The sequence below is a fragment of the Psychrobacter maritimus genome, assembly GCF_904846345.1.
GTDB lineage: Bacteria > Pseudomonadota > Gammaproteobacteria > Pseudomonadales > Moraxellaceae > Psychrobacter > Psychrobacter maritimus.
The window spans coordinates 173,015-230,685 of sequence record NZ_CAJHAJ010000005.1 but is presented as its reverse complement, the minus strand read 5'-3'; the positions used below and the strand labels follow the sequence as shown (position 1 = coordinate 230,685).

Below are 57,671 nucleotides of genomic sequence, written 5' to 3'. Positions count from 1 at the left end.
TTTGGACAAGGCATTATCACGCGCCTGTGCGCCCGGATGACCTTTAGCAAGGTCAGCAGCATGAGCAGCAATTTTATAAGTGATAATGCCGTCTTTGACGTCCTTTTTATTTGGCAGACCTAAATGCTCTTTTGGGGTGACATAGCAAAGCATTGCCGTACCAAACCAACCAATCATCGCCGCGCCAATGGCGCTGGTGATATGGTCATAACCGGGAGCGATATCCGTCGTCAAAGGCCCTAAGGTATAAAAAGGGGCATCGGCACATAGCTCAAGCTGCAAGTCCATATTTTCTTTAATACGGTTCATCGCCACATGTCCAGGACCTTCAATCATCACCTGCACATCGTGCTTCCAAGCGACTTTGGTTAGCTCGCCAAGGGTACGCAGCTCGCCAAATTGCGCTTCGTCATTGGCATCTTGTAAACAGCCCGGGCGCAGACCATCACCTAAGCTAAACGCCACATCATACTGCTTCATGATTTCGCAGATATCTTCAAAGTGGGTGTATAAAAAGCTTTCTTTATGGTGGGCAAGGCACCACTGCGCCATGATAGAGCCGCCACGCGAAACGATACCTGTTAAGCGTCCAGCCGTTAGCGGTACGTAGCGTAGCAGTACGCCGGCGTGAATAGTGAAGTAATCAACACCTTGTTCCGCTTGTTCGATAAGCGTGTCGCGGAATATCTCCCATGTCAGGTCTTCTGCAACGCCATCGACTTTTTCTAGTGCTTGATAAATCGGTACGGTACCGATTGGTACTGGCGAGTTACGAATTAACCATTCACGGGTCTCGTGAATATGATTACCCGTCGATAAATCCATGATGGTATCTGCGCCCCAACGCGTTGCCCACGTCATTTTTGACACTTCTTCATCGATAGAAGAACCCAGCGCTGAGTTACCGATATTGGCATTAATTTTGACTAAGAAATTACGCCCGATAATCATCGGCTCGGATTCAGGGTGATTGATGTTATTTGGGATAATTGCGCGACCAGCAGCCACTTCATCACGGACAAATTCAGGGGTAATGATTTTAGGCGTATTGGCACCGAAGCTTTCGCCTTCATGTTGGCGCATATCGGTCAGTTCATGCTGCTTTTGCGTTTCGCGAATGGCGATATATTCCATCTCAGGAGTGATGATGCCGCGGCGCGCATAGTACATTTGCGTGACGTTACCAGCTTTGCCATTGATATCTTTAGCACGGCGCGGTTTATCAATATGAGCAAATCTTAAGTTAGCGGTACTGATATCGCGGGCGCGCGCTTGTCCGTATGAGCTTGATAAACCATCTAACTGTTCGGTATCACCGCGCTCAGCTATCCAACCTTCGCGCAATTTAGGCAAACCTTTGGTCAAGTCGATATCGACATTGGGATCGGTATAAACGCCTGAGGTATCATAGACATAAAATGGAGGATTGTGCTCGCCTTCATTAGCGCCAGCGCCGCCAACAGGGGTATCTGCTAAGCTAATCTCACGCATCGGCACTTGGATATCGGGTCTTGAACCTTCGATATAGACTTTTCTAGAAGCGGGTAATACACGGTGTAAGTCGCGAGCGTCTTCTTCGAAACGCGCATCTTTTTGGTTGCGATGGGCAGGCGTTTTTAGAGCGTCGGCTTTTTTATCGACAGTTTTAGTAACAGGGGTCGAAGGGGTTTGGGCTGTTTGTAAATCTGAAGTAGTCATATGCTGTCCTAGCGTGTTGGTTTTTGAATAAAAGCAACACCGCCAGTAGCTGCGGGGCAAGACTATGCAAGACAGACAAATTCAATCATCAAACGCGTGCACTATGATTAAATTCAACTTTCATTGAAACTCAATCTAATGCCGTTTTTAAATGATTGGTAGGCGCAGCTTTTTATTGATTGCCATACAGCAGCGTAAAAACGCTCTCAGACATAAGATATCGGCAATAATAAAAAGGCATTTCTGCGCGCCCTTTGTTCATATATAACATAGGCTTAAGACTTCCCTGCGTCGGTACTAACCGCATCAGGTTCGGCGGGTGATCTCTCAGCGAATGTATTAAAAAGCTTATAAAGTAAGCTTGTCATACACCGCACCCCGAGTCTGTCAGTGTTGTAAATCAGTCTCATACTAACAAACTATAAGGGTGCTGCCTAGTCATTTGCCGTTTGTTAGTTGAGAGGCAGTTTTGATATTTTTAATTTAATAACTGTCTTTTAATCAATGACAATCTTTTTGATTAATGACAGTTTTTTTTGATTAATAACAACCATCATGCGCATTATTTTTCTGGTGTCCAGCCCTGCGCACGCTCGTAGTCTTCGTTATCTAAGAACTTCTCACGTTGCTCGGTTAAGAACTTTTTGGCTGCAGGGTCTAGCATGCTGAGATGGTTTTCGTTAATCAGCATGGTTTGCTGCTCAAGCCACTCTTTCCATGCTTTATCCGAGACGGTTTCTTGCAGCTCTTGACCTTTTTTATTAGGAAAAGGTGGATGCGGCATTTTTGGTAATTCTTGCTTATATTTGCGGCAAAAGACGGTATTGGCTTGCGGATTAAAAGTCTCAGTCATAAAGCAATCCTTATTAGTTAATGGTATTAAATTATTAAGTGCAATATTGGTATTGACCTATGATAACGGTCTTCGAAGATTTAGCCAAGGATATCAGGTGTAGAGAAGGTAACAGCCCATATAGTTACTGATGTTCATAACGATATTTATAAAACCATATTTATAAAACTATCTGCATAAAAATACCCGCGATGATGCGGGTATTTTTATGCAGGGATTAGTACTGTAATTAAACCTTGTATGGCGCTGCTAGCTTTACGCAAATACTTTTAAGCGCGCCCGACCATTAACGACAGCTTGCTTCACTTGATTTGGCGCAGTACCACCTAAGTGGTCACGGGCGGCCAATGAACCTTCTAGCGTTAGATACTCAAAAACATCATCGCCAATCGCATCGCTAAATTGCTGTAGCTGCGCCAGTGATAAGTCACTTAAATCAACGCCTTCTTTGATGCCTAAAGCAACGGCATTGCCGACCACTTCATGGGCATCACGGAAAGCCACACCGCGGCGTACAAGGTAGTCAGCCAAATCGGTGGCTGTCGCATAGCCTTTCATCGTAGCGGCGCGCATATTTTCTTTATTCGGCGTGATGTTCGGTAGCATATCAGCAAATGCTAATAGCGAACCCGTTAAGGTGTCAACGCAATCAAAGAGCGGCTCTTTGTCTTCTTGGTTGTCTTTATTATAAGCAAGCGGCTGACTTTTCATCAGGCTTAATAATGTCATCAATTGGCCAAAGACGCGCGCTGCTTTACCGCGTACCAGTTCTGGTACATCAGGGTTTTTCTTTTGCGGCATAATAGATGAGCCAGTACAGAAGCGATCTGGTATTTGCACAAAGTTAAATTGCGCTGACATCCATAGGATAATCTCTTCGCTCATACGTGACATATGCATCATCAAGATAGATGCCGCTGAGGTAAACTCAATAGCAAAATCACGGTCTGATACCGCATCGAGTGAGTTTTGGCAAATACCTTCGAAACCTAGTAATTTGGCAGTGATGGTGCGATCGATAGGGAAAGTCGTACCAGCAAGGGCGGCGCTACCAAGTGGCATCTGATTGATACGGCGGCGCGCATCAACTAGACGTTCAGTATCGCGATATAACATCTCAAACCATGCCATCACGTGATGACCGAAGCTGACGGGCTGCGCGGTTTGCAGATGGGTAAAACCTGGCATGATGGTATCGGTATGCTGCTCCGCCAAATCTAACAAGCCGCTTTGCAAACGTACCAATAGCGCAATGATATTGTCGGTTTCTTCACGCAACCACAGACGAATATCGGTCGCAACCTGATCGTTACGGCTACGGCCAGTATGCAGCTTCTTACCTACCGCGCCGACAATATCAGTCAAGCGTGATTCGACGTTCATGTGTACGTCTTCAAGCGCGATAGACCAGTTAAACTCGCCCGCTTCAATCTCGCGTAACACTTGCTGTAGACCATCGATAATGGTTGCAACGTCGTCAGCGCTTAAGATGCCACACTCTTTAAGCATGGTGGCATGCGCAATTGAGCCTTGAATATCGTGGCGGGCGAAGCGTTGATCAAAGCCGACAGAAGCGGTAAAGGCGGCGACAAAGCTGTCCGTCGCTTCACTAAAGCGACCGCCCCACATCTGCTGACCCTGACTACTGGTAGGGCTTTGCGCTGCGGCAGTATTTGTTGGAGAAGCTTCTGTGCTAGAATCAGAAACAGCTACATTTTTATTTGAATCGGGATTATTACTATTTGAAGAATTGGCGTTCATATCGGTACAAGACAAGTCAAGAGAATAAGAACTCAAGTATAGCAAATGATGAGGTTGCCTTACTAGCGGAGCGCTTAGAGTTTTTTATGCCCAAGCTCATGGAAATCATGAAGGCTTGGCAGTGGCTGCTGGCAATCTTTTTTTGGTCGCTGTTTGTAGCGATAGTCGATCGCCATAGTGTGGCCAACCAAGCGCAATTTATCATCAAATTTATCGCAAGGTTTATCCAAACCAGCTTAACCTTGATACCTTCTTTTTATTTAATTGATTATCTGCGCCCTATATTAAAGCGTTTAAGCGTATCAACAGCCGGCATGTATGTCTTGCTTATCTTAACGAGCGCCACAGCAGTGACCATGATGTTGGTCCTGCTGATTATGATAAATTTTGGTTGGTTTGATTATAGTATTCGCGTCTTTGTCTCAACGGTGGTGTTTAATACCGTTATTACCGCAGGATTCACCGTTGCCACTTTGCTAATTTTTTTACGGCGCTACCGTGAGCTGAATGCGCTGAAGCAATCATTTGAGCAAAAATTGAGCGCCCAAAACGATATATTAAAAGCTCGCTTAGCGCCGCATTTCTTTTTTAACACCATCAATACCTTGATGTCGCTGATTGAAACCAACCCAACCCGCGCCGCTTACTTATTGCAGCACGTTTCAGCGTTATTTCGTGCCAGTTTTAATGGTGCGCGTGAGATTAGCTTTGAAGAAGAGATTGCCCTTTGTGAGCATTATTTGGCCATTGAGTCTATCCGCTTGGAGGATAAACTGGCAGTAAACTGGCGGCTACCCGACGAAGATGTGATGTATGACATGGTCATCACTGCTTTGACTTTACAAAGCGTGATTGAAAAAATGCTGCTCAATGTGGTTGAGATGACCACCGACACCATTTATATCGATATTAAAGTCAGTTGGCTGCAGCATCGCGTTGAGATTACCATTAGCGTGCAGTTGCCTAAAAAAACCTTGATGATTAACCATGACTTACGCCAGCATATGGATTTTTATATTCAGGCAGAACGTCTGCGAGCTTATTTTGGTGACAGCGCTGATATCCAAAGCCGCGTGACGAGTAAACAAATTATTACTATTATTCATTACCCGCTACAAGATGTCAGTTTATAATCTTTGCTTTCGAAAGCGCTTTCTTTGGCTAGTCATAATAAACCAGCCATCGTAGGCGGGTAGCGTGGCATATTTATTGCACTGTTTATCATATTGTTGATGATTATCAGTTTTTAAAATTAGCAGCTTTTAAAATTAGCAGTACTTAACGCTTACCAATGCTTAACGCTTACCAATGCTTAAATATGACTACTGTTTAAATATTAGCAGTGCTTAAATGCTAAAAATGGCGTTGAAACGCTCAAGCGCTATTGGTGGCTTGCAGAAATGGGGTGGTTGGTTTATAACTGAAGTAAGGTGCATTGCCTTTGCTAAAAGGCGTATGGTATTTTTTGCTAAGTGGTGAGCTTTAAATAATGATAAATCCTAATAAATGCTGATATATGATAAATACTATTAAAGATTGTTAAGTCTGCACTTATAAAGGAGTTTGCATGCGGATTGTTGTTTGTGATGATGAGCCATTAGCCCGTGAACGTTTGGTTAGGATTGTCCAAGAATCAGGTCATGAGGTGGTTGCCCAAGCAAAGACGGGCATCGAGGCCATTATTGCCGTAAAATCTCAGCAGCCGGACATCATACTGCTCGATATTCGCATGCCTGAGATGGATGGGGTTGAGTGTGCCCAAGAGCTTGCGAAGCTGAACCATCCACCCGCCATCATCTTTGTAACGGCTTACGACCATTATGCGATTGCGGCGTTAAAGGCCAATGCCATCGGTTATTTATTAAAGCCAGCCAATAAAGATGAGCTACTAGAAGCACTGCATAAAGCCACCAATCTCAATGCCGCGCAATTAAATGAGATTCGCAAACTCGAAAACCCAACCGCCCGTCCAGTGCGTGAACATATCGCAGCGCGTACCCATCGCGGGGTTGAGCTGATTTAGCTCAAAGATATCTACTACTTTACCGCCGATCAAAAATACGTCAAAGTACGCCATAAAGAAGGCGTTGTCCTTATTGATGACACCCTAAAAGAGCTTGAGCAAGAATTTGAAGACAGGCTTTTTCGCGTGCATCGTAACGCGATTATCAATATCAAATATCTAGATTTTTTAGAAGCCTTAGATGCAGGACAGTTTCAACTGCACTTTAAAGGGATTGATGAGACGCTAGCAGTCAGTCGTCGCCATCTACCGGCACTCCGTGAAAAGATTCAAAGCATGTAGTGATAAGGGCTTCATGCTGTTGACATAATCATGCCATATCATCAAACCCTTATTTATGCTTAAATAGGGGTATTTTTTTGCATCATTCTGCTTTAAATATCGTTTGTAGCGCCCGTTTTGGGTGCCAAATTTGCATTATTGTTGCGCACTGACATTCTAGTATCGAACTTATTGAGGCCTTTTATGAGCACCATGCAGCCACCTGCTTTGACTACCTTAAATATCGCCACCCGCCAAAGCCCATTGGCATTATGGCAAGCTGAGCATATCCGTGACCGCCTACTGGCGCTATATCCTGAGCTGACGATTAACCTGCTAAAGATTGTCACTAAAGGGGATAAGATTTTAGATACGCCACTGGCGAAAATTGGCGGCAAGGGTTTGTTCGTTAAAGAGCTTGAGCAAGCATTGTATGACAAGCAGGCCGATATTGCGGTGCATTCTTTAAAAGACGTACCGATGGAATTGCCAGAAGGCTTGACGCTGGGTGTCTATTGTAAACGTGCCTCGCCAACCGATGCCTTTGTCTCTAACACCTATCATAGTATTGATGAGTTGCCACAAGGCGCGGTAGTCGGTACCGCAAGTTTACGTCGCCAATGCCAAATCAAAGCCTATCGTCCCGATTTGCAAATTAAAACCCTGCGCGGCAACGTCGGTACGCGCTTAGGGAAGCTTGATGCGGGTGAGTATGACGCCATTATTTTGGCCACCAGTGGTTTGCAGCGTATTGAACTTGATGAGCGTATTCGCAGTGAGTTGGATATTGATATTTGTTTGCCCGCGGTTGGACAAGGTGCTCTAGCGATTGAATGCCGCGAAGGCGATGACGAGGTTCTAAAATTACTAGCACCGTTAAATGATGACAAAGCTCGTATCCGCCTCATCGCTGAGCGCGCGCTAAACCGTCATTTACAAGGTGGCTGCCAAGTACCGATTGCGGCTTATGCAGTCTTACAAATGGCTGATGCAGACGATGATAGCGATAGCCAAAACAGTAGAAAAAACGATAGCCAACACAATGGCCAAAACGGTAATAATGATGCCGGTGATAGCTTATGGCTACGCGGTCGCGTCGGTCAAGAAGACGGTAGCGAGCTGCTCAAAGCTGATAAACGTCTGACCTTAACGGGCAGCCAAGCTGAACAAGAAGCGCAAGCCAACCAGCTAGGTATTGAAGTTGCTGAAATGCTACTAGAAATAGGTGCTGGCGATATTTTATCCGCCATTTATAATCCTAAATAGCATCTATATTTAATAATGTTGAACTATTATTGTCATCTCAATCATAGCGCTATCTTTATTTAGATGGTTCTATGATTAAGCGTCCTTTCTTCCTAAGCCTTTTGTCACGGTATGTTTATGTCTTGGTCATCACCGAAGTCCACTGATTCAAATCAACCTATTGATAAGCCAGTATTGCTGCCGCAAATCGTCATCAATACGCGCCCAGTTGAGCGTGCAGCGCCGCTGACCGAGCATTTACAAGCGGCAGGGATGTCAGTGATTGATATGCCGATGTTGACCTTAGAGGCGCGTCCAACTACCGAGCAAGATATGGGATTGATGCGCCAATGGTTTGCAGGTGACTATCAAGCACTCGTCATCGTGAGCCCGACAGCAGCAGCTTCAGGGCTGGCTGTTTGGCAAGCACTTGAGCAAGAATGCCAAGCTCAAAAATCTAGCGAAAATGCTAGTCAGCAAAAAGAGACAGGGTTTACAGGTTTAGAAGCACCAAGCCATCTGATAGCGGTTGGAGAAGCGACTGCGGCAGTGTTAAATGACGCAAAGTTGGCTACATCAAGCTACCAAGTATTGCAGCCTTTAATTGCCAATAACGAAGGTATGTTAGCCATGCCTGAAATTGACAGTCTCCAAGCTGGAGATAAGCTCTTGGTATGGCGCGGGCTTGGTGGGCGGCGCTTATTGGTCGATACCTTACAGGCGCGCGGCGTCCATATCGATAGCATCGCTTGGTATGAGCGCAAAATGCCTGCCGATGCTATGACGCAGTATGAGCAATGGCAAATGCAGTTTCTTGCGCAGCAGTCTAAGCAGCAAGCAACATCAACAGCAGAGCCAAAGCCCATCGTGATTGTCAGTAGTGGCACGGCGTTTGAGCATTGGGAAGCGATTGTTAAGGCAGTTGCCGAAAAGGTTGTAGAATCAGATAAAGACAAAATAACCAGTTCACCATTAAAGCTTAATGATTTTGCTTACGTGGTATTAGGTGAGCGCTTAGCCAATATGGTCGCGCGTCAGCAGTTAAGCTATTGGCGGGTGGAAGATTTGGCGCCGGCTACTATCCTTGCGGCAATCCATTCGCCAATAGTGGATCCAATGTAAGTAAGAAAACAGAGTAAGCAAGAACACAGACTTTTATTAATCTACTTATTTTATATTTGCTTAAAAATTATCAATCACTAACGGTGCTGCCTTATGTCCATGAATTCTGAATCGTTATCTCAGGAACCTTCTGCTATTCAGCAGCGCCGGCAGGCAAATATGTTTTTGGTGCGCCTGCAATGGTTAATGATTTTATTGCTTATCGCCGCTTTACTCTGGCTTTATATCAGTCAGCAGCGTTTTGAGCATAATGTCAATGAGCGTTTGCAAAGCAATGAGCAAGTGGTCAGTCGCCTCAATGAGATGGATGATCGCATCTTTGCTATGAGTCAGCAAACCTTGCCAGCACCGCGTACTGCCGCCAGTAGCCAAGCCCAAAACCAGCTCGATTTATTGCGTATTCAAATACAAGCGGCTGATAGATTGTTGGCAGACAATAACGAGAGTGCAGCGATTGAATTATTACGTGGTCTGCATTGGCAGCTGTCCCAAAGCAGTAATGAGATTGCCCCAGCGCTGACTGTGGTGATTAAACAAAGCTTGGCAAAGGATATTGAGCGCCTGCAGGCAAGAAGCTCGCAGCCGAGTCCGTGGCAGCTACAAAATATAGCCATTCAAAATATCCAAGAGTTTTTGCACAGCTACGAGCGTGAACATCCTGCTAATGCCAGCGATTTGACTCAAAACCTTGATAATAATATGAGCTTAACGCGCCGCCAGCTTATGATTCACGAAGTCATTATGACCTTGAATCTCGCTACCCAAGCCAGCAATATGCGTGAAAAAGAGCAGCTGGTCGGCTATCTGCGTCAAGCGCGCAAACAGCTACAAACCCTAGTACCACAAACGTCAACGCCACAAACAACATCTACTAATAATAAAACCTCTCCAACAGCGAATAGTACGACCGCTAATAAAGATAAGGTACAAACCAAATCGTCTCCTAATGACATTACCGAGGTTATAGACTGGCTAGATCGATTGATTGCTAATGCGCCAAAATCTACGCCATTATTAACCAAGCAAATTTTGGATAAGCCTAAACGTTAATGGTGGTTTTTAAAACTCTATAAGATAAAAACAAGAGAAAGCAAGTGATGAATAGTTTTGAGAAAAATACAGCTTTAAGTAATGAAAGTTTAAGTAATGCCCGTCCTGACGAGTTGGCGCACTATCCAATTATTCATCATCAGCCGATCCATTGGGGTGAGATGGATGCCTTTAACCATCTAAATAACGTAGTGTTTTATCGCTATGCGGAGTCTGCACGGATAGGCTATTTGCAGGCGCTTGGCATGTTTGATGGCAGCATGGTCACGGTCTTAGCGCAATCAAGTTGCCAATATCTACGCCCTGTCACTTATCCCGATACCTTATTATTAGGCGTGCGTTGTCAGCGTTTGGGTAATACCAGCATAGTAATCGAGTATAGCTATTATAGCTGCGCTCAAAAGGTGATTGTCGCAACCGCTGATGCGGTCATTGTCCGTTTAGACAGTGATGGCAAAGATAAATTGCCGTGGACCAATGAGGAGCGTGAGCGCTTAGTGGCATTAGAAGCAAGCGTTGGCCATACGCCCGAGCTTTAAAAACTTTAAAAAGTCGGCTTATTTAGTAGGTTATAAATGCTACTAAAATGATAACGGTAAAACAGTAATTATCAATAAAAAATTCATAAAAAAGGCACGCTAAATGATTAGCGTGCCTTTTTTGTTCTATTTCTACTGCTAGCTTTTGCTTTTAATCTTTATTTTTGCTTAGGTGCGTGAACAAAGTCAACGACGTTCAACTCAAACCCTGACAAGGCATAAAACTTCATCGGTGATGACAGTAAGCGCATATCACGAACCCCTAAATGGCGTAAAATCTGTGCGCCAACTCCAATGCTACGATACGGCTGCTGAGCAATGGTTGAGATTGATTGATTTTCAGCGGCTTTATCAAGCGCCTCTCCTAAATCAATCGGCTGATGGTTGCCAATCCAAACCAGCACGCCGCGTTCTGACTCTTGTATTTCTTCTAATGCTGAGCGTACGCTCCAACCGCTACGGCCAGTGGTGTCATTTTTAGCGGCAAATAAGTCGCGTAATGGATGGAAACCATGGACACGAACGGTACTGACGCCTTCGCTGACATCGCCTTTTACCAAGGCTAAATGAGTTTCGTCAGCGCCAAACTCGCGGAAACGATGCAAGGTAAAAGTACCGTATTCCGTTTCAAACGGATGTGATTCAATTTCTTCGACCGTTTGCTCATTGGCAATGCGATAGTTAATTAAGTCTGCAATCGTACCGATTTTAATACCATGCTCTTTGGCAAATATCTCAAGGTCATCACGGCGCGCCATCGTCCCATCATCATTGATGATTTCAACGATAACCGCTGCTGGCTCCAGACCTGCTAGGCGCGCTAAATCACAACCGGCTTCAGTATGACCGGCACGATGAAGGACACCGCCATTTTGAGCCATAATTGGGAAAATATGCCCAGGCTGCACGATATCTTCTGGTTTTGCTGAAGAAGAAACCGCTGCTTGAATGGTACGCGCACGGTCAGCGGCAGAAATACCTGTCGTCACGCCTTCAGCGGCTTCAATAGACACGGTAAAGTTGGTGCTAAATTTTGCCTCATTGCGGTCTGACATCAGTGGCAGTGCCAACTGTTTACAGCGTGCTTCTGACAAGGTCAAACAAACCAAACCGCGCGCATGAGTAATCATAAAGTTGATATCATCAGGGCGCACATGGGTCGCTGCCATAATGATATCGCCTTCGTTTTCACGATCTTCGTCATCCATTAAGATGACCATTTTTCCAGCACGAATATCTTCGATAATTTCAGGAATCGTATTTAAACTCATAGGAAGTCTCAATATTTTATTATGTATAGATAGGTTTAATTAGGGATATACATCATTATCTGCCTATTGTAGCAGTAGATTGACAAAAACACTGTTGCGGTAAAGCAAAGCATGTCTTGATAAGAGCCACATAAGTAGAAGCAATGTGCTATAAAAGTTTCCGATCAACTGGTTTGTATATATCATTATGAGGACATTTTAACGCTTTTCACCCCAACGTGCTGTGTCATCTTGCCAATATGTCAGTTAATAGGTTAAAAATAATCATAAGTATTATCAATGATGCAAACGCATAGCCTTAATCGTTACTGGCCGCTTGACCCTTTAGCCAGTCCATAAACTGCTTACTGTGTTGCTCGCGCTGATTGTCAGCAAATTTATAAAAACTTGTCCCGACTAAATTATCAGGTAAATAGCTTTGCGGATAATAGTGGTTGGGATAATCGTGCGGATAAGCGTAGCCTTGACCATAACCTTGATGTCGCATCAATTTGGTCACGCCATTACGCAAATGTAGCGGCACAGGCGAGGCGTCTTTTTCAGCGAGTGCCATCGCCGCATTAATGGCTTTATAAGTACTATTACTTTTGGCGCTGGTCGCAAGATACACCACCACTTGCCCCAAGATAATACGCGCTTCTGGCATACCGATGGATTGCACGCTACGCAAAGCGGCGTCAGCAAGGAGTAGGGCATTAGGATTGGCATTACCGATATCTTCGCTGGCCAAGATGACCAAGCGCCGCGCGATAAAATCGGCAGGCTCGCCGCCAACCAACATCCGCGCCATCCAATATAGCGCCGCATCAGGGTCTGAGCCGCGTACGGATTTTATCATGGCAGATATAATATCGTAATGCTGCTCGCCATCTTTATCGTAGCGTACGAGCGCGGTCTGGGCGACACGGGCGACCAATTCATCATCAATGACAAGCGGTGAATGCTTAGCATCCGCCGTTTGAATAGCAAGCTCTAATAAGTTCAGCGCTTTTCTAGCATCACCATGTGCCAATTGGCTAATCATCTGTTGCGCCTGCAGATCGACGGTTAAATTTTTGAGAATATTATCTTCTAAAAGTGCGCGCTGTAATACGGTACTGATTTGCTCAGGCGTCAGCGGCTCTAGACGATAAACTTGGCAGCGTGATAGCAGCGCATTATTAACGCTGAATGACGGATTTTCGGTTGTCGCCCCAATCAAAGTAATGTCACCTGACTCTACTGCGCCAAGTAAGGCATCTTGCTGGGCTTTATTAAAACGGTGAATCTCATCGATAAACACAACCGGTGACTCGAAGCTTAGTGAATCCTTGGTATCTAATACTTCACGTAATTGCTTAACGCCAGTATTTAATGCTGATAACGCATGAAAAGGTCGGCCAACGGCATCAGCTAACAGCATCGCAATAGTAGTTTTACCGATGCCCGCTTCGCCATGCAAAATAATCGACGGCAAATGTCCTTGTTCGACCAAGCGCCGTAACGGTGCACCCGCTGCTAATAAGTGCTCTTGACCGATAATGGCATCAAGGGTTGCAGGGCGCATACGCTGAGCAAGGGGCGTATCAGCATGAAAATTAGGTGGCATAAAGGTCTCTATTATCAATTAAATATTTTTAATTCTTATTAGGGTGTGTCTTCATTTTAAGCTTAACGCTAAAAACAATGACTCATGTCCTTCTAGCTAGGCTAACGCAGATTTACGTTAATAAAAGTCAGCTAAGTGTACAGCTTATGTCTTAACGGCTTTATTTTTTAAGTTTTTACCCTTATTAAAGGTTTAACAGTTCTATAAAAAATAGTACTTATAAAATAGCATCTATAAATGCTTAGTTTTTGAATATAAGGTAAGACAGTAATGAGGTTGCAGTCGACTTTCAAGCGCTTATTTAAGCACTCTATAGCTGCTAAAGGCTCAAAGCAACAGTCACGCCAGCTGACTGAGGGAGAGCTAGCGTTGGCACGCTCAGTGTTCGGTGACAGCCTTAAGCTTGATGGTGTGCAGCTTAAGACGGCGTGGTGGGTACTAAAGCATTATGCTGTCAGTCCTAATGGCAATATTTATTTCCATCCGGCAGACTGGGTCACGGATTTTAGCCAGTGTTCCTTGGGTAAGCAAAGCTGGCTTATCCATGAATTGACCCACGTTTGGCAATTGCAGCAAGGTCTTAAAGTTGTACGCGGCGCTATCATCAATCGCCGTTATGATTATGTACTTGAAGCAGGTAAGTCCTTTTTTAACTATGGAATCGAACAACAGGCACGTATGGTGCAAGACTATTTTGTCCGTCGTCATTGTGGTCACGACTGCCGTGATTTTGAAGTCTGTATACCATTTTTAAAGGAGCAAACGCTTGATAGCGAGCATGACAGTCACCGCTCGTTTAAAGTTTAATCTTTCTATTATGCTGGAATATTTATATGATGGCTTTAGCTTTCTCTTATTATAGACAGTTAATATATAAAAAAAATAAGTAGAAAGGCTAGACAATAGCAACAGGAATTATAATAAAAAACATGGTAATAAAAAGCTCAAGACTTTATCACTCAATTGACTTAATAGTGCTTCTAGAAATATCATCATTCATGGATAGTGTTATCACGTTGGCTTTTACTCTTTCTGCTTTTAATAAGGATATGAATTCGGATGTTTAAACTTTTACCAGTAAAACCTGACATTGACACTGATACCCGTCGTCGCTCTATCAATAAAGCGATGATTCGCCCTTATAAAGCACCAACATTGCTTGCGGCAGCATTGACTGGCGTATTGTTAGTGAGCGGCTGTCAGCAGCAAGCAGAAGAGCCAATACCTGATAGCAGTCAAACCCAAGAGAAAACCAGCGCTGAAGACAGTCAGCCTATGCGCAAAAGCGATTCGGCTGCTGCCCGTATAGAGCAGTTCCAGCCTTTGTATCTTGCGCAAGCGAAAGGACTGCAACAGCGTTTGCAAGCAGAGTATGAATCGCTACAAGCGGCAGATGCGTCAGACAGTGGCAATGATTTGTTAGCTGATAGTACAACTGCTGTGTCAGTAGACAATGTTAAGCCGTCTAATACCGCTAATCCAGTTGCAAATAATACAGATGCTGAGCAAATAGCCAAACCAGCCACCACGGATTCAGCAGCAGTCGCTACGGCTAATAGTAATGGTGATTCTGGTGCTAGTAGTAACGCTGATACCGATGCTACTGCAGAGACTGATATCAATACCAGTACCGAGGTTGGCGAGCGCGATTTAACCGTGCTTAAGCGTATCAGCCTTGAGCCGCGTAAACCAGTGATGTTGACGGATGAGCAGATTATAGACAGTTATCAGCAAGCGATGGAAACCCTTTATCAGCCTGTGACCACGCCGCTTAGTGCGGAAGATGTTGATACCTTGATTAATATTGCGACTTTGGTGCCGCAGGTCTTTGAACATGCAGAAATCGCCGGTAGACTGAGTGCAAAAAGCCCAGCGCTGGCGCGTTTGATTATTCAGCATCAAGTTTGGGAGCAAATAGAAGCTCAGCAAGTCCTTGATATGCAGCAGATGAAAATCACTCAGCAGCAAGAGTTTGAAACGCTGATGGCAAAATTTAACGAAACCATTAAAGGCTATGATGAACAAATTGCCAAATACGAGCAAACGCTAAAAGAATTTCAGTAAAGCTTTATAAGTTTAGAGTATTAAAGCTGTTTTGCTTAATGCCTCTTATTAAAGGCAGGCCAAAAAAATCCCGCTATGATAGCGGGATTTTTATCTGTCTAACTTTTATACTTTTAAAACAAAAGACTGACTACTTGCGGTCTTCGACTTTAACGAATTCGCGTTTTGTCTCACCAGTATATAACTGACGTGGACGACCGATTTTGAACGGTGCGCTGTGCATCTCAAGCCAATGGCTAATCCAACCAGAGGTACGTGCCAATGAGAAGATAACAGTAAACATTGACGTTGGGATACCGATGGCTTTAAGGATAATGCCAGAGTAAAAATCAACGTTTGGATACAAGTTACGCTCAACGAAGAACGGGTCTTCTAAAGCAATTTTCTCAAGTGCCATGGCAAGCTCAAGCTTAGGATCATTGATACCCAATGCGCCTAGTACTTCGTCACAAGTCTCTTTCATCACTTGTGCGCGTGGGTCAAAGTTTTTGTAAACACGGTGACCAAAGCCCATCAATTTCACTTCACGGCTTTTCACTTTTTCCATGAATGCTGGTACGTTTTCAACTGTACCAATTTCATCTAACATAGTGAGTACGGCTTCATTGGCGCCGCCATGCGATGGTCCCCAAAGCGCGGCAATACCCGCCGCGATACAAGCGTAAGGATTGGCGCCAGTAGAACCCGCTAGACGTACGGTAGACGTTGAAGCATTTTGTTCGTGATCAGCATGCAAGGTAAAGATTTTGTCCATTGCACGGGTGATAACGTCATTGGTTTTGTAGTCAACATCAGCAGGCGTTGCAAACATCATGTATAAGAAGTTTTCCGCATAATTGAAATCATTACGTGGATACATGAACGGTTCGCCCTGTGAGTATTTATAACTCATGGCCGCAAGCGTTGGCATTTTAGCGATTAGGCGAATAGCGGTGATTTCACGATGCTCTTCATTGCTCACATCTAGATTTTCATGATAGAAAGCTGATAAAGCACCAACGACACCAACCATAATAGCCATAGGATGGGCATCACGGCGGAAGCCTTCAAAGAATTTGCGTAATTGGTCATGAACGCCAGTATGCTTACGGATTTTTTCATAGAAATCCGCTTTTTGCTCAGCGTTTGGTAAATCACCATGAATCAGCGCATACGCCACTTCTAAGTATTCAGCATTATTTGCAAGTTCATCGATAGGATAGCCGCGATGCAACAGCTCGCCTTTACCGCCATCAATGAAGGTGATTTTTGACTCAACAGGCGCAGTTGCCATAAAACCTGGATCGTAGGTCCAGTAGCCCGCTTGTTGAAAAGCAGCAACTTCGATAACTGACGGCCCTAAAGTACCTTCAATAATAGGAAGTTCGTATTCTTCACCATTTACGGTTAGTTTGGCATTGTTGTCAGCCATAAATTGCTCTCCATTTTTTAACTTGTTAGAATAAAAATATATCGACGCACACCCTCGCGTCATCACTAATCAAACGGTAAAACAGCCAAATGGTCAAATAAATTTAACCCATTTAAGATGCAGGCTATATTAGCAGTTATTAGCTAAGTTTTGAAAAGACTTTTAGCAGTAATGTCTGTAATAGGGGTGCTGTAGTCGTCATTAGCGACTGTAAACTTTGTATCAAAATATGTCTGCTTAGTAATTTGGCTGTAAAGCATCATGCTAATATGAAAATAATGATTATCATTAACATTATAATATTACAGTGTTTTTGCTAAGATAAGCCATTTTAATCTGTAAGGCGCTATACTATAAAACAGACAGAGTATGCGTAACCGACAAATTGGCTTAATGCGACGAATTATTTTGATTCAGTAATACTAATGAATTCATCTTACTAATAGCCAGCTTTTTGTTATTTAATCTCTAATAACCACTATTTAGGGGATAAATTTGTAATTAGCGGCCAGTCATTTTATAATTAGAGGGATTTAACTGGCACTAGCTTTGCGCAAATTGATAGGTCAACGTAATTAAGTCGCTGATAAAGCCTAGCTTTACTGCTGCTTTTTTATGATTGGACGTTCGCTTTATAGACCAGAACCCAGCTTATCGCTTAAATATTCTTGTTAACTGTTCTATTTTTAGATATCCAACAGTGAAGTTTACCTTAATAAAAAATGATAATATAGAGATGACACCCTGGCGTTATCTTTTTTTGTTGATGGCAAGCAGTAAAAATAGACTAGTTAATCGATTTATCCCATGCTGCGTGCTTACTATTATAAAACACGCAGATAGCTTGTTATTGGTAGGGATTGTCTGTTCCACAAGCGAGGTTGAGCCGTCTATAGAGTCCTTATAGAAATCTATAGAAGCCTTATAGAAAAAGGTCTCATAGAAACGATATATAGAGAGCGTGTTTCCTATATAAAATCTATCTATCAAATTTAGCGCAAATGAAATAACGTCAGCTAGCCCTTCCTTACCTTATTCATCTCATGTGTTGCTCGCCGCTTATAGAAGTGTATTTGTACCAAGCGTTGATAGCAGATACAGGAGTATAACCGCAAAAAGGATGCCCGCTGTGAAAAGCAACCGACCTATTGATCTGCCCTTAAGCCAAGTGATTAGCGTTAATCGCTCACCGATTGCGATAGCTTCAATCTTGCATCGTATCTCTGGCATTATTTTATTTCTACTTATTCCTGTCATGTTATGGATATTACAGAATTCTTTGGCGTCGCCTGAGAGTTTTGAAGCCATATTTGACAATGTCCTTGTTCGCTTTTTGGCGTGGATTTTTGTCGCCGCCATCGCTTATCACTTTGTGATGGGTATCAAGCATTTATTTGCTGATATGGGCATGAATGAGGAGCTAAAATCTGGCCGTGCCGCTTCTATGATTAGCTTTGTAATTGCAGCAATCTTAATTGTCGCGTCATTTGTATGGGTGATGTTCTAATGAAAAATGATTCAGGAATCAAAAGCGCTACTGGTCTAACCGGCTCAGGTTCACGTGATTGGATTATCCAGCGTATCAGTGGTGTGGTTTTAGCCGTATACAGTGTGGTATTACTGGGCTTCTTCTTAACTCATGGCAATGTAAGCTTCGTTGAATGGTCAGAATTTATGACCAGTTTACCGATGCGTCTGTTCAGCTTATTGGCCGTTTTGGCGTTGGCTGGTCATGCTTGGGTTGGTATGTGGACGGTATTTACTGACTATATTACCACTGGCAAACTGGGCTCAAGCGCAGCAGGTCTACGTTTAGTGCTACAGTCATTAATGATTATCGCTATTTTAGTTTTCCTATTTTGGGGCATTATGATTTTTTGGGGTAACGGCTTCGGTGTTGTTGCGGTTTAACCATTAATCATAGGTTTAGATATTGATTTATCTGATTTTTATAAATTGAATATCTAACCATAACAACGGATAAAGCTGACAGCATTGGCGATGATTCGCTTATTTGAAAGCGTTTATTTTAAATAACGTACTTTAAAGTGCTTAGGTGATAGACATCCGTTAGTAGCCAAAATAGTCATAGCTAATCATAGCGTTGGGCGCACACTAAATTCACGATTACTGATACGGTAAATGACGCTTATTTAATAGATAAAAGCTGTGAACAAGTGAGTAAGCCCAATATAACGATAGATATGCAAATTAAGTGGTTGAAGGCTGTTTGTATTGTATTTTGATTATTGTCAGTAGCGTTGCAGCAAAAGCTTGCTAGCGTTAGCGCACAATAAGATGCAAACCACCCTTTTTATTTACTTCTAAGCATTAACAGGCATTAGGAAAACCGTAATGGCAACTAGACAAGATAATACCATTAGTAATATTAAAACCCTGAACTACGACGCGGTCATCGTTGGTGGCGGCGGCTCAGGTATGCGTGCTTCATTGCATTTAGCAGAAGCGGGCATGAAGGTTGCAGTCTTGACCAAAGTATTCCCAACCCGTTCGCACACCGTTGCTGCTCAAGGCGGTATCGGTGCAAGTTTGGGTAATATGAGCAATGATAACTGGCACTTTCACTTTTATGACACCGTTAAAGGGTCAGATTGGTTAGGTGACCAAGACGCCATTGAATACATGTGCCGTGAAGCGCCAAAAGTGGTGTATGAGCTTGAGCACATGGGTATGCCGTTTGACCGTAACGAAGACGGCACGATTTATCAGCGCCCATTCGGTGGTCATACTTCAAACTATGGCGAAAAAGCCGTACAGCGTGCTTGTGCTGCTGCTGACCGTACCGGTCACGCGCTACTACATACGCTATATCAAAAAAACCTACAGCAAGGTACTGAGTTCTTTATCGAGTGGATTGCCCTTGATTTGATCAAAGACGACGCCGGTAACATCAATGGCGTCATCGCTATTGAGCAAGAAACGGGTACTGTTGCGGTATTCCAGTCGCCAATCACTGTATTAGCGACGGGCGGCGCAGGTCGTATCTTTGCCGCATCAACCAACGCTTATATCAATACTGGTGACGGTATTGGCATGGCGGTTCGCGCAGGCATTCCATTACAAGATATGGAATTCTGGCAGTTCCACCCAACCGGCGTTCATGGTGCCGGCGTACTATTGACCGAAGGTTGCCGCGGTGAAGGCGCTATCTTACGTAATAAAGATGGCGAAGCCTTTATGGAGCGTTATGCCCCAACCGTAAAAGACTTGGCACCACGTGATTTAGTATCACGCTCTATGGACCAAGAAATCAAAGAAGGCCGTGGTTGTGGTCCAAATGCTGACCATATCGTAATGGATATGACGCATTTAGGCGTTGAAACCATCATGAAGCGTCTGCCATCAGTATTTGAGATTGGTAAGAACTTCGCCAACGTTGACATCACTAAAGAGCCAATTCCAGTTATCCCAACCATTCACTATATGATGGGTGGTATTCCAACCACGATTCATGGTCAAGTAATTGTTCCGGATCTAGAAGCGGGTACGGATGAAGACGGTTTATATGCTAAAGGCAACGTTGTTAAAGGTCTTTATGCTATCGGTGAGTGTGCTTGTGTGAGTGTTCATGGTGCTAACCGTTTAGGTACCAACTCACTACTTGATTTATTAGTCTTTGGTCGCGCTGCTGGTAAGCATATCGTTGATGAATTCCATCATGCAGATCATAACTATAAGCCATTAGATCCTCGCGTCCTTGATTTTACCGTGCGTCGTTTAGACAAACTGCAACAATCAACCTCGGGCTATAATGCGCAAGACGTCGCTGACGAGATTCGTGCAACCATGCAAACGCATGCCAGCGTATTCCGTACGCAAGCGATGATGGACGAAGGCGTTGAGAAAATCCTAGCGCTAGGTGAAAAAATCGACCAAATCCATTTGGCGGATAAATCACAAGTCTTTAACACTGCGCGTATTGAAGCGTTCGAAGTTGCTAACTTGTATGAAGTGGCAAAAGCAACGATGATATCAGCGGCTAAGCGTCACGAAAGTCGCGGCGCACACAGTGTGTCTGACTATGATCGCCCAGAAGATGATGAATACGCACCAAACGGCCGTAACGATAGAGAATGGATGAAGCATACCTTATGGTATTCTGAAGGCAATAAGATTATCTATAAGCCGGTTCGTAAAGTGCCATTGACGGTCGATTATATCGAGCCAAAAGTCCGCGTCTATTAATTCTAGACTGGGTGCGCATGATTTTTACGCACTGTAAAAAACGTTTTATCCCTTATTAATTTATTAAAAAGGTGACCGCTAGCGACAGACCGCTATCAGCGCTGAGATTTAGACATACCAGCGCTGATAGTTTGCAGTCTTTAGATTGTAATGTTTGTCAGCCCGCCATCATCTACGTGTGGAGTTTAGCATTATGAGCCGAGGTACTCGCACCATCGAAATCTATCGCTACGATCCTGATGTGGACGCAGCGCCGCGCATGCAAACTTATACGGTTGAGTTGTTAGACTCAGATCGTATGTTGCTTGACGTGTTATTACGCCTAAAAAAGGAAGATGAGACGCTCACCTTCCGTCGCTCATGCCGTGAAGGTATTTGCGGTTCTGACGGCATGAACATCAATGGTAAAAATGGTCTTGCATGTCTAATCAACATGAATACCTTGCCTGAAAAAGTAACGGTTCGTCCGTTACCAGGTTTACCGGTTGTTCGTGATTTGGTCGTCGACATGAACCAATTTTACGAGCAGTACGAAAAAGTTCATCCGTTCTTAATCAATGACCAGCCAGCGCCAGCAACAGAGCGTTTGCAGTCACCTGAGCAACGCGAAAAATTGAACGGTTTGTATGAGTGTATCTTATGTGCCTGCTGTTCAACCAGCTGCCCATCGTTCTGGTGGAACCCTGATAAGTTCTTGGGTCCAGCAGCGCTATTGAATGCCAACCGTTTCGTTTCTGACAGCCGTGATACTGATACGCGTGCGCGTTTAGCACGTTTAGACGATCCGTTCAGCTTGTTCCGTTGCCGCGGTATTATGAACTGTGTTTCAGTCTGTCCAAAAGGTTTGAATCCAACCAAAGCCATTGGTCATCTACGTAATTTACTGCTTGATCATGCAGGTTAGTCTACCTTTTATGGTCAATTAGCTTTATAATAGCGCCATCAAAAACACCACCTATCATTAGGTGGTGTTTTTTATTAAAAAATATTAGCATTTAGCTATTTTTTAAGTGATAAGCCATTGTTTTTCTTATTAACACGACCATATTGATATCGTGAGCGGTATTGTTGAGGGCCAGTGGCAAATCCGTGAGGGTAAGTAAGGCTGTATTAACAATACGTTGCTTGTATGTAAGAAGACATGCTATATCGCGCGTCTCCCTATATAATTGAATATGGTAATATTGTTTAGTATTACAGATACAAAGTTGCGAAAAATGATAATAGATATTCATTACGTAAATACCTAGTATTGAACAAACAAACTATGGCCCATAGGGTAGGCATGTTACTCTATACGGCAATGTATGTTTGGCGGAATATACGCCAATTTTCTACCATAGGAAGACATTTCAGTAAAAATAGCCAATTGATAGGCTAACTGAAAGAAAAATGCGGGGCTAAAAACCTTATCATTAACAATTTGGTTATAGCTGACAGCATTATATATAAATTAATGTTGTGAAACGAGACGATTAAGAAAACCGGCCGTTCACAAATAATTGTAATTGTAAGATTGGTATTGCAATCAGGCTTTTTTATCGTTAGATAGCTTTTGGTGTCAACGCTTTAGTTTTAAAAACTAATAGTAAGTATTAAAAACTGATGGTAAATATCGCCAATCTACAACGCATGACACAATAATAAGCACGATTCCATTCATTTATCTATCAAATAGACGATTATTATGAATAGTATAACTAAAGAAGCAGTGAGCGTAGATCATACTGAACTGGCCGCTGATAATGCCAGTTACATCGAAGCGCTCTATGAGCAATATCTAGAAGATCCTAGTAGCGTTGATGGCGATTGGCAAGCGTATTTTGAACAATACAAATCACCAAACGATGCCGCGCATAATGCGATTAAAGACCAGTTCTTATTGTTAGCACGTAATCAGACTGCTAATAAAGTGAGTGCTGATACGTCTGGCGCCACCGCTAACGATCCAGGTAACTGTGCTGACCCGAAACAAATGGGCGTGCAGCAGCTGATTTCAGCGTACCGTCGCCGTGGTCATCGCCGCGCTAAGCTTGATCCCTTAGAACTACATCCACGTGCAGAAGTGGAAGATTTAACCCTTGCTTATCACAACCTGTCAGAAGCTGACCTTGATACGGTATTCCCAACCAATGATTTAAATATTGGTAAGGATGAAGCGACGTTACGTGAAATTATCGAAATCATGGAGCGCGTTTACTGTCGTTACATGGGTGTCGAGTATATGCACGTGACCACCAGCACAGAAAAACGCTGGATGGAAAAATATCTAGAGACCAATTTAGGTTACATCGAGTTTGATAAAGAAAAACGTTTATCAATTCTTGAGCGTCTGACTGCTGCTGAAGGCTTAGAGAAATACTTGGCTCGTAAATATACGGGCGTTAAGCGTTTTGGTCTAGAAGGCGGCGAGAGCTTTATCCCTGCTATCAATGAAATCATCCAACGTGCTGGCGGTTATGGCACCAAAGAGATGGTCATTGGTATGGCTCACCGTGGACGCTTGAACTTACTGGTTAATATCTTGGGTAAAAACCCTGCCGATTTGTTCGATGAATTCGATGGTAAAGTACAGCCAGAAAAAGGCTCAGGCGATGTTAAATACCATAACGGTTTTTCATCGAACGTGATGACGCCAGGTGGTGAGGTGCATTTAGCATTGGCGTTTAACCCATCGCATCTTGAGATTGTTGCCCCTGTACTGCAAGGGTCGGTACGCGCCCGTCAAGTTCGTCGTAACGATCAGCCATTACAAGACAATAAAACTGGTAATTCAGTACTGCCAATCGTTATCCATGGTGACGCTGCTTTTGCTGGTCAAGGTGTGGTACAAGAAACCTTCCAGATGTCACAGACTCGTGCTTATACCACGGGCGGTACGGTTCATATTGTTATCAATAACCAAGTTGGTTTCACCACCAGCCGTCAAGAAGATGCGCGTTCAACGGAATATTGTACTGACGTGGCAAAAATGGTGCATGCACCTATCTTGCACGTAAACGGTGATGATCCTGAGTCAGTCGTATTTGCCGCTCAATTGGCATTAGATTACCGTCATGAGTTTGATAAAGACATTATCATTGACTTGTTCTGCTACCGTCGTAACGGTCATAACGAAGCCGATGAGCCATCAGCAACTCAGCCATTGATGTATGCCGTTATTAAGAAGCTACCAACGACACGTACTATCTATGCGCAAAAGCTGATTGAAGAAGGTCTGCTTAACCAAGAAGATGAAAAACGCTACGAAGATGAATATCGTGAATCCTTAGACCGTGGTGATTATGTTGCCAACTCTTTAGTTAGCCAGCCTAACGAAGAGCTGTTTGTCGATTGGAAACCTTATTTGGGTCATGACTTGGTTGATGACTGGGATACCAGTGTCGATATCGAAATACTAAAAGGTTATGGTCGCCGTATGGCCGAGATGCCAGAAGGCTACAAGCTGCAACGCCAAGTACAAAAAATGGTCGAGCAGCGCTTAGCCATGCAAACCGGTGAAGAGCCTCTTAACTGGGGCGCAGCTGAAACTTTGGCTTATGCATCATTGGTTGATCATGATGGGGTATTGGTTCGTATTACTGGTGAAGACGTTGGCCGTGGTACGTTCTCGCATCGCCATAGTGAAATCTATAACGTTAATGACGGCAGCATGTATGTCCCACTGTCACATATCAGTGAAAAACAAGCGCGTTTTGCAACATACAACTCATTATTGTCAGAAGAAGCGGTATTGGCCTTTGAATATGGCTACGCAACGACTGTGCCAAACGCCCTAATCGTTTGGGAAGCGCAGTTCGGTGATTTCGTCAACGGCGCACAAGTGGTTATTGACCAATTTATCTCAAGTGGCGAGACCAAATGGCAGCGTGTTTGTGGTCTAACCATGTTGTTACCACACGGCTATGAAGGTCAAGGTCCTGAGCATTCATCTGCTCGTCTTGAGCGCTTCTTGCAGCTATGTGCTGAAGACAACATGCAAGTCATTACGCCAACGACGCCAGCGCAAATTTATCATGCGCTACGCCGTCAAGCGGTACGTCCGATTCGTAAGCCGTTGATCGTTATGTCACCGAAGAGTTTGCTACGTCATAAGCTTGCGACATCAAACCTTGAAGAGTTGGCAAACGGTAAGTTTGAAACGGTATTGCCAGAGATGGATCAGCAAAATCCGGACAACGTGACTCGTATGGTGCTATGTGGCGGTAAAGTTTATTATGACTTGCTAGAGCAGCGCCGTGCGTTAGGTCTTGACCATGTTGCGATTGTGCGTATTGAGCAGCTTTATCCATTGCCAGAGAAACGTTTAATTGCTGAAATTGAAAAATATAGCAATTTGGCTGAAATCGTTTGGACGCAAGAAGAGCCATTGAACCAAGGTGCTTGGTATTATTTAGCGCCGCACATGTTCCGCATTGTCGTGCCGCACCCAACCAAGGCGAAAGTCATGGAGCCAGTGGCGCGTCCTGCTAGTGCAGCACCAGCGACAGGTTCGGCAAAACTGCATGTCAAGCAGCAACAAGATTTGATTGCTGGTAGCCTTGGCATCAGTGTGGATGAGCTGTCTAAATAGCGACTCGTTTACGTAACAGATTATTCAAGATACATGAATCAGGCGATAACAGTCCGTACTCGGTATGACCATTTCAGCAAGACAATTTAAAACGGTACTGACTGCTTATCACGACTTAATAATAAATAGTAATATCAACATCTAAGGAGTATATCGATGGCTGAAATTAAAGCCCCCGTGTTTCCAGAATCGGTTGCCGACGGCACCATCGTGGAATGGCATGTCACTGAAGGTCAAGAAGTTAGCCGTGATGATTTATTGGCTGAAATCGAAACTGATAAAGTGGTATTAGAAGTTGTTGCACCTGATAATGGTGTTGTAACTAAAATCGTTAAGCAAGTTGACGATACTGTTTTGTCTGACGAGTTAATCGCAGAATTTGAAGCAGGTGCCAGCGGTAGTACAGATAGTGGTAGCGCTGATAAAGGTGATGCTCCTGCAGTTGATCCAGACCAGCCAGCAGCGCCAGTACAAGCGAAGCAAGGTACTGATGGCGGCGAGCCAGTGCAAGCGACAGATAAAAAAGACGAAGCCGATCATAAAGATCAAAGCCCTGCGGTACGTAAAGCAGCGAAAGAGTCTGGCGTTGATCCTAAAGACGTCGAAGGCAGTGGCCGCGGCGGTCGTGTGACCAAAACCGATATGGCGAACCCAACGCTAAAAGCTGACAGCTCTATCAAATCTGATAGCGGTCGTCCAGTCGCGGAGTCAACAGGTGAGCGTACTGAAAAACGCGTACCAATGACACGCCTACGTAAAACAGTTGCCAATCGTCTGTTAGCTGCTTCGCAAGAAACAGCGATGCTAACCACGTTTAACGAAGTCAACATGAAACCGTTGATGGACATGCGTGCTAAATATAAAGAGCAGTTTGAAAAGCGTCACGGCGTACGTTTAGGCTTTATGTCATTGTTCGTAAAAGCGGCGACTGAAGCATTGAAACGCTTCCCAGCGGTTAACGCCTCACTAGATGGTGATGATATCGTTTATCATGGCTACTATGATATCGGTGTTGCCGTATCTTCAGATCGTGGTTTGGTTGTTCCTGTACTACGTGATGCTGACCGCATGAGCATGGCTGATGTTGAAGCTAAGATTCGTGAATTGGGTGGTAAAGCACAAAAAGGTAAGCTTGGTCTAGATGAGATGACTGGTGGTACGTTCACTATCTCAAACGGCGGCGTATTTGGTTCACTCATGTCAACGCCAATCTTGAATCCACCACAAACCGCTATCTTAGGTATGCATGCTATCAATGATCGTCCGATGGCAGTCGATGGTAAAGTTGAAATTTTACCAATGATGTACTTAGCACTTTCTTATGACCACCGTATGATTGATGGTAAAGAGGCAGTGCAGTTCTTAGTAACTATCAAAGAGTTGGTCGAAGATCCAACCATGTTGCTATTAGACCTTTAAGCCTATGAGCTTGTATCGGTAACCACTGATACAAGCTTTTTAACTTTGGAATAGGTGATTGTGGTTTATTGATAAATGCTGGATAAACCTTTGTTCTTAGCGTGTATTAACGACAGAATAAAATGTGCATTTATTTATCATGAGCTTAATTAATCATTCAAATCCTAAATGAAATTAGAATGAGAAATAGGAACGTACTATGAAAGACAATTATGATCTAGTCGTCATCGGCGGCGGTCCTGGTGGTTATGAAGCCGCTATTCGTGCAGGCCAACTGGGTATGAGCGTTGCTTGTATCGAAAAACGCGTTTATAAAGGCGAGCCAGCGCTTGGCGGTACTTGCTTAAACGTCGGTTGTATCCCATCAAAAGCCTTGCTTGACTCATCACACCGTTATGAAGCGACAAAGCATGACCTTGCTGAACATGGTATCAGCACCGGCGACGTTGCTATCGATATCGAGCAAATGATTGCCCGTAAAGAAGGCATCGTTAAGCAATTGACCGGCGGCGTTGCGGCATTGTTAAAAGGTAATGGCGTTGACTGGCTACAAGGCTGGGGCACGTTGGAAGATGGTAAAGGCGCGGACAAAAAAGTTAAATTTACCGCCCTTGCTGACGATAGCGAAACCATTATCACGGCTAAAAACGTGATTCTTGCAGCAGGTTCGGTTCCTATCGATATTCCTGTGGCAAAAACTGATGGCGATCGCATCGTTGATTCTACGGGCGCGCTTGATTTCACTGAAGTACCTAAGCGTTTAGGCGTGATTGGTGCCGGTGTTATCGGTCTAGAGCTAGGTTCAGTATGGCGTCGTTTGGGCTCAGAAGTGGTTGTTTATGAAGCGCTACCAAGTTTCTTAGCCGCCGCTGACAAAGACATTGCTAAAGAAGCGGGCAAAATGCTGAAGAAGCAAGGCCTTGATATCCGTGTCGATACCAAAGTGACCAATGCTGAAGTGAAAGGCGACCAAGTTGTCGTTACTAGCGAAGCTAAAGGCGAGTCGAGCGAGGAAAGCTTTGATAAGCTAATCGTTTGTGTTGGCCGCCGTGCCTACTCTGAAAAACTATTGGGCGCAGATAGCGGTATCACCTTGACTGAACGCGGTCTAATCGATGTCGATGACCAATGTAAAACCAACCTTGATGGCGTTTACGCTATCGGTGACTTGGTCCGTGGCCCTATGCTTGCGCATAAAGCAATGGAAGAAGGCATGATGGCGGTTGAGCGCATTCATGGCGAAAAAGCACAAGTTAACTATGACACTATCATTAACGTCATTTATACCCATCCAGAAATCGCATGGGTTGGTTTAACTGAACAAGCAGCGACTGAAGCGGGTTATGAAGTGAAAACCGGTTCATTTAACCTAGCAGCTAACGGCCGTGCGCTTGCGCAAAGTGAAGCACAAGGCTCTATCAAAGTCGTTGCTGATGCTAAAACAGACCGTCTACTAGGTATGCATGCTATCTCTGCTGGTGCTGGTGATATCGTCCATCAAGGTATGATTGCGATGGAATTTGTTTCTAGTATCGAAGACTTGCAGTTAATGACCTTTGCGCATCCAACCATTTCTGAAGCGGTTCACGAAGCGGCTCTTTCTGCAGATGGTCGCGCGATTCACGCCATCCAGCGTAAAAAGCGTAAGTAGCTTTTAAAGTTAAGATGATTAAAGCTAAGAAAGTTAAAGCTAAAAAAGTTAAAGCTAAGACAATTTAAGTAAATATCAAGTTTAACCGGATGGGGCGACCGCTATCATTATTGAGATAGTGATCGCTACCATCATAAGTGCTCAGATATATTCTTCTACGCACTTGATTTCACTTTTTATTAATTGTAAAAAATAAAGGATACAATCAATGAATTTACATGAGTATCAAGCAAAAGAGCTATTAAAAAGCTACGGTTTGCCCATTCAAGAAGGCATCATCGCCTATAACGGCGACGAAGCTGCCGCTGCTTTTGATAAAACGCCTACAGACATTGCGGTTATCAAAGCGCAAGTACATGCTGGCGGCCGTGGTAAAGCGGGCGGTGTTAAATTGGTTAAGACTCGTGAAGAAGCTAAGCAAGTTGCTGAAGCGCTTATCGGTACCAATCTGGTTACATTCCAGACTGACGCTGACGGCCAACCAGTAAACTTTGTATTGGTTGCAGAAGATATGTACCCAGTACAAACTGAGCTATATCTTGGCGCTGTCGTTGATCGTTCTACGCGTCGCGTGACTTTTATGGCATCAACCGAAGGCGGCGTTGATATCGAAGAAGTAGCAAGCGAAACCCCAGAAAAAATATTTAAAGTAAGCGTTGATCCATTAGTCGGTTTAATGCCTTACCAAGCACGTGAAGTGGCATTTAAACTGGGTCTTGAAGGCAAGCAAATCAACCAGTTTGTAAAACTGATGAGCGGTGCTTATCAAGCATTCATTGACAATGATTTTGCGTTACTAGAGATTAACCCATTAGCGGTTCGCGAAAATGGCGAAATCGTTTGTGTCGATGGCAAAATTGGTATCGACTCAAACGCCCTATATCGTTTGCCTAAAATCGCTGCGCTACAAGACAAAACGCAAGAAAACGAGCGTGAGCTTAAAGCGGCTGAATTTGACCTAAACTATGTTGCCCTAGAAGGTAACATCGGTTGTATGGTCAACGGTGCTGGTCTTGCAATGGCGACCATGGACATCATCAAACTGTATGGCGGCAAACCTGCTAACTTCTTGGACGTTGGCGGCGGTGCAACCAAAGATCGCGTTGTTGAAGCGTTCAAAATCATTTTAGAAGACAGCAGTGTTGAGGGTGTTCTAATCAACATCTTTGGCGGTATCGTACGTTGTGACATGATTGCAGAAGCCATTATCGCTGCGGTTAAAGAAGTCGACGTAAAAGTACCTGTGGTCGTACGTCTAGAAGGTAATAACGCTGAATTGGGCTTACAGATTCTAGAAGAATCTGGTCTGAAATTGACTTCAGCCCAAGGCCTAGCAGACGCGGCGCAAAAAATTGTCGATGCGGTTAAAGCGTAAGTCTTTAATATAAGTCGTTAAAATAAGTGCTATTTTATTAATAGGCGCCTAAAAAACGATTAAGCATTATAGTCAAAGCGTGATGGCAGTTTTTAGTATGAATATCAATCGTTAACATTTAACGACAGATGAGCTAGCAAACTGCCATTGCAAGACAACCGAATAAGGAAAAAATAATGAGTGTATTAATTGATAAAGATACCAAAGTATTGGTACAAGGTTTTACCGGTAAGAACGGTACATTCCACTCTGAACAAGCGATTGAATACGGCACTAAAGTTGTTGGCGGCGTAACTCCAGGTAAAGGCGGTCAAACGCACCTAGGTCTGCCAGTATTTAACACCATGGCGGAAGCGATGGAAGCGACCCAAGCTGACGCATCAGTTATCTACGTACCTGCACCATTTGTACTAGATTCTATCGTTGAAGCGGTCGATGCCGGCGTAAAATTGATCGTTGTGATCACTGAAGGCGTACCGACTATCGATATGCTAAAAGCTAAGCGTTACATCGAAGAAGCAGACGGCGTACGTATGGTTGGTCCAAACTGCCCAGGCGTTATCACTCCAGGTCAGTGCAAAATCGGTATCATGCCAGGTCATATCCATCTACCAGGTAAAGTGGGTATCATCTCACGCTCTGGTACCTTGACTTATGAAGCAGTTGCACAGACTACTAAGCTTGGCTTTGGTCAGTCAACTTGTATCGGTATCGGTGGCGATCCTATCCCTGGTATGAATCAGATTGACGCATTAAAACTGTTCCAAGACGATCCACAAACTGAAGCTATCATCTTAATCGGTGAAATTGGTGGTACGGCTGAAGAAGAAGCAGCTGCTTATATCAAAGAGCACGTGACTAAGCCAGTTGTTGGTTATATCGCTGGTGTTACCGCGCCTGCCGGTAAGCGTATGGGTCATGCTGGTGCGATTATCTCTGGTGGTCAAGGTACTGCTGAAGAGAAATTTAAAGCCTTTGAAGACGCCGGTATTGCTTATACTCGCGATCCATCAAAAATCGGTGACAAGCTCAAAGAAGTTACTGGTTGGTAATTTAGGTATTAATCGATAATCTAATACCGAAACATCGTTGAAAAAAATACAAGGCACCCCTACAATGGGGTGTCTTTTTTTATTCTAACAATACCTTTTCATTGACTAAAATGTAGAAATTATGAAAAACAAGATATTGGTTACGGGCGGCGCTGGATATATCGGCTCACACACTTGTATAGCGTTGCATCAAGCAGGCTATGATATCGTGGTATATGATAATCTATCCAATAGTAGCCGTGAAGCGATCAATCGCGTCTCTACTCTCATTGGTCAGCCTATTGAGTTTATCGAAGGCGATATTCGCGATACTGAGTTACTCAGACAAGTATTTACAAAACATGAGTTTTTTGGTGTGATTCATTTTGCGGGGTTAAAAGCCGTTGGTGAATCCGTGGCCAAACCATTACTGTATTATAATAATAATGTCAGCGGCACCATTACTTTATTGGAAGCCATGGCAGAAGCAAACGTTAAAAACCTCGTTTTTTCATCGTCTGCGACTGTTTATGGTGATCCTGAAGTACTGCCTATTGATGAGACATCGCCACGTTCTTGCACCAATCCTTATGGGCAAAGCAAGCTTACGGTCGAGCATATTTTAGAAGAATTAGCGGCAACTAATGATGGCTGGAATCTTATTCCGCTTAGATACTTTAATCCCGTAGGTGCGCATCCATCAGGACAGATTGGCGAAGATCCAAATGATATTCCTAATAATTTGATGCCTTATATCTCCCAAGTTGCAGTAGGTAAGCTTGAAAAGCTTAGTATCTTTGGTAATGATTATCCTACCGTCGATGGTACGGGGGTACGCGACTTTATCCATGTCACTGACCTTGCCCAAGGGCATGTTGCTGCGCTTAATTATTTACAGAAACAAGTAGGTCAAGATAAATACAGCTCAATAGGTTTCTTACCTATTAATCTAGGAACGGGCAAAGGCACTTCAGTGTTAGAGTTGGTAACTGCATTTTCTAAAGTATCCGGCCAAGATATTCTCTATCAATTCGATGCTCGCCGTGCAGGAGATATTGCCAGCTGCTATGCAAGTGCTGATAAAGCGAAAGAATTATTAGGCTGGGAGGCGAAACTGTCTATCAATGAGATGTGTCAAGATACCTGGCGTTGGCAGAGTATGAATCCGAATGGATATAACATCGCTTAGATTGCATAAAAAATATCTTTAAACCTAGCCTTTCTCTCACACCTTTTAACACAGTTTAAAATTATGAAAAAAATTACCCATGCCGTTATTCCAGTTGCAGGCTTTGGCACCCGTATGTTGCCATTATCTAAATCCGTACCAAAAGAGCTATTGCCATTAGGCAATCGTCCTGCCATTCATTATGTCGTTGAAGAAGCAATCGCAGCTGGCATCAAGCATATTGTATTGGTTGGTCATGCGCAAAAAAGTGCTATTGAAAATTACTTTGATATCAATGCTGAGCTGGATAATCAGCTTAGAGCGAAAGGTAAAGATGAGCTAGCCGATAGCTTAAATTGGCTACCAGATGATGTAACGGTATCAATGATACGCCAAGGTAAACCGTTAGGTTTAGGGCATGCGGTACTTGCCGCGCGACCAATTATAGGTATGAATGACTTTGCGGTACTGCTGCCCGATGTGGTGCTTGATCCCTTTACCACCGATATGACTGCTGACAATTTAGCCTTTATGATTGAGTCCTTTGCTAAAGATAAGCACTCACAGATATTGGTTGATACTGTCGCCGATGAAGATGTGCATAAATACGGTATCGCTCAGTTAAGTGAATCTGATAACGGTGCGCACGATATAGATAATAAAGCAGATGCAAATACGAGCTTTAAGGTTGCCGGTTTTGTAGAAAAACCGAATTTAGAAGATGCACCCTCAAAACTGGCCGTCGTTGGGCGCTATGTTTTTAGCAACCATATTTTTGACTATCTGGCCAATACCAAAGCGTCGGTTGGCGGTGAGATTCAACTGACCGATGCTATCGATGCCTTGATTAGTCAATATGGCGTCAATGTCACGACGATGCGCGGTACCAGTTATGATGCCGGTGATATGCGCTCTTATATGCAGGCGTTTATTTATTTCGCTCAGCAGCAATTAGCGGATGAAGAGTAGTGCATGAACGATATAAAAGGCAATAATCGCTATAGCAGCGCGCGCAGCTCTAAGTACTGGCAGCAGTTACAAGCGTTAGCGGCACAGCCGTGGTCGCTCGACAAACTATTTACCCAAGATGCTGAACGTACGAGCCGTTTTAGCACGCAAGCTGGCGCGCTATATATGGATTATAGCAAGCAGTGTATTAATGATGCTGTGCTAGAAAATTTATTAAATTTGGCGGATAGTTGTGAATTATCAGGCCGTATCCAATCTTTGTTACAAGGCGCGATGGTAAACACCAGTGAAGAACGCGCTGCTTTGCATACGGCGCTGCGCTTACCAGTTACCGCGAAACTGCAAGTTGGTACGCAAGATGTTGTGGCTGATGTGCATCAGAGCTTGGCACAAGTTGCCAGATTGTCCGAGCGTGTACGCAGTGGTACGTGGCGTGGATTTTCCGGCAAGGCAATTACCGATGTAGTTAATATCGGCGTTGGTGGTTCTGATTTGGGTCCGCTGATGGCGACCACTGCGCTTGATGAGTGGGCAGATACTGCTATTGAAGTGCATTTTGTCTCCAATATGGACGGCACGCAGCTTGATAATTTGCTGAAGCACTTAAATCCTGAAACTACCTTATTTATTATCTCCTCTAAATCTTTTGGTACCGTTGATACGCTATCCAATGCCAAAACCGCGCTTTCATGGCTGCTTGCAACTGCAAAACTGCGTGCGGGTACGGAGGACAGTGTATTACGTCGCCATTTTATCGGTATTTCAGCCAACAGCGAGAAAATGAGCGCGTGGGGTATTCATCCTGAGCACCAATTGCAGCTTTGGGAATGGGTTGGTGGCCGTTTTTCTTTATGGTCAGCGATTGGATTGGCTATTGCCATTCGTATTGGTATCGATGGCTTTAAAGCATTATTAGCAGGCGCTCATAGTATGGATGAGCATTTCGCGCAAGCGGATTTTGCAGAAAACTTACCAGTATTATTAGGTTTGCTTGCCGTTTGGAACAGTACCTTTTTACACGTTAATGCTCATACGGTATTGCCTTATGATGGGCGTTTAGAGTATTTGCCAAGCTACTTGACCCAGCTTGAAATGGAAAGTAATGGTAAATCGGTGACGCTGCATGGTGAGCGATTAGACTACGATACTTGTCCGATTTTGTGGGGTGAGATTGGTTCAAACGCGCAGCATGCTTTTTATCAGCTCTTGCATCAAGGGACGCAGCAAGTCTCTTGTGATTTTATCGCCTGCGTGCGTCGTTATAGTGATAAAGCGACCAATGCCTCGCTACAACAGCAGCATGAATTGTCTTTAGCTAACTGTCTAGCGCAAAGTCGGGTACTGGCTTTTGGTAATGCGGCTATTGCTGATGCTGATATACAAATCGCTTCTGATGCTGATAAGTATAAATACTACCGCGGTAATCAGCCGTCAACGACTTTACTGATTGACGAGCTGACCCCGCATAGTTTGGGGGCATTAATCGCGCTTTATGAGCATAAGGTTTATGTGATGGCCAGTATTTGGGATATCAATCCGTTTGACCAATGGGGCGTCGAGATGGGTAAGCAGATGGCGGAGTCAGTGCATACCGCCATGCAGCAAGAGGGTGGTGAGCAATTTGATAGCTCTACCAATCAGCTACTACAGCATATTAAGCGGTTCTCTTAAGAGTGCCTGCTGTTAATTTATTCATGCTGCTAATTTATCAATAATCAAAGGTAAACTCATGAGCGCTGATGCCATAGATACACATAAGCATAAACCTGCCCCCAATTCGTTTAATAATACGGCGATAAATACTAACGTTTGTGTCCTTGTCGGTCATAGTATTGAAGCGATTACCAGTGCTGTGGTGCTGGCAAGTCTCGGTCATGCGGTTCATCTCTATGCCGATAAAGATATATTGGCGCAGCAGTTACAACAATATGGTTTTGAGCATCATCTGCAAGCGCTTTGGCAGATGTATGATCAGCAGCAACAGATTATAAGCTATGCGCTACCAAAGAGTGCTGATGAGTTAATACAGCGTTATGAAGTGGCGAATGATAATGATGAGAAAAAATCAGTTGCGCTATATTGGCTGTTTTTAGATAGTATTAGCGCGGTATGGCTAGAAGACAGTTGGATTACCGCCTTTAATCATAGTCATCAGCAAGCATTACCGCTCATCATGAGTGGTATTAAGCAGTTAGGTGCGGTTGCCGCATTATCTAAACGTTTGCAGCGCGCTTGGGTATATTATCTACCCTTCGTATTTTTAAAAGACGGTGATGCCTATAGCTCGATGTTGAATCCGTCGTTATGGTTACTCGGTGAAAAAACGCCAAACAGCAGCTATCATCTACATATGCTCCAACCATTAATGCAGCATGCGCGTGCAACGCATCATGCCGATATTGCGACGATAGAATTTGCCCGTAGTAGCATCATGGCGATGCTGGCAACGCGAGTTAGCTTTATGAATGAGATGTCGCGCTTGGCTGATAGTCATCAGGTTGATATCCAGCAGGTCAGTCACATTATGGGACTCGATGAGCGTGTGGGCAGTAGCTACTTGCAAGCGGGCTGGGGCTTTGGTGGTAATACACTACCGACGGAATTGCTTCAGCTGCAGCAATCGAGTCAAGCGCAGAGCCTAGCCATGCCGCTATTGCAATCGGTTATCCATATTAATGAAGACCAAAAAGAGCTGATCTTCCGTAAGTTTTGGCAATATTTTGACGGTTTTATCGATAATAAAACGGTCATGATTTGGGGCGGTAGTTATAAAGCGGGCTCGGGACGGACGGCAGAATCAGCGATTCACCCATTATTAGCATTATTATGGTCTTATAATATTCGCACGTTGGTTTATAGTGATAAAGCGCAAACGGAGCTTGCCGCCCTTTATAAGCAGCAGCCATTGCTTGAATTGATAAACAATCCGTATCAACAGCTTAATGAGGCGCAGGCAATCTTTATTATCAGCTGGTTGCCAGAAAATCGACTAGATATTGCCAAGCTTAATGAGCAAGCGATGCCCATATTTGATGCGCAAAATGCCTTGTCGCGAACGCAGATAGATGGTCTAGTCGGCGACTATATGGGAATTGGTCGCGCCAAGTAAGGGTTTCTATCAGGTATAAAATAAGCTCAGTAGACAAATAGCTATTAGACTAAAGCTAAATAAAAGCGCCGGTTAATTTTTATATTAATCGGCGCTTTTTTTATTTTTATAAGTTTAGAATGTCTTTATTCAGCACAGCAGCTATTTAAGCAGGTACCGCACCTTTACTGGCAAGCCATTGTTGAATGGCTTGGGTTTTGGTCCGTAGTAAATCTTCATCACCGCGACTTTCAATATTTAACCGAATTAATGGTTCAGTATTTGAGGCGCGTAAGTTAAAACGCCATTCGCCAAAGTTTAAACTCAAACCATCGAGCATCGATTTAGTTGGCTTTTCGGTACTAAACTTATCTTCAATTGCCTTAATAATCGTCTGCGCATCATACGTGGTCAGATGAAAGTTCAGCTCACCTGAGCTTGGATAGGCTGCAATATAACCGCTGACCAATTCTGACAAGGTTTTACCGGTAATCGATAATAGCTCAATGGTCAGCAGCCAAGGAATCATACCGCTATCGCAGTAGAAAAAATCGCGGAAATAATGATGCGCGGACATCTCGCCACCATAAACCGCGCCAGAATCACGCATCACCTGCTTGATAAATGAGTGCCCAGATTTACTAATAACCGCCTTACCATTATGCTCATGGATGACGGCTTCGGTGTTATAAATTACCCGTGGATCATAAACAATCGACTCGCCTGCATACTTATTTAAAAATGCTTGCGCCAGCATCCCAACGACATAGCTACCATCGATAAATTCGCCGTATTCATCGAATAAAAAGCAGCGGTCAAAATCGCCATCAAAGGCAATCCCAAGGTCGGCTTTATTTTCTAACACCGCTTGCTGGGTGGCGGCTCTATTAGCCAAAATCATCGGATTGGGGATGCCATTAGGAAAACTGCCGTCAGGGGCATGATGCAATTTAATCACTTCAATCGGTGCGCCAGCTTGTGCTAACTTTTCGATTAATAAATCAACCACGGGACCGGCGCTGCCATTGCCTGAATTTATAACCAGCTTAAGTGGTTTTAATTTATCAGTATCGATGAAAGTCATGACATGATTGATATAGGCGCTTTTATCCGTCAATAATTGTAGGTTGCCTAAGGTGTTAGCAGTGGTAAATTGCCCCGATTCTGCCAATGCTTGAATCTCTGCCAAACCATCATCGGCGCTAATCGGTTTTGAGTGCTCTTTGACCAATTTTAAGCCATTATAGTTAATCGGATTATGACTGGCAGTGACTTCGATACCGCCCAACGCTTGATAGTAGCTGGTGGCAAAGTAGACCTCTTCTGTACCTGTCATTCCCAAATCAATTACATCGACGCCAGCATCTAGCATACCTTTGATTGTTGATTGTTTTAACTGCTCACTTGAATGGCGGATATCGCTACCGATAACGATAGCTGGTTTTAAGTTTTTCAGTTCAGCGGTAGCATCATTATCGGCACTGTTATAACGCTCGAATAAAATTTGCGCAAAGGCACGGCCGATACGGTAGGCGATAGCTTCATCGAGATTGACACCAAGCTCGCCGCGGATATCGTAAGCTTTAAATGAATCAATTTTAATCGGTGCGAACTGGGTTTGAGTCGCATAGCTGGCATTATTCGTATCGGATGTGGGCATAACGATAAAATCCTTGCGTTTAAGCAGTGAGATGATAATTAAGTAGGTTACCCAATTATAAGCTAATCAGTGTTCAATGCTACACTAACGACAAAATCGTTATAAACTTAATAGGGTTCTATTGAATAACCAATAAAAATATAAGAGTGTTTTTTATGAATAGCTTAGAAAATAAAATAACAGCGCCTACACCGGTACAAGGAACGCCAGAAGCAAGTGGCGAGTTGGCGGATTTGTTGTCCTTAATGGCACGGCTGCGAGCAGATTGTCCGTGGGATAAAAAACAAAGCAACCATAGTCTCATTCCTTATGCGATTGAAGAAGCCTATGAGCTTGGCGAGGCGGTACAAAGTGATGATGATGAAGACATCAAAGGTGAGCTTGGTGATGTATTATTGCAAGTGGTGTTTCATTGTCAGATGTACGCTGAACAAGGGCGCTTTGATATGAGTGATGTGATTACCACTTTGCAAGAAAAGCTGATTCGCCGGCATCCGCATGTGTTTGAAGCAGAAACGCTACAAGATGAAGCCGCGGTAAAAGAACGTTGGGATGAGATTAAGGCGGAGGAGCAACAAGTGCGCGCTGCACGTGGTAAACCACAGCGTCGTTTGGACAATACCAAAGCAGGTAGTGCGCTGATGCAGGCGCAGGATGTACAAAAACAGGCGTCAAAACTGGGTTTTGATTGGGAAGGCGTCAGCGGCGCATTTGATAAACTCGATGAAGAAATTGCCGAGCTAAAGGCCGAGATTTTAGATAAGCTCCAAGTTGAAATCAAAACCAATATCAGAGAGATTGAAAAGGAGCTTGGCGATTGCATGTTTGCGCTGGTCAATGTGGCGCGTAAACTAAACCTCGACGCTGAAACTGCAACTTTAACCTGTGTGCATAAATTTAAATCGCGTTTTGGCTATATTGAAGACCAGTTAGCTGCCGCTGGCAAGCGTTTAGAAGATAGCGATATTAATGAGATGGATGCGTTATGGGAAGCGGCGAAACAGCATGAACGCGACTAATAAAAGCTTGTTTACTAAATACTCGTTTATCAAATGGCAGCATGCTAATCTATTTAAAAATGCAGCCATTTTTTTAGTAGGCATAGTTTCTATCATGGCTATGCTATCTCATCCTGTCTTTGCCGCGCCTTGTTTTGATAACCCCCAAAGTGCTTATAATTATCTCTTAACGCAAGAAGCAGCGCAAAGCCAAGCGCGTACGCAGACCAGTATTAATATCAATCGAGCGACCGAAGCCGAGCTGGTGGCATTAGACGGTGTTGGCAGCAGTAAAGCGCAGGCGATTATTTTATATCGTGAGATGTTTGGCGGCTTTAAGAGCGTTGATGAATTAACCAAGGTAAAAGGCATCGGTGCAAAAACCGTTGAGAAGAATCGCAGACGTTTAAGCGTGCAGGATTAATCACGGTATTAATCAGGATATTTTGTATTAATTAACCCCAATATTGACAAAATAGCATGTAAGTAAATGTCATAACACACCCACCATGGCCAAAATTTGTTAAACTAGCAGGTACATCCGCCTGATAGACGCTGTGTTCGTCAGGGGTGGTTAAGAATAAAGGCGAGGAGTAGATGCATGGCCGAGCGTGCCGCCAAGCAGTTAGAACTGAATAAATCTGAATTACCAAATTCCATTACCGAAGTGATTGCAACCCTAACCCGAGCTGGGTTTGATGCCTATATCGTCGGTGGCGGCGTGCGCGACACCTTGCTAGGCCTGCGTCCAAAAGACTTCGATGCGGTCACTGATGCTAAGCCCCATGAGATTAAAGACGTCTTTGGCAAGCGCTGCCGTATTATCGGTCGCCGTTTTCAATTGGCGCATGTCTACTCTGGGCGCGAGCTTATCGAAGTGGCTACTTTCCGTGGACCACCGCTTAATGATTCAAATACCAATCAAGATGGTATGATTCTGCGCGACAATGTCTGGGGCGATATCAAACAAGACTTTGCCCGTCGCGACTTTTCTATCAATGCCCTTTATTATCAACCGCTTAAAGGCGTGGTGCATGATTTTTGCGGTGCACTTGAAGATATTGATAATAAAATTATTCGCCTGTTAGGTAATGCGCCGACTCGTATCGAAGAAGATCCGGTCAGATTGCTGCGCGCCTTACGTTTTAAAGCCAAGTTGGGCTTTGATTTTGATAGCGAATTGGCCGCACAGTTCCATGATGGTAATTGGGCGCTACTTGAGCAAATCTCTCCGCATCGTCTATATGATGAAACGCAAAAGATGTTTACTGGTGGCTATTTAGTGCCATTATTGCCGTTATTGTTTGAGTCTGGCGCGATTGATAGTTTAATCATTTACCCACCTGCTGAGCCAAGTGCTTTAGTTAAGCAAGTCGCTATTAATACCGACAAACGTATCGGCGCTGGCAAAAGCATTAACCCTGCCTTCTTTTATGCCGCGTTGCTGTGGGAAAACTATCTACATCAATTAGAAAAAGCCAAAAAGCGCAATATGCCTTTTGCCGATGCACAAATGCATGCAGCGGGCAAAGTCATCGACCGTCAGCGTATCAAAACCGCCATTCCAAAATTCGCTGAACAGTTTATTCGTGATATCTGGATATTGCAGCCAAAATTGGCCGCCCCACGTAGTAAACAAATTGTCCAGCTGTCTGAGCACCCACGTTTCCGCGCCGGTTTTGATTTCTTGTTATTGCGTGAGCAGTGCGGCGATGCCGAACATCCGCTATCAGAATCGACCAATGGTATGGGCGAGTGGTGGCACAACTATCAAACCTTGACCGAACAGCAGCAGCAACAAGCGATTGATGACTTTGATGAAAATATTCGTCGCGGTGCTTATAAGCAAGCGCAGCGCGGTCGCGGACGTAATCGTCAAAAACAGCAAACCTCGAACGATAATGGCAAGGTGAATCACATAGAAAACGATCAGCAAGATAAAGTAAGCGGCAATGGTCATAGCAAGCAAGTGGTTAATGATGCCTCAAACGTGCCATCACGCCGCCGCCGCGCTGCCAGTCAGTCGGCTCAGCATGCTAATAACAGTGTCAGTAATAGTAGCAGCAATGTCGGTCGTAATGAGAATGGTCGTAATAATAGCTATGATAAGCAGCAAGCGACACAAGATAATAATGAGCTTGCCCAATTGCAGCAGTTATCACTTGCTAACATAGGTCATCAAGCGGCAACTAAACGCCACAATGCCAAGCCTGCACCGTTGTTTGTCATAGAGCACGAGAAGGTTGTACCGCCATTACGCAAGCAATTGCCAAGTGATGCACAGTCGCAATCGTCATCTAAGTCGCCTTCTAAATCTAAACCGGCTAGCCAAGCGTTTGTAGAAAAAAACACCGTTACTGACAACGCAGCGCCTAAAGAGCAGTCTGGCAATCAAGAAGCAAAGCATCATGCAAAACTAAAGCAAGCTGATGTCAATGTTAGTACTGACTCAGCTTCTACTAAAGCGCATACGACAGAGTATGCTACGCGCACGGTAGCCAGAACACCGGCGCTTGTCAGTATGAATAACGAGCCGATACCGCATAAGCGTCGCCGTCGTCAGCCTACTGTTGTAGAAAATGACAATGGAAATAGCTCAGCTGATAGCAATAGTGTAGTAGAGGCTAAAGCAGTCGATAACAAAGCGCAGAAATCGGCGAGATACGCAAAAAAAGCGCCGAAGCTAGCGACTGAAGCTGTTAGTAAAACTGAAACTAGTGACGTTGAAAGTAAGGCTAAGAAGGCAACCAAAGCTTCAGCAGCAAAACCTACTAAAACCAGTCAAGATACTAAGCGCCAGACCAGTCAAAGTCAGTCAGCTAAGCATCAAACAGCTGCTAGTAAAATGAATGAGCAAAAAGGCCCTGTACCATCGAAGCGTCGCCGCCGTCAGCCAAGCGTTAATAACGTTTAAGCTTATGAGCGGACAATAGAGTAAAGTGATAACTATGAACACGCACTTTGATGCTAACGATGACAATGAGAGCCATGGCGATGTAACTTGGGTTACCTGCTATGTGGGCTTAGGTAGTAATCTGACAAATGAGTTAGGTTCACCTGTCGAGCATCTGCAGCAAGCCGTTGCCACTATGCAAAAGCACGAGCAGATACGCGCGGTACGGGTGTCTTCAATCTATGCTTCAGCACCGATGGGACCGCAAGACCAACCTGATTTCATCAATGCGGTCGCAGGTTTTGAGACCACTTTGACTGCGTTTGAGCTGCTTGCTTTTTGCCAAACGCTAGAGCAACAAGCCAAACGCGCCCGTCTGCGCCGTTGGGGCGAGCGTAGCCTTGATGTCGATATTTTATTATATGGTGACGCGCAAATAGCAGAGCCGCAATTAACCATACCGCATGCTGGCTTGCCTGAACGTAATTTTGTTTTGATACCGCTACGAGAGTTAGCAGCAGAGTTGATTATTGCAGGCAAGCCAATCACGGATTATCCGCTGAGTAACGATTGGACAGGGTTAAAGTTGCTATCAGATGATGGATGCATTAATCGTTAAATAGACTTATTAACTACTAAAAAGTAGCAGAAAATTGGCATTTAGCAGCATTTCCAGTCATTGATTGTTAAACGTATTGATGATTGAAAGCATTGAGGATGATATGACGACGTTATCGACTTTAAATAAATTTAAAAAAGACGGCACCAAATTTACCTGTCTGACCTGCTATGACGCGATGTTTGCGCGCATGATGGATAAAGCACAAATCGATACGATATTGATTGGTGATAGTCTGGGCATGGTGGTGCAAGGTCATGATTCAACCTTACCGGTCAGCGTCGATGATATGGCTTATCATACGGCCAATATTGCTCGTAGTAATAAGCATGCGCTGATTTTAGCCGACTTGCCGTTTATGAGTTATGTGACGCTCCCAGAAGCGGTTGCCAATAGCCGAAAACTGATGCAGGCGGGTGCGCATGTGATTAAGATTGAAGGCGGTAGTGAGCTTTGTGATTTAGTCACGACATTAGCACAAGCAGGTACGCCCACTTGCGTACATCTTGGCTTAACCCCACAATCGGTTAATGTCTTTGGCGGTTATAAAATCCAAGGGCGCGGTGATGCAGCGGCGGATAAGCTGCTTGCTGATGCCAAAGCGGTGGTTGCTGCCGGTGCGGCACTTTTGGTACTAGAATGCGTACCTGCTGAACTTGCAAAAGCTGTGACTCAAGCGGTTGCCGTGCCGGTAATTGGTATTGGCGCTGGTGCCGATACTGATGGTCAAGTCTTAGTCATGCATGACATGCTTGGTATGGTGCACGGTCGTGTGCCGCGCTTTGTTCATGACTTTTTAACCGATGAGCGTAATAGCGAGCGTAGTATTGAAGGCGCATTTGCCTTGTATCAACAAGCGGTACGCGATGGCAGTTTTCCGACTGAGCAGCACCAATTTAGCTAGTGGTCTTTAATTTAAAACTTTGAATTTGGTGCTTAGTATTTTGAATTTAGTACTTTAAGTTTAGTGTTTTGACGATTATCAGTAGAACAAGCTATCAGGATAAGAGTATTTACCATGCCAATTATTCATCATCATATCTCAACCCTGCGCGCCGCCTTAAACCCTTATCGTGGTCAGCAAGATAGCCAGCAGCGTATTGCGTTAGTACCAACCATGGGCAATCTACATGACGGTCATCTTGAGCTGGTAAAGCTTGCCAAGCAGCATGCTGATATTGTCGTGGTGAGTATCTTTGTCAATCCTACCCAATTTGGCGTCGGTGAAGATTTTGACAGCTATCCACGCACCTTAGATGCAGATGTCGCCAAGCTTGCTACTGTTGGTGCTGATTATGTATTTGCCCCAAGCATTGATGAGATGTATCCAGTATTACCGCCACCAACGTCAGTCCGAGCGGGAGAAATTACCACCCAGCTATGTGGTCAATCGCGCCCCAATCACTTTGATGGTGTCGGTATCGTTGTCTCTAAGCTCTTTAATATTGTCCAGCCTGAGGTGGCCGTATTTGGCCAAAAAGACTATCAGCAATTGGCAATTATCCAGCAAATTGTGCGTGATTTAAGTTATCCGATTGAAATAATCGGCGCGCCTATCGTACGTGCTGCTGATGGTTTAGCATTATCTTCGCGCAATCAGTATCTAACTGAAGCTGAGCGTAATGTTGCTCCTGTGCTGCATAAAGAATTGCTACGCTTAGCTGAGCAGTTAATGCAGGGTCAGCATCTCAAACAAGGGCTTGCGCCTTTATTAACAGAGACACGGGCACGCATCGCTGAGGCGGGTTTTAAGATTGATTATTTAGAAGTTAAAACGGCTCAGCTCGATTCTTTAGAGACAGATGCTGAATCTGCAACTTTCAATGGGAATCAGCAGGATTTGGTGATTTTGGTTGCGGCTTGGTTGGGCCGTGCACGTTTATTAGACAATCAGTTAGTGACGGTCAAGCTGCCGTGATGACAGAGTAATTCGCCAGACGCAATTATTAGGATGACGGATCATGAGTGCAAGTAAGGACGACAAGCAAGCACAGGCAAATGACAATTTAGCAAAGCCTATAAACGCGAAAGTAGAAAATAAAGATAGACTAAGTATCTTGGTAGTATCAGGGCGCTCAGGTTCAGGTAAAACTTCAGTACTTAATATCTTAGAAGATTTGGGCTATTATTCTATTGATAATTTACCTTTGTCATTGGTTCCTGAAGCGGCGCAAAAACTGGTCTGTGATAGTGGGATTAAACGCATCGCGCTGGGTGTCGATATTCGTACGCCACGTGCGGATTTGTCCAATTTTGCTGAAACACATGATGCGTTAAAGCAGAGATATGGCGAAGAGGCAGTCACCGTGGTATATGTGACGGCGCAAGAAGAAACCTTGGTGGCGCGCTTTAATGCTACCCGCCGCATTCATCCGCTGATGGTGCAAGATACTAAAGGCATAGAAAATACCACTTATAATCTGCCAGCAGCGATTGAAAGAGAGATTCAGCTTTTGCAGCCGATATTTAAGCATGCGGATGTCAAAATCGATACCACTATGCTGAATATCCATCAGTTAAAAGAGCGCTTGCGTGATTATGTTGGGGTTGATAATCAAATAGTGATTAACCTGCTATCGTTTGGCTTTAAATACGGCAGCCCAATTGATGCAGATTTTGTTTTTGATGTGCGCATTTTGCCCAATCCGCATTGGAACCCAACGCTACGAGCTGCGACCGGTCTTGATATTGAGGTGGCTGAATTTTTTGCCGATTATCCAGAAGTTGCTGAGATGACTGAAGATATCGCAAAATTTCTTAATCGTTGGTTACCTGATTTTTTACATAACAACCGGCATACGGTCACGGTTGCTATCGGCTGCACCGGCGGCAAACATCGCTCGGTATTTATCACCAAGCATTTGCAAGATAAGCTGACCGCTGGCCTGCCTGAAGGCTTGACCGTTGTTGCTAAACACCGCGAAAAGAATCGTTGGTAATGCTTTCTTTGTAGCTAAAATTTATAAGCTGCAAAGTATAAATGGCAAAAATGCATTAACTTTATTATTTACTATCTATTATTTATTATCTCGAAAAATGGAAAGCTTTTATGATTGACTGGTCAGAACATGATATGCGCGTCTCGCGCACAGAGCTTAAAAAAGCTCATGAGCGCTTGCAAGCATTGTCGATACCGCTTGCCAGCTTATCGAAAAAACAGCTCAAAAACCTGCCAGCAAGTGATTACTTTATGGCGGAGCTGATGGCGCTTGCTGATATCACCAGTGCCAATGCGCGTAATCGCCAAACCAAGCGTGTCGGTAAACTTATCAGTGAAGAAAACCGCCATGAATTGGTCAAAGCCTTGTTTGATGCCTTTTTCCCAAAAGAGCAAGTTTCTAAAATCGAGAGTTGGTTTGAGCGCTTAAATATCAATGATGAAGGCACGCTTAAGCAGTTTGTTAAACAATATAAAGCCTCTGAGCGCAATAGTATGTATCAGCTGCTGCTTTGGATTGAGTACGCCAAGCATATGCAAGACGATGAGCTGATGGCAGAGTCTAAAGAGGATTTGGCCAGTTATATTCGGGAAGTGGCGATATTGTCACAGCTAAAAATGTAGCCAATTATACTGGCTATAAAGCGGCGTTGCCGTTCATAATAACGACCCATAAAAAAGCCAATCAGTGATGATTGGCTTTTTATATTTTTCTATAAACTAATACTGGTTAATCAATTGTGCAGACTGACTTATTTTTTCTCTGCACGTACTTTATCGACCAGATAATCAACTACTTTAGGGACGGTAGCGCTTTCGCCGGTCACCACATATTTACCATGGACAACAACCGCTGGTACGCCTGAAAGCTGGTAACGCTTGGCACCTGCTTGTGAGCGACCAATTTTTGTTCCAACCGCAAATGAGTTATATAGGCTGTTAAATTTCTTTTCGTTGACGCCTTGTGATGCATACCATTTGCTCAATGACGCTTGGTCAAATAATTGCTTGCCGTCTTTATGTACCGCATCAAATAGCGCATCATGGGTCTTGTTTTCATAGCCTAGTAATTGCGCGGCATAAAAACCACGGGCACTGGCTTCCCAAACTGGGTTAAGCGCTGCTGGGGTTTTAAAGAATGCCACATCTTTATCTTTGGTTTTTGCCCATTTTTCCATGTGCGGATTTAGGACGTTACAATGCGGGCAGCCATACCAGAAAAATTCACGCACAATGATAGCATCACCGCTGATTTTTTCTGGGTTGTCTAGCACACGGTAATCTTTTCCTGCGACATAATTGGCGGCTTGTGCGCCCATATTGGCCAGCCCAATAGCACAAGCCAGACCAGTCAATGCGATGATACGTTTCATACTTGTTCCTTGAGGTGTCAAAATTTAAAATGTTTGGTGCAAATTTTCAGATCAAAAGTTGCTTAGCGCATTTATATAGGGTTTAAAGTAGATAAACGACAATGCATTATCTAAATTGTCTTCGCTAAATCGACCTATAATAGAGTACGGACTATAATAGCGTAAAATGCCCGCACTTGTGAACCCGATTCTTAACTAACGGTTGTAAAGCTGTGAGCTATTATTTAAGGTATCTTACTTATCATTTTTAAGCTGCTAGTTTTAAGCTGACAGCCATTAAGTTTTATCATAGAGAAAGGTGCTTATTTACTAAGGCTTATTAAGAAAGACTTATTAAAAACATTTAAAGTTATAAAACAGTTTCATATTTTCAGCTTGTATAAAAGTCTGCTGCTTAATAATAATCATAGCGCGTAAGTGTTTATTAAAATTTAAGTATTTACTGCCGCGATTCACAATCGGTGACGATGTACTCACGACAAAGTCGCCGCTCTCATGCTAATATTGGGCATACTGCTATTGAGCATGTCAGCATGCCTATAAACGATAATAACTATAATACCCATAAAGGAAAAACCCTATGAGCCAAGCTTCATCTTCTGCCCAGCCTGTGAATAATCAGTCAAACAACGATTCAAACGATTACGCAAATAACGAGCCAGATACCAATACTGCTGCTAGTGACTTTAACCAAAATACTGCTATCAATGTCGATGCCAGCGAAGTGGAAAAATTCAATAACTTGGCAAGCGAGTGGTGGAATAAAACTGGCGCTTTTGCTACTTTGCACGAAATCAATCCGCTACGCCTTAACTGGATAGAAGAAAACGTGAAGCGTGGCTTTATGAGTGCTGATAGCAGTAAAACGGCAGAGATGGGCTTGGCGGCTAAAAAAGTCCTTGATGTCGGTTGCGGCGGCGGTATCTTGGCAGAATCAATGGCACGTCGCGGCGCTGATGTGACCGGTATTGACCTCGGTACCGAAAATCTAAAAGCGGCGGCCTTACATGCTGAGCAAAGCAACTTAGATGATACCTTGCGTTATCAGCATATTCCTATTGAACAGTTAGCCGCTACCCATGCTGGTCAATTTGATGTCGTGACGTGTATGGAGATGCTTGAGCATGTGCCAGACCCAGCTGCCATCGTCGAGGCGTGCTTTACACTATTAGTACCGGGCGGCATTTGCGTGCTATCGACGATTAACCGCAATCCTAAATCGTACCTATTTGCCATCGTTGGGGCAGAGTATGTGTTGCGCCTGCTTGATCGCGGCACCCATGATTACGCCAAATTTATCACCCCAGCTGAGTTGGATAAAATGGCGATAACGGCAGGCTTTACCCGCCAAGACATCATTGGACTGCATTATAATCCGTTGACCAAGCGTTATTGGTTGGCACAAAACGTCGATGTTAATTATATGATGGCGGTACAAAAGCCACTGGCGTAAATCGTCTTTTATAAGTATTCCTTTTTGACCACTTTTTAAATCAATGTTTTAAATTAATATTAAGAGCGCCTGTTATGAGCCAATTTGTAAAAGCTGTCTTGTTTGACCTTGATGGCACATTAATCGATACTGCCGCTGACTTCGTCCGCATTATTGGTAAAATGAGCGGCGAAAATGATTGGCAAGCGCCACCTGAAGCCGAAATTCGTGAGCAAGTCTCTGCCGGTGCCTCGGCGATGGTACAGCTGATGCTGCGCCACAACGATCAACTTGAGGTCAGCGAATCTGAGTTACTGGAGTTTCGTCAGCAGTTCTTAGACGATTATGAAGCGGAAATATGTGTCGATAGTTGTGTTTTTGATGAGCTTGAAGAAGTGCTGCGCGCATTAGAAGAGAAAAGCGTGCCATGGGGTATTGTGACCAATAAGCCGCGCTATCTCGCTGAGCAGTTATTAGAAAAAATGCAGTTAGACGAGCGCTGTTCGGTACTGGTGTGTCCAGATGATGTATCGCGCTCTAAACCCGATCCAGAGCCTATGTATGCAGCATTAGAAAGACTCTCTATACCGCGCGGTGCCGCTGAAAGCGTGCTTTATGTCGGCGATCATATACGCGACATCGAAGCTGGCAAGGCTGCAGGTATGCCGACTATCTTAGCCGCTTACGGTTATATTCCGCCTGAAGATCAAAAAAACCTGAAGAAATGGGGCGCAGATTATATTACCGAAACCCCTGCAGACTTGAATAAGTTATTGCTTTCTTCTGGCAAGTTTGACTATTTATAAAGCAAATAAACCATTTAACGAAATAGCTATTAAGCACCCTACCTATTAAATAATAAGCAGTGAGTAATGCCATGAGTGACAATACTAATCAGCCTACTAGCCAACAACAGATGCCATCAGCGGCGCAAGCTTCTGTGCCAGCTGTATCGCACGACGATATTCGTAATTTTATACCGCCTGATGACTGTTTAGATGGTAAAACTATCTTGGTAACGGGTGCCGGTGATGGTATCGGGCGTATCGCCGCCTTAACCTATGCGCGCTATGGCGCGACGGTATTATTGTTGGGGCGTACTAGCAGTAAGCTTGAATACGTTTATGATGAAATTGAGAGCTTTGGCGGTAAGCAGCCAGCCATGCTACCGATGAATCTAGAGGGCGCAACCTATGCTGAGATGCAAAAGCTAGAAAATCTGATTGCTAAAGAAGTCGGTCAGCTTGATGGCATCTTGCATAATGCGGGCATGCTTGGGGCTTTGACGCCCCTTGAGATGTACGATGTTGATATGTTTGCCCAAGTGATGAAGGTCAACTTTACCTCCACCTTTATGCTCACACAAGCGCTGCTTCCTTTACTTAAGGACGCAGCACATGGTTCGATTGTCTTTACTTCTAGTAGCGTCGGTACTCACCCTCGCGCGTTTTGGGGCGCGTATGCACTCTCTAAGCAAGCGGTAGAAGGCATGAGCGATATCTTTACCCAAGAAACGCAGAATACCACTAACTTGCGCTTTAACTGTATCAATCCTGGTGGTACCCGTACCAATATGCGCGCCCATGCCTTTCCCGGGGAAAATCCGATGAGCCTTAAAACCCCGGAAGATATTATGGGCGGTTATGTGTTTTTGATGAGTGATGAGAGCATCGGTGTGCGCGGTCAAGTGGTTGAGCTCCAACCAAAAGATTAATAAGCAGCTGTAATCCTATTGCTTAGAATTTTTATAACTATTAATAGTATTTATAAAATTGCGTATTTATTGAAATAAGCGACTTATAACCCCATCTATTTGTTATTAAAGACTTTTATAAATTATGATTTAAATATCGTTAATAAAAATAGGATGGGATTATGGCAGGTGGCTGGTCAAGAGATGGGGCAGAGCATGAGCAAATGGATGCGACTGTCAACGATGCGTTAGAGCGGGCACGGCGTGCGCTGCCAACGGGTAAAAGTGCTGAGTTCTGTGATGAATGCGGCAACCCGATTCCAGAAGCGCGGCGTATTGCCGTGCCGGGTGTGCAGCACTGCGTTGGCTGTCAAACGGAGCTTGAACAAGAAGCAAAGGCGACTGAGCTATTTAATCGTCGCGGTAGTAAAGACAGCCAATTGCGTTAATAAAAAATCCCCCATTATTTTGATAGTGGGGGATTTTTTTATCGGTTTTATCTTTATCAGCGTTATCATTACTGTCAATAATTATCAATAATCTGTCTATTACTGCCGATAGCTGGCTATGCAATCAATAACTATAACATCAGTGCCATCAGCTCAAGGTCATACACTTCCCAATCTACCTTAACCACTGTCGCATTTTCTTGCCCAGTATTTGCTTGCAAAATAATCTCTAGTCGGCTATCTGTTTGTGCGCTCACTGTCTTTGTGGACAAGCTATCAGGAGTAAAATTGATTTGTAGCCAGCCATGAGAGGTATGCACAACGCCTTTGATACGTTGCCAATTTGGCAGCTTTAACAGCCAATCCTGTAACTTATCGGCATCTAATACATATTCTGCTGGTAGTCGCCACCCTGCCAGTAGAATATCTTGCTGTTGCTCATGATAACGATAGGGCAGCTCTACACTTGTATCAAGCTTATTATCGTCATTGCTTTCAGGATTGTGGAAGGTATTCGCTGTTAAAGAATGACTCAGCGGCTTTAAGCCCACAACAGCTCTGTATGGCTCATTGATATTGACTCTTTGCTGCTTTGAGATGACAAAACTGGGTTTGGAGAGCTGTGCACTTAATGCTGCTGAATAGCCTGTTGATGTATTTATCTTATGAGTGGTTATCTGCTTGTCAGATTCTGCCCAAATAATAGAAATCTGTGCATTGAGCTTGGCTACCCATGCTTGTAACGCTTGTTTTTCGTCAGTGCTTAATTGCGTATAGCGATTAATGACCAAAACATCGGCATCGCGAATATGCGCCTGAAAACCCTCATGAGCACGATACTTTTCTTGTTGCCATTGCAGCGCACTAAGCACCGTGATGACCGCTTGCATCTTTAAAGCCGTTTGCCAATGCGGCGCACTCAGCTGTTGGATAAGCTCACGCGGATGGGCAAGCCCTGTTGGTTCAATAAGCAGCCGCTTTGGATGATGGTCACTGAGCAGGCGACTCAGAGCGATTTGTAGTGGCAACTGACTGGTACAACAAATGCAGCCGCCGCTCACTTCACGAATGGCGATGTCATGTGTCGTATGGCTATCTTGTGAGCTGGCTAGTAGTGCGCCATCGATCCCGATACGACCAAACTCATTGATTAATAACGTCCAGCGTTCACCTATTGGTTTGGTCGCAATTAATTGATTGATGAGTGTGGTTTTGCCAGAACCCAAAAACCCTGTCACCAAGGTGCAGGGTATGTTTTGAAGCATAATAGGTGATTTCAATGTTGCACCCGTGATATTAATAGGATGAAATATTAACCATCTGAGGTATAGTCAGCTCAAAATAACAAGTACTGTAAAGATAGCATTGTGCTGGTATAAATTTTCCTCGCTTGCTGTGCGCTTTGTACTCTAGAAGCTTTGAAAAATTCATCCCAGCAATAACTTTTCTTTAAATACAATCTACTATATCAATAGCCGCAAGCAGCATTTATGAGTTTATAACGACTCATTTTTGGCCGCTTCTACTTCTGCTTCGTCTGGCACGAATACATAACCTACGCCCCAAACGGTTTGAATATAACGCGCTTGTGAAGGATTGTCTTCAATCAGGCGGCGTAGACGTGACACTTGCACGTCGATAGAACGCTCCATCGCGCCCCATTCACGACCACGAGCAAGGTTCATCAGTTTATCACGCGTTAATGGCTCACGTGGATGCTGTACCAAAGCTTTTAATACTGAAAATTCACCGGTCGTCAAAGTGACCACATTGCCATCGCGTTTAAGGGTACGGGTCGATAAATCAAGCGTCCATGGTCCAAACTCAACCACTTCAAGCTGATGGCTTGGCGCACCCGGTAGCTCACGATTTTGACGACGCAGCACCGCCTTGATACGGGCCAACAGCTCTTTTGGGTTAAATGGCTTTGGCAGATAGTCATCAGCGCCGGCTTCAAGGCCAGCGATACGATCGGCATCGCCACCTTTAGCAGTAAGCATGATAATCGGGATATCACCATTGTCTTCACGCAAGCGCTTACAGATACTAATACCGTCTTCGCCTGGCAGCATCAAATCTAAAACCACCAATGAGAACAGCTCACGTTGCATCAATTTGTCCATCTGATTGCCATCATGGGCCGTACGGACGACAAAACCATCGTCTTCTAGAAAGCGTTGTAATAAAGAGCGCAAGCGTGCATCGTCATCAACGACCAAAATGCGCTGGTTTAAGGTGTCAGGGCTGTTGTTATCTGTCATACAGTCATCCTCTTATAAAAATTATTATTAGTAGCAGTTTTTAGTAAAAAACGTTTATAAAAATACCATTAAAAACGCGGATAAAAATCTTATTGTTATTTAATGATCAATCCGTTGATAAGTAAATCATGATTAGCAAACCATTAGTTGTCATAAAAAATATAGTCGTCGAAAAAACCTATAAAAATAAAGACTTTTGTTCAATATGGCAGGGCTTAGCCATATTTGTGCCCTTGATACTTTAGTGTATAAGATTGCAGGCGCAATTGCATCACTGATACGGATAAATGCTGTATGCGTTTGTTTAACAAGGCGTTAGAAAGAACGATATCAGACGATTTTTGCCATAAAACAGGCGATAAATAACGAAAAGATAAAAAGGATTTTTATTCATGCAGCTTTTGCTATAATGCAAAACTACATTTCTCAACGATTGATACGTCTATGAGTAGCACTGATACCTTAACGCCATCTCAAACCTCGACAAATGCACAGGTTTTGGATGCAACCACACACGCGAATATTCACGACAAGCTTGCTCGCGCGCTTGGCATTAAGACTGCTCAAGTCAATGCGTTTGTCAAACTTTACGATGAAGGCGCGACCGTTCCGTTTATTGCCCGTTACCGTAAAGAAAAGACGCAGAATCTTGACGATGCGCAGCTGCGAGCTTTAGAGAAGTCGCTCAATTATGAGCGTGACATGGCAACCCGTCGCCTCAAAATTACCGAGCTGCTAAGCACGCAGGGTAATTTAACTGACGAGCTGCAGACGCGCATTGATAATGCGACATCGAAACTTGAGCTTGAAGACATCTACTTGCCATACCGTCCACGTCGCCGTTCGCCGGCTGCTAAAGCACGTGCCGTCGGTCTTGATGTGGCAGCACAAGCGGTCTTAACGCAAGAGATTACGCCGACAGAGTCATTGGCCGACTATCAAGCACAATCTACCATTACCGATGATAGCGGTAATGAGATTGAAGTCGACTTCAGCGATATCGACAAGCAATTGGCAGGCGTACAAGCCATCATCGTTGATGAATGGACGCAAGCGTTGGATTTACTTGATAATCTGCGTAGTGGCTTTGCTAAAACGGCCAGTATCGTCTCTGCTGTTGCTAGTGAAGAAAAACGTGAAGTTGGCGAAAAATTCAAAGATTACTTTGAGCATAGTGAAAGCTTGGCGCGTCTGCCAAATCATCGTTTATTAGCGATGCTGCGCGGTCGCCAAGAAAACGTCTTGGGTTTAAAAATCGAAGGCGAAGATGCTCCATTTATCGAAAAAATCGTCAAGCACTTTGAGATTGATGCCAAAGCGCCTGCAGAACGTCAAGAATTTTTGACAGAAGCAGCGACCAGCTTATGGAAAGAAAAATGGCGTCCACATATCGAGCATCGTTTATTGACTGAAAAACGTCTGACTGCTGAAGCCGATGCGATTGATGTATTTGCCAATAACTTACAGCATTTACTCATGTCAGCGCCTGCTGGCCGTAAAGTGATTTTAGGTGTCGACCCAGGTATCCGTCATGGCGTTAAAATGGCGATTGTCGATGCCCAAGGCCATGTCATGCTAGACAGCGAAGACAAGCCTGTTGTTGCAACCGTTTATCCATTCGCTCCTGATAATAAGATGGATGAAGCCAAAAAAGTCATCGATGAATTATTAAGTACTTATAATGTTGATTTGGTCGCTATCGGCAACGGTACGGCGAGCCGCGAAACAGATGCGATGATTAAAGAGATTTTGGCCGCCAACGCTGAGTTAAAAGCCAAAGCCGTTATCGTTAATGAATCAGGCGCGTCAGTTTATTCGGCGAGTGAGCTTGCCAGTGATGAGCTTGCTAATTTAGATGTCTCTGTACGCGGTGCGGTTTCTATCGCTCGTCGCTTGCAAGATCCGCTATCAGAATTGGTTAAAGTTGATCCAAAAGCGATTGGCGTTGGTCAATATCAGCATGATGTCAATCAAACTCAATTAGCGGATAGCCTTGATAAAGTCACGCAAGATAGCGTAAACGCCGTTGGTGTTGATGTAAATACGGCAAGTCCTGCTATCTTGGCGCATATTGCTGGTTTGAATAAAAATGTCGCCCAGCAAATCGTCACCTATCGTAAAGAGCATGGTGCCTTTGATAGCCGTGAAGCATTAAAGAACGTCCCACGCTTAGGGGTTAAAACCTTTGAGCAAGCGGCGGGCTTCTTACGCGTCCATGGCGGTAGCAATCCCCTTGATGCGACAGGCGTGCATCCGGAAAGCTATGCGCTGGTTGACAGCTTACTTGAGCAAACCGGTAAAACGTTGCCAGAAGTTATTGGTAACGATGGTGTGTTAAACAGTATCGATACCACTGCGCTTGCTGCTAACGATGACAATATCAGTGTTAAAGCCATCATTGAAGAGCTTGCCAAGCCTGCACGCGACCCACGTCCTGAGTTTAAAACGGCTAACTTCCGTGAAGACGTTAATAGTATTAAAGACTTGAGCGAAGGTATGCAGCTTGAAGGCGTGGTGACCAACGTCACAGCCTTTGGTTGCTTCGTTGATGTCGGTGTCCATCAAGATGGTCTGGTTCATATCTCACAGATGGCCAATGACTTCGTTGCTGACCCGATGAACCGCGTTAAGCCAGGCGATATCGTCTCGGTACGTGTGATTTCTATCGATGAAAAACGCGGCCGTATCGGCTTTAGTATGAAGCCTGAGTCTGAAAAACCAGTACGCCCAGCTGCGAAGTCGACTGCAGAAGGTACAGGTAATGAGGATAAGGCTAGCCGTCCACGCAGCAATCGTCCAGCTAGTAACCGTCCAGCTGCTGATAAGCGTGCAACAAAACCGCGTGGCAATCGTCAAGATAAAGACAGCGCCAATAACCGCAGTAAAGCGCCTAGAGCTGAGAAAGCAGAAGCACCTAGTAAAATGGGTACGCTTGGGGCATTATTACAAGAAGCTGGCGTGACCAAAGCTAAAAAGTAATGACTGTTTATGGTTATAAGGGTTTTATTTAACGATAAACAACTAAAAAAGGCAGCCATCGATGGCTGCCTTTTTTATTGGGAATATATTGGAGGAATCCCTTTAAGAGTGTTTGGCTTGTTGGTAATAGCTTTGTTGGTAGTAGCTCAGTTAGCAATAAAGAACTTTAAGGTTTTATCTACTCATACAAGCGTCTGACCTATAATTTATAAATCTTCCGTTACTTCTACGTCTTCTTCTGTCTCTAATGACTCTTCTTCTAATACAGCTTCTTCTTCTAGCATTTCATCTTGTGCTTGTGGCTGCAGCGCATCTTCTGGATTTTGCATAGCCGCTTTTTTCATAGCCGCTTGTTGTAATGGCATGGCATCTTGCATAGACGCTTGCTCAGCTTGTAGCTCAGTGGTCATCGGCTGTTGGCTAGCGCTATTGTTAACACTGACCTTTGATCTTGAGATAGTTTGAGTTTCGCTAATTTGAATTGGATTAGCTTGATTGGCTACTGACTTACTATTGGTGTTTTCGCTTGCAGGCTCAAGTGTGGTTGCAGCAACCGCCGTTTGCTTTTCTGCTGCTGCTTTATCAGCAGGTGCTGCCATAGCCAAACTTGGGATAGTGAGTGCAGCGCCAATGAGTAGCGATAAAGATAAAGTACTTTTTTTCATGAATTAATTCCTTAATTTATAGTCTTATCATGTCAGTTTAAAGCATTTCAAACTTGACGCTTATTTTGTGTGCTGTATATAACAGAGGTATATAACAGCCAAATATCGAGATTTATTTAATATTTTGAATCTATATATTTAATATAACTAACATCTAATCTATAGGAAAAATAAAATCATGATAACCAGTAAGCGATTATCATGATCGATTTGGATAAAGAGTTTTATAAGCCAAATTAAAGCCGTTATAAAAATCTAGAGGGGAGAATACCAACTAAACAAGCGTTGATTCAGTAGTACATAAATTAAAAGTCTAACAGATGGATGTTTATAGGTGATTTTGTGCAACTACTGTATGGTTATTGTCAGATAAAAAATAAGCCGAAAAAGTATAGACAATAAAAAACCGCCTCTTATTACTAAGAGGCGGTCAGTACTATATTAGTTAAAATCACATTACTTTGGTTTTAAGCATGAATGTTATTAAGCATCGACGACTTCAAAGCTAAGACCAGCGTGCGCTTCTAAACGCGTTAATAAGCTATCGCCCATGGCGGAGGCGGGCGTCCAAAAACCGCCACCAACCTCTTCTTTACTTATATCCTGTGCTAAGCATAATGCTGCTTGGGCCAACATACGCGAGGTGCTGCCATAACCAGGATCTTTGTCACCGGTGACTTTGGTACTGATGTTATCTTTATCGGCGGTCTGGCCAAATAGACGAATATCAAAATAGCCATTTTCTTGCTCTTCTTTAGAAGGCCCCGAGCCTGATTTAGGCAATACGTGCTTAGATAAAAGCTCGCGGCTTGGCGTAATCATCATGGCAGTGGCAAAACCTAATAAGCCTGCACTCATCGCATAGCTTGATAGCTTACCTTTAAGGCCATCTTTCATCCACATTGCTTCGTCATACTTAAAGTCGCGACCATATTCATAGCCTAGCAGTTGGTTACTGCGATGCACGATGCGAGTATTGATGCTTGCCATCACAAAGGGGGCTAACCAGCGTTTATGCTCGTCATCGTATTCAGGTTTGCTGACATTGGCTTGGCGCACGTTTGGCGCATCTTTATCATCATTGAGTAAATAAGGATTTGCTACTTGCTTACGGCGGGATTTATCTTGGCCGACTTCTTCAAAGATAGTCGCCATCGAGGCAATCGTGCCGCCCGATAAACCACCTTTTGCTGCTTTGACGCGCATATGAATCACATCACAGGTGCTGCCAAATTTTTCTTCTGCTTGCTGCTGGGTAAAGTAAACGCCCAAATCTGATGGGATAGAATCAAAACCACATGAGTTGACGATACGCGCGCCGCTTTGCTTTGCCGCGTCTTGGTAC

General features: G+C 44.0%; 45 protein-coding genes, 1 pseudogene and 1 riboswitch (2 of these 47 running past the window's edge). Of the genes and pseudogenes, 34 read left to right on the top strand and 12 right to left on the bottom strand.

Features of this window, described 5'->3' with window-relative positions; translation table 11 throughout:
- The 3 genes from thiC to argH form a co-directional block, all read right to left on the bottom strand.
- A protein-coding gene (thiC, locus tag JMX50_RS08975; protein WP_201629274.1) for a phosphomethylpyrimidine synthase ThiC crosses the window boundary here: on the bottom strand, positions 1-1,698 show its 5' portion. It extends 381 nt beyond the left edge of the window; the window shows 1,698 of its 2,079 coding nt (coding positions 1-1,698); it begins with the start codon at positions 1,696-1,698; the stop codon falls past the left edge of the window.
- Between the two features lie 266 nt (positions 1,699-1,964).
- Positions 1,965-2,089: riboswitch (TPP riboswitch) on the bottom strand.
- A 171-nt stretch (positions 2,090-2,260) separates the two neighbouring features.
- The gene (locus JMX50_RS08970) at positions 2,261-2,551 is read right to left on the bottom strand and encodes an oxidative damage protection protein (RefSeq protein WP_201564319.1); all 291 of its coding nucleotides are present in this window, start codon (positions 2,549-2,551) and stop codon (positions 2,261-2,263) included.
- A gap of 255 nt (positions 2,552-2,806) precedes the next feature.
- Complete coding sequence (gene argH / locus JMX50_RS08965; RefSeq protein WP_201564387.1) at positions 2,807-4,180, bottom strand: argininosuccinate lyase; 1,374 nt, start codon at positions 4,178-4,180, stop codon at positions 2,807-2,809.
- A 218-nt stretch (positions 4,181-4,398) separates the two neighbouring features.
- On the opposite strand from argH, the gene JMX50_RS08960 reads away from it, so the two are divergent.
- From JMX50_RS08960 to JMX50_RS08935, 6 genes and pseudogenes are all read left to right on the top strand, one after another.
- Positions 4,399-5,445, top strand: coding sequence for a sensor histidine kinase (locus tag JMX50_RS08960; RefSeq protein WP_227670996.1), 1,047 nt, complete (start codon positions 4,399-4,401; stop codon positions 5,443-5,445).
- Positions 5,446-5,879: 434 nt separating this feature from the next.
- Positions 5,880-6,617, top strand: a pseudogene (locus JMX50_RS08955) (LytR/AlgR family response regulator transcription factor).
- Positions 6,618-6,800: 183 nt separating this feature from the next.
- Positions 6,801-7,862, top strand: coding sequence for a hydroxymethylbilane synthase (gene hemC, locus JMX50_RS08950; protein ID WP_201629272.1), 1,062 nt, complete (start codon positions 6,801-6,803; stop codon positions 7,860-7,862).
- Between the two features lie 117 nt (positions 7,863-7,979).
- Positions 7,980-8,963 (top strand): uroporphyrinogen-III synthase, encoded by a 984-nt coding sequence (locus tag JMX50_RS08945; RefSeq protein WP_201629271.1) that lies wholly within the window; start codon positions 7,980-7,982, stop codon positions 8,961-8,963.
- A gap of 93 nt (positions 8,964-9,056) precedes the next feature.
- The gene (locus JMX50_RS08940) at positions 9,057-10,013 is read left to right on the top strand and encodes a hypothetical protein (RefSeq protein WP_201629270.1); all 957 of its coding nucleotides are present in this window, start codon (positions 9,057-9,059) and stop codon (positions 10,011-10,013) included.
- 47 nt (positions 10,014-10,060) lie between these two features.
- Positions 10,061-10,552, top strand: a complete 492-nt coding sequence (locus JMX50_RS08935) for an acyl-CoA thioesterase (RefSeq protein WP_201564331.1) — start codon at positions 10,061-10,063, stop codon at positions 10,550-10,552.
- A gap of 158 nt (positions 10,553-10,710) precedes the next feature.
- Here JMX50_RS08935 and ribBA read toward each other — a convergent pair whose 3' ends face one another.
- Positions 10,711-11,823 carry a bifunctional 3,4-dihydroxy-2-butanone-4-phosphate synthase/GTP cyclohydrolase II gene (gene ribBA / locus JMX50_RS08930; RefSeq protein WP_201623874.1) on the bottom strand — a complete coding sequence of 371 codons (1,113 nt, stop codon included), beginning with the start codon at positions 11,821-11,823 and terminating at the stop codon, positions 10,711-10,713.
- A gap of 298 nt (positions 11,824-12,121) precedes the next feature.
- Positions 12,122-13,411, bottom strand: coding sequence for a replication-associated recombination protein A (locus JMX50_RS08925; protein WP_201629269.1), 1,290 nt, complete (start codon positions 13,409-13,411; stop codon positions 12,122-12,124).
- 270 nt (positions 13,412-13,681) lie between these two features.
- Here JMX50_RS08925 and JMX50_RS08920 point away from each other — a divergent pair, with 270 nt between their 5' ends.
- Positions 13,682-14,218: a type IV secretion protein Rhs gene (locus JMX50_RS08920; protein WP_201629268.1), complete on the top strand. Its 537-nt coding sequence runs from the start codon at positions 13,682-13,684 to the stop codon at positions 14,216-14,218.
- Between the two features lie 252 nt (positions 14,219-14,470).
- Positions 14,471-15,475, top strand: coding sequence for an MSCRAMM family adhesin SdrC (locus tag JMX50_RS08915; protein WP_227670994.1), 1,005 nt, complete (start codon positions 14,471-14,473; stop codon positions 15,473-15,475).
- A gap of 130 nt (positions 15,476-15,605) precedes the next feature.
- Here JMX50_RS08915 and gltA read toward each other — a convergent pair whose 3' ends face one another.
- Positions 15,606-16,886, bottom strand: a complete 1,281-nt coding sequence (gltA, locus tag JMX50_RS08910; protein ID WP_201629267.1) for a citrate synthase — start codon at positions 16,884-16,886, stop codon at positions 15,606-15,608.
- A gap of 1,120 nt (positions 16,887-18,006) precedes the next feature.
- Here gltA and sdhC point away from each other — a divergent pair.
- The 13 genes from sdhC to JMX50_RS08845 all read left to right on the top strand — a co-directional run bounded on the left by sdhC (position 18,007) and on the right by JMX50_RS08845 (position 36,387).
- Positions 18,007-18,393 carry a succinate dehydrogenase, cytochrome b556 subunit gene (gene sdhC / locus JMX50_RS08905; protein WP_191691306.1) on the top strand — a complete coding sequence of 129 codons (387 nt, stop codon included), beginning with the start codon at positions 18,007-18,009 and terminating at the stop codon, positions 18,391-18,393.
- Positions 18,394-18,410: 17 nt separating this feature from the next.
- On the top strand, positions 18,411-18,797 hold the full coding sequence (sdhD, locus tag JMX50_RS08900) for a succinate dehydrogenase, hydrophobic membrane anchor protein (RefSeq protein WP_227670405.1): 387 nt from the start codon (positions 18,411-18,413) through the stop codon (positions 18,795-18,797).
- A gap of 444 nt (positions 18,798-19,241) precedes the next feature.
- Positions 19,242-21,092 (top strand): succinate dehydrogenase flavoprotein subunit, encoded by a 1,851-nt coding sequence (sdhA, locus tag JMX50_RS08895; protein ID WP_201564341.1) that lies wholly within the window; start codon positions 19,242-19,244, stop codon positions 21,090-21,092.
- Positions 21,093-21,285: 193 nt separating this feature from the next.
- The gene (locus JMX50_RS08890) at positions 21,286-21,996 is read left to right on the top strand and encodes a succinate dehydrogenase iron-sulfur subunit (RefSeq protein WP_183619461.1); all 711 of its coding nucleotides are present in this window, start codon (positions 21,286-21,288) and stop codon (positions 21,994-21,996) included.
- A 783-nt stretch (positions 21,997-22,779) separates the two neighbouring features.
- Positions 22,780-25,665, top strand: a complete 2,886-nt coding sequence (locus JMX50_RS08885) for a 2-oxoglutarate dehydrogenase E1 component (protein ID WP_201629266.1) — start codon at positions 22,780-22,782, stop codon at positions 25,663-25,665.
- A gap of 156 nt (positions 25,666-25,821) precedes the next feature.
- A complete protein-coding gene (gene odhB / locus JMX50_RS08880) occupies positions 25,822-27,084 on the top strand; it encodes a 2-oxoglutarate dehydrogenase complex dihydrolipoyllysine-residue succinyltransferase (protein WP_201564345.1) in 1,263 nt (420 codons plus the stop codon).
- 199 nt (positions 27,085-27,283) lie between these two features.
- Positions 27,284-28,735, top strand: a complete 1,452-nt coding sequence (lpdA, locus tag JMX50_RS08875; protein ID WP_201623865.1) for a dihydrolipoyl dehydrogenase — start codon at positions 27,284-27,286, stop codon at positions 28,733-28,735.
- Between the two features lie 208 nt (positions 28,736-28,943).
- Positions 28,944-30,110, top strand: a complete 1,167-nt coding sequence (gene sucC / locus JMX50_RS08870; RefSeq protein WP_201564349.1) for an ADP-forming succinate--CoA ligase subunit beta — start codon at positions 28,944-28,946, stop codon at positions 30,108-30,110.
- Positions 30,111-30,286: 176 nt separating this feature from the next.
- A complete protein-coding gene (gene sucD / locus JMX50_RS08865; protein ID WP_201629265.1) occupies positions 30,287-31,162 on the top strand; it encodes a succinate--CoA ligase subunit alpha in 876 nt (291 codons plus the stop codon).
- 121 nt (positions 31,163-31,283) lie between these two features.
- A complete protein-coding gene (gene galE, locus JMX50_RS08860; protein WP_201629264.1) occupies positions 31,284-32,330 on the top strand; it encodes a UDP-glucose 4-epimerase GalE in 1,047 nt (348 codons plus the stop codon).
- Between the two features lie 63 nt (positions 32,331-32,393).
- Positions 32,394-33,278 carry a UTP--glucose-1-phosphate uridylyltransferase gene (locus JMX50_RS08855; protein ID WP_201629263.1) on the top strand — a complete coding sequence of 295 codons (885 nt, stop codon included), beginning with the start codon at positions 32,394-32,396 and terminating at the stop codon, positions 33,276-33,278.
- 3 nt (positions 33,279-33,281) lie between these two features.
- Entirely contained in the window at positions 33,282-34,949 is a 1,668-nt protein-coding gene (gene pgi / locus JMX50_RS08850) for a glucose-6-phosphate isomerase (protein WP_201629262.1), read from the top strand.
- 58 nt (positions 34,950-35,007) lie between these two features.
- Entirely contained in the window at positions 35,008-36,387 is a 1,380-nt protein-coding gene (locus JMX50_RS08845) for a UDP-glucose/GDP-mannose dehydrogenase family protein (RefSeq protein ID WP_201629261.1), read from the top strand.
- Between the two features lie 145 nt (positions 36,388-36,532).
- On the opposite strand, the gene JMX50_RS08840 is transcribed toward JMX50_RS08845, so the two are convergent.
- Positions 36,533-38,026, bottom strand: coding sequence for a phosphomannomutase CpsG (locus tag JMX50_RS08840; protein ID WP_201629260.1), 1,494 nt, complete (start codon positions 38,024-38,026; stop codon positions 36,533-36,535).
- A 155-nt stretch (positions 38,027-38,181) separates the two neighbouring features.
- On the opposite strand from JMX50_RS08840, the gene mazG reads away from it, so the two are divergent.
- The 8 genes from mazG (at position 38,182) to yjgA (ending at position 46,098) form a co-directional block, all read left to right on the top strand.
- A complete protein-coding gene (gene mazG / locus JMX50_RS08835; RefSeq protein WP_201629259.1) occupies positions 38,182-39,045 on the top strand; it encodes a nucleoside triphosphate pyrophosphohydrolase in 864 nt (287 codons plus the stop codon).
- Between the two features lie 94 nt (positions 39,046-39,139).
- Positions 39,140-39,448 (top strand): ComEA family DNA-binding protein, encoded by a 309-nt coding sequence (locus JMX50_RS08830; RefSeq protein ID WP_265088593.1) that lies wholly within the window; start codon positions 39,140-39,142, stop codon positions 39,446-39,448.
- 177 nt (positions 39,449-39,625) lie between these two features.
- On the top strand, positions 39,626-41,938 hold the full coding sequence (pcnB, locus tag JMX50_RS08825; RefSeq protein WP_201629257.1) for a polynucleotide adenylyltransferase PcnB: 2,313 nt from the start codon (positions 39,626-39,628) through the stop codon (positions 41,936-41,938).
- Between the two features lie 34 nt (positions 41,939-41,972).
- Positions 41,973-42,536: a 2-amino-4-hydroxy-6-hydroxymethyldihydropteridine diphosphokinase gene (gene folK / locus JMX50_RS08820; RefSeq protein ID WP_201629256.1), complete on the top strand. Its 564-nt coding sequence runs from the start codon at positions 41,973-41,975 to the stop codon at positions 42,534-42,536.
- A 103-nt stretch (positions 42,537-42,639) separates the two neighbouring features.
- Positions 42,640-43,440, top strand: coding sequence for a 3-methyl-2-oxobutanoate hydroxymethyltransferase (gene panB, locus JMX50_RS08815; protein WP_201564369.1), 801 nt, complete (start codon positions 42,640-42,642; stop codon positions 43,438-43,440).
- Positions 43,441-43,554: 114 nt separating this feature from the next.
- Entirely contained in the window at positions 43,555-44,454 is a 900-nt protein-coding gene (gene panC / locus JMX50_RS08810; protein WP_201629255.1) for a pantoate--beta-alanine ligase, read from the top strand.
- A 43-nt stretch (positions 44,455-44,497) separates the two neighbouring features.
- Positions 44,498-45,475: an RNase adapter RapZ gene (gene rapZ / locus JMX50_RS08805; RefSeq protein WP_227670993.1), complete on the top strand. Its 978-nt coding sequence runs from the start codon at positions 44,498-44,500 to the stop codon at positions 45,473-45,475.
- A 110-nt stretch (positions 45,476-45,585) separates the two neighbouring features.
- Positions 45,586-46,098: a ribosome biogenesis factor YjgA gene (gene yjgA / locus JMX50_RS08800; protein WP_201564375.1), complete on the top strand. Its 513-nt coding sequence runs from the start codon at positions 45,586-45,588 to the stop codon at positions 46,096-46,098.
- Between the two features lie 128 nt (positions 46,099-46,226).
- Here yjgA and JMX50_RS08795 read toward each other — a convergent pair whose 3' ends face one another.
- Positions 46,227-46,847: a thiol:disulfide interchange protein DsbA/DsbL gene (locus JMX50_RS08795; protein WP_183619492.1), complete on the bottom strand. Its 621-nt coding sequence runs from the start codon at positions 46,845-46,847 to the stop codon at positions 46,227-46,229.
- A 580-nt stretch (positions 46,848-47,427) separates the two neighbouring features.
- Between JMX50_RS08795 and ubiG the strand changes: the two genes are divergently transcribed.
- The 4 genes from ubiG (at position 47,428) to JMX50_RS08775 (ending at position 50,421) form a co-directional block, all read left to right on the top strand.
- A complete protein-coding gene (gene ubiG, locus JMX50_RS08790; protein ID WP_201629254.1) occupies positions 47,428-48,300 on the top strand; it encodes a bifunctional 2-polyprenyl-6-hydroxyphenol methylase/3-demethylubiquinol 3-O-methyltransferase UbiG in 873 nt (290 codons plus the stop codon).
- Between the two features lie 74 nt (positions 48,301-48,374).
- Positions 48,375-49,085, top strand: a complete 711-nt coding sequence (locus JMX50_RS08785) for an HAD family hydrolase (protein ID WP_201629253.1) — start codon at positions 48,375-48,377, stop codon at positions 49,083-49,085.
- 110 nt (positions 49,086-49,195) lie between these two features.
- On the top strand, positions 49,196-49,993 hold the full coding sequence (locus JMX50_RS08780; RefSeq protein ID WP_201564389.1) for a YciK family oxidoreductase: 798 nt from the start codon (positions 49,196-49,198) through the stop codon (positions 49,991-49,993).
- 161 nt (positions 49,994-50,154) lie between these two features.
- Complete coding sequence (locus tag JMX50_RS08775; RefSeq protein WP_183619498.1) at positions 50,155-50,421, top strand: DksA/TraR family C4-type zinc finger protein; 267 nt, start codon at positions 50,155-50,157, stop codon at positions 50,419-50,421.
- 131 nt (positions 50,422-50,552) lie between these two features.
- Here the strand turns inward: JMX50_RS08775 and JMX50_RS08770 are convergent, their stop codons facing one another.
- Positions 50,553-51,686: a CobW family GTP-binding protein gene (locus JMX50_RS08770; protein ID WP_201629252.1), complete on the bottom strand. Its 1,134-nt coding sequence runs from the start codon at positions 51,684-51,686 to the stop codon at positions 50,553-50,555.
- Positions 51,687-51,917: 231 nt separating this feature from the next.
- Positions 51,918-52,682: a two-component system response regulator OmpR gene (gene ompR, locus JMX50_RS08765; RefSeq protein WP_201565950.1), complete on the bottom strand. Its 765-nt coding sequence runs from the start codon at positions 52,680-52,682 to the stop codon at positions 51,918-51,920.
- 444 nt (positions 52,683-53,126) lie between these two features.
- Between ompR and JMX50_RS08760 the strand changes: the two genes are divergently transcribed.
- Positions 53,127-55,661 (top strand): Tex family protein, encoded by a 2,535-nt coding sequence (locus tag JMX50_RS08760; protein ID WP_201629251.1) that lies wholly within the window; start codon positions 53,127-53,129, stop codon positions 55,659-55,661.
- A 206-nt stretch (positions 55,662-55,867) separates the two neighbouring features.
- Here JMX50_RS08760 and JMX50_RS08755 read toward each other — a convergent pair whose 3' ends face one another.
- Entirely contained in the window at positions 55,868-56,326 is a 459-nt protein-coding gene (locus JMX50_RS08755) for a hypothetical protein (protein ID WP_201629250.1), read from the bottom strand.
- Positions 56,327-56,809: 483 nt separating this feature from the next.
- On the bottom strand, positions 56,810-57,671 hold the 3' portion of the coding sequence (locus JMX50_RS08750) for a saccharopine dehydrogenase family protein (RefSeq protein ID WP_201629249.1). It continues 437 nt past the right edge of the window; 862 of the gene's 1,299 nt are visible here — the last part of the coding sequence; its start codon lies beyond the right edge, outside the window; the stop codon is at positions 56,810-56,812.

What these genes read in the sequence shown, in the direction of transcription:
- JMX50_RS08970 (WP_201564319.1), bottom strand. Translation starts at nt 2,551, where the DNA reads ATGACTGAGACTTTTAATCCGCAAGCCAATACCGTCTTTTGCCGCAAA.
- argH (WP_201564387.1), bottom strand. Translation starts at nt 4,180, where the DNA reads ATGTGGGGCGGTCGCTTTAGTGAAGCGACGGACAGCTTTGTCGCCGCC.
- JMX50_RS08960 (WP_227670996.1), top strand. Translation starts at nt 4,399, where the DNA reads ATGCCCAAGCTCATGGAAATCATGAAGGCTTGGCAGTGGCTGCTGGCA.
- hemC (WP_201629272.1), top strand. Translation starts at nt 6,801, where the DNA reads ATGAGCACCATGCAGCCACCTGCTTTGACTACCTTAAATATCGCCACC.
- JMX50_RS08945 (WP_201629271.1), top strand. Translation starts at nt 7,980, where the DNA reads ATGTCTTGGTCATCACCGAAGTCCACTGATTCAAATCAACCTATTGAT.
- JMX50_RS08940 (WP_201629270.1), top strand. Translation starts at nt 9,057, where the DNA reads ATGTCCATGAATTCTGAATCGTTATCTCAGGAACCTTCTGCTATTCAG.
- JMX50_RS08935 (WP_201564331.1), top strand. Translation starts at nt 10,061, where the DNA reads ATGAATAGTTTTGAGAAAAATACAGCTTTAAGTAATGAAAGTTTAAGT.
- ribBA (WP_201623874.1), bottom strand. Translation starts at nt 11,823, where the DNA reads ATGAGTTTAAATACGATTCCTGAAATTATCGAAGATATTCGTGCTGGA.
- JMX50_RS08925 (WP_201629269.1), bottom strand. Translation starts at nt 13,411, where the DNA reads ATGCCACCTAATTTTCATGCTGATACGCCCCTTGCTCAGCGTATGCGC.
- JMX50_RS08920 (WP_201629268.1), top strand. Translation starts at nt 13,682, where the DNA reads ATGAGGTTGCAGTCGACTTTCAAGCGCTTATTTAAGCACTCTATAGCT.
- JMX50_RS08915 (WP_227670994.1), top strand. Translation starts at nt 14,471, where the DNA reads ATGTTTAAACTTTTACCAGTAAAACCTGACATTGACACTGATACCCGT.
- gltA (WP_201629267.1), bottom strand. Translation starts at nt 16,886, where the DNA reads ATGGCTGACAACAATGCCAAACTAACCGTAAATGGTGAAGAATACGAA.
- sdhC (WP_191691306.1), top strand. Translation starts at nt 18,007, where the DNA reads ATGCCCGCTGTGAAAAGCAACCGACCTATTGATCTGCCCTTAAGCCAA.
- sdhA (WP_201564341.1), top strand. Translation starts at nt 19,242, where the DNA reads ATGGCAACTAGACAAGATAATACCATTAGTAATATTAAAACCCTGAAC.
- JMX50_RS08890 (WP_183619461.1), top strand. Translation starts at nt 21,286, where the DNA reads ATGAGCCGAGGTACTCGCACCATCGAAATCTATCGCTACGATCCTGAT.
- JMX50_RS08885 (WP_201629266.1), top strand. Translation starts at nt 22,780, where the DNA reads ATGAATAGTATAACTAAAGAAGCAGTGAGCGTAGATCATACTGAACTG.
- odhB (WP_201564345.1), top strand. Translation starts at nt 25,822, where the DNA reads ATGGCTGAAATTAAAGCCCCCGTGTTTCCAGAATCGGTTGCCGACGGC.
- lpdA (WP_201623865.1), top strand. Translation starts at nt 27,284, where the DNA reads ATGAAAGACAATTATGATCTAGTCGTCATCGGCGGCGGTCCTGGTGGT.
- sucC (WP_201564349.1), top strand. Translation starts at nt 28,944, where the DNA reads ATGAATTTACATGAGTATCAAGCAAAAGAGCTATTAAAAAGCTACGGT.
- sucD (WP_201629265.1), top strand. Translation starts at nt 30,287, where the DNA reads ATGAGTGTATTAATTGATAAAGATACCAAAGTATTGGTACAAGGTTTT.
- galE (WP_201629264.1), top strand. Translation starts at nt 31,284, where the DNA reads ATGAAAAACAAGATATTGGTTACGGGCGGCGCTGGATATATCGGCTCA.
- JMX50_RS08855 (WP_201629263.1), top strand. Translation starts at nt 32,394, where the DNA reads ATGAAAAAAATTACCCATGCCGTTATTCCAGTTGCAGGCTTTGGCACC.
- pgi (WP_201629262.1), top strand. Translation starts at nt 33,282, where the DNA reads ATGAACGATATAAAAGGCAATAATCGCTATAGCAGCGCGCGCAGCTCT.
- JMX50_RS08845 (WP_201629261.1), top strand. Translation starts at nt 35,008, where the DNA reads ATGAGCGCTGATGCCATAGATACACATAAGCATAAACCTGCCCCCAAT.
- JMX50_RS08840 (WP_201629260.1), bottom strand. Translation starts at nt 38,026, where the DNA reads ATGCCCACATCCGATACGAATAATGCCAGCTATGCGACTCAAACCCAG.
- mazG (WP_201629259.1), top strand. Translation starts at nt 38,182, where the DNA reads ATGAATAGCTTAGAAAATAAAATAACAGCGCCTACACCGGTACAAGGA.
- JMX50_RS08830 (WP_265088593.1), top strand. Translation starts at nt 39,140, where the DNA reads ATGGCTATGCTATCTCATCCTGTCTTTGCCGCGCCTTGTTTTGATAAC.
- pcnB (WP_201629257.1), top strand. Translation starts at nt 39,626, where the DNA reads ATGGCCGAGCGTGCCGCCAAGCAGTTAGAACTGAATAAATCTGAATTA.
- folK (WP_201629256.1), top strand. Translation starts at nt 41,973, where the DNA reads ATGAACACGCACTTTGATGCTAACGATGACAATGAGAGCCATGGCGAT.
- panB (WP_201564369.1), top strand. Translation starts at nt 42,640, where the DNA reads ATGACGACGTTATCGACTTTAAATAAATTTAAAAAAGACGGCACCAAA.
- panC (WP_201629255.1), top strand. Translation starts at nt 43,555, where the DNA reads ATGCCAATTATTCATCATCATATCTCAACCCTGCGCGCCGCCTTAAAC.
- rapZ (WP_227670993.1), top strand. Translation starts at nt 44,498, where the DNA reads ATGAGTGCAAGTAAGGACGACAAGCAAGCACAGGCAAATGACAATTTA.
- yjgA (WP_201564375.1), top strand. Translation starts at nt 45,586, where the DNA reads ATGATTGACTGGTCAGAACATGATATGCGCGTCTCGCGCACAGAGCTT.
- JMX50_RS08795 (WP_183619492.1), bottom strand. Translation starts at nt 46,847, where the DNA reads ATGAAACGTATCATCGCATTGACTGGTCTGGCTTGTGCTATTGGGCTG.
- ubiG (WP_201629254.1), top strand. Translation starts at nt 47,428, where the DNA reads ATGAGCCAAGCTTCATCTTCTGCCCAGCCTGTGAATAATCAGTCAAAC.
- JMX50_RS08785 (WP_201629253.1), top strand. Translation starts at nt 48,375, where the DNA reads ATGAGCCAATTTGTAAAAGCTGTCTTGTTTGACCTTGATGGCACATTA.
- JMX50_RS08780 (WP_201564389.1), top strand. Translation starts at nt 49,196, where the DNA reads ATGCCATCAGCGGCGCAAGCTTCTGTGCCAGCTGTATCGCACGACGAT.
- JMX50_RS08775 (WP_183619498.1), top strand. Translation starts at nt 50,155, where the DNA reads ATGGCAGGTGGCTGGTCAAGAGATGGGGCAGAGCATGAGCAAATGGAT.
- JMX50_RS08770 (WP_201629252.1), bottom strand. Translation starts at nt 51,686, where the DNA reads ATGCTTCAAAACATACCCTGCACCTTGGTGACAGGGTTTTTGGGTTCT.
- ompR (WP_201565950.1), bottom strand. Translation starts at nt 52,682, where the DNA reads ATGACAGATAACAACAGCCCTGACACCTTAAACCAGCGCATTTTGGTC.
- JMX50_RS08760 (WP_201629251.1), top strand. Translation starts at nt 53,127, where the DNA reads ATGAGTAGCACTGATACCTTAACGCCATCTCAAACCTCGACAAATGCA.
- JMX50_RS08755 (WP_201629250.1), bottom strand. Translation starts at nt 56,326, where the DNA reads ATGAAAAAAAGTACTTTATCTTTATCGCTACTCATTGGCGCTGCACTC.